Origin of the sequence: Aliiglaciecola sp. NS0011-25, assembly GCF_040370605.1 — a bacterium.
Lineage (GTDB): Bacteria > Pseudomonadota > Gammaproteobacteria > Enterobacterales > Alteromonadaceae > Aliiglaciecola > Aliiglaciecola lipolytica_A.
Map to the genome: position 1 here is coordinate 57,672 of NZ_BAABWR010000016.1, position 57,671 is coordinate 115,342.

Annotated in this window: 52 protein-coding genes, 3 tRNA genes and 1 other RNA gene (1 of these 56 only partly in view); 43 read left to right on the plus strand and 13 right to left on the minus strand. The window is 40.7% G+C overall.

Features of this window, described 5'->3' with window-relative positions:
- The 6 genes from ABWV72_RS14620 to ABWV72_RS14645 form a co-directional block, all read left to right on the plus strand.
- Window positions 1-457 carry the 3' portion of a protein-glutamate methylesterase/protein-glutamine glutaminase gene (locus ABWV72_RS14620; protein WP_303499480.1) on the plus strand. Its footprint begins 695 nt before the window's first position, so 457 of the gene's 1,152 nt are visible here — the last part of the coding sequence; its start codon lies beyond the left edge, outside the window; it ends in the stop codon at window positions 455-457.
- Window positions 458-491: 34 nt separating this feature from the next.
- Window positions 492-1,274, plus strand: coding sequence for a ParA family protein (locus tag ABWV72_RS14625; RefSeq protein WP_216050073.1), 783 nt, complete (start codon window positions 492-494; stop codon window positions 1,272-1,274).
- A complete protein-coding gene (locus tag ABWV72_RS14630) occupies window positions 1,271-1,987 on the plus strand; it encodes a chemotaxis protein CheW (protein WP_216050074.1) in 717 nt (238 codons plus the stop codon). Before ABWV72_RS14625 ends, ABWV72_RS14630 begins: the two co-directional genes overlap by 4 nt.
- Window positions 1,988-2,012: 25 nt before the next feature.
- Window positions 2,013-2,507, plus strand: a complete 495-nt coding sequence (locus tag ABWV72_RS14635) for a chemotaxis protein CheW (RefSeq protein ID WP_216050075.1) — start codon at window positions 2,013-2,015, stop codon at window positions 2,505-2,507.
- A 32-nt stretch (window positions 2,508-2,539) separates the two neighbouring features.
- A complete protein-coding gene (locus ABWV72_RS14640; RefSeq protein ID WP_216050076.1) occupies window positions 2,540-2,950 on the plus strand; it encodes a DUF2802 domain-containing protein in 411 nt (136 codons plus the stop codon).
- A gap of 202 nt (window positions 2,951-3,152) precedes the next feature.
- Window positions 3,153-4,181 (plus strand): proline iminopeptidase-family hydrolase, encoded by a 1,029-nt coding sequence (locus tag ABWV72_RS14645; RefSeq protein ID WP_353371410.1) that lies wholly within the window; start codon window positions 3,153-3,155, stop codon window positions 4,179-4,181.
- 222 nt (window positions 4,182-4,403) lie between these two features.
- Here ABWV72_RS14645 and ABWV72_RS14650 read toward each other — a convergent pair whose 3' ends face one another.
- Complete coding sequence (locus ABWV72_RS14650; RefSeq protein ID WP_353371412.1) at window positions 4,404-5,165, minus strand: haloacid dehalogenase type II; 762 nt, start codon at window positions 5,163-5,165, stop codon at window positions 4,404-4,406.
- A 200-nt stretch (window positions 5,166-5,365) separates the two neighbouring features.
- On the opposite strand from ABWV72_RS14650, the gene ABWV72_RS14655 reads away from it, so the two are divergent.
- The 3 genes from ABWV72_RS14655 (at window position 5,366) to map (ending at window position 7,083) form a co-directional block, all read left to right on the plus strand.
- Complete coding sequence (locus ABWV72_RS14655; protein ID WP_216050078.1) at window positions 5,366-5,965, plus strand: TetR/AcrR family transcriptional regulator; 600 nt, start codon at window positions 5,366-5,368, stop codon at window positions 5,963-5,965.
- A gap of 142 nt (window positions 5,966-6,107) precedes the next feature.
- On the plus strand, window positions 6,108-6,314 hold the full coding sequence (locus ABWV72_RS14660; RefSeq protein WP_216050079.1) for a ParD-like family protein: 207 nt from the start codon (window positions 6,108-6,110) through the stop codon (window positions 6,312-6,314).
- Window positions 6,307-7,083: a type I methionyl aminopeptidase gene (map, locus tag ABWV72_RS14665; protein ID WP_216050080.1), complete on the plus strand. Its 777-nt coding sequence runs from the start codon at window positions 6,307-6,309 to the stop codon at window positions 7,081-7,083. Before ABWV72_RS14660 ends, map begins: the two co-directional genes overlap by 8 nt.
- Window positions 7,084-7,180: 97 nt before the next feature.
- On the opposite strand, the gene ABWV72_RS14670 is transcribed toward map, so the two are convergent.
- Complete coding sequence (locus tag ABWV72_RS14670; RefSeq protein ID WP_353371415.1) at window positions 7,181-8,611, minus strand: ATP-binding protein; 1,431 nt, start codon at window positions 8,609-8,611, stop codon at window positions 7,181-7,183.
- Entirely contained in the window at window positions 8,608-9,285 is a 678-nt protein-coding gene (locus ABWV72_RS14675; RefSeq protein ID WP_216050082.1) for a response regulator transcription factor, read from the minus strand. Before ABWV72_RS14675 ends, ABWV72_RS14670 begins: the two co-directional genes overlap by 4 nt.
- A 181-nt stretch (window positions 9,286-9,466) precedes the next feature.
- On the opposite strand from ABWV72_RS14675, the gene ABWV72_RS14680 reads away from it, so the two are divergent.
- From ABWV72_RS14680 to ABWV72_RS14715, 8 genes are all read left to right on the plus strand, one after another.
- On the plus strand, window positions 9,467-10,195 hold the full coding sequence (locus ABWV72_RS14680; protein ID WP_216050083.1) for a glycosyltransferase family 2 protein: 729 nt from the start codon (window positions 9,467-9,469) through the stop codon (window positions 10,193-10,195).
- A 3-nt stretch (window positions 10,196-10,198) separates the two neighbouring features.
- Complete coding sequence (locus ABWV72_RS14685; protein WP_252729371.1) at window positions 10,199-10,915, plus strand: TVP38/TMEM64 family protein; 717 nt, start codon at window positions 10,199-10,201, stop codon at window positions 10,913-10,915.
- Between the two features lie 79 nt (window positions 10,916-10,994).
- Window positions 10,995-12,671, plus strand: a complete 1,677-nt coding sequence (locus ABWV72_RS14690; RefSeq protein WP_353371418.1) for an ArnT family glycosyltransferase — start codon at window positions 10,995-10,997, stop codon at window positions 12,669-12,671.
- Between the two features lie 187 nt (window positions 12,672-12,858).
- The gene (locus tag ABWV72_RS14695; protein ID WP_216050085.1) at window positions 12,859-14,496 is read left to right on the plus strand and encodes a phosphoethanolamine transferase; all 1,638 of its coding nucleotides are present in this window, start codon (window positions 12,859-12,861) and stop codon (window positions 14,494-14,496) included.
- Between the two features lie 197 nt (window positions 14,497-14,693).
- Window positions 14,694-15,620: a homoserine O-acetyltransferase MetA gene (gene metA / locus ABWV72_RS14700; protein ID WP_216050086.1), complete on the plus strand. Its 927-nt coding sequence runs from the start codon at window positions 14,694-14,696 to the stop codon at window positions 15,618-15,620.
- An 11-nt stretch (window positions 15,621-15,631) separates the two neighbouring features.
- Window positions 15,632-16,687 (plus strand): homocysteine S-methyltransferase family protein, encoded by a 1,056-nt coding sequence (locus tag ABWV72_RS14705; protein WP_216050087.1) that lies wholly within the window; start codon window positions 15,632-15,634, stop codon window positions 16,685-16,687.
- A gap of 12 nt (window positions 16,688-16,699) precedes the next feature.
- Window positions 16,700-19,336, plus strand: a complete 2,637-nt coding sequence (gene metH, locus ABWV72_RS14710; protein WP_303499470.1) for a methionine synthase — start codon at window positions 16,700-16,702, stop codon at window positions 19,334-19,336.
- A 22-nt stretch (window positions 19,337-19,358) separates the two neighbouring features.
- Complete coding sequence (locus ABWV72_RS14715) at window positions 19,359-19,946, plus strand: DUF938 domain-containing protein (RefSeq protein ID WP_303499468.1); 588 nt, start codon at window positions 19,359-19,361, stop codon at window positions 19,944-19,946.
- 8 nt (window positions 19,947-19,954) lie between these two features.
- Here the strand turns inward: ABWV72_RS14715 and ABWV72_RS14720 are convergent, their stop codons facing one another.
- Window positions 19,955-21,097, minus strand: coding sequence for a GNAT family N-acetyltransferase (locus tag ABWV72_RS14720; protein ID WP_216050090.1), 1,143 nt, complete (start codon window positions 21,095-21,097; stop codon window positions 19,955-19,957).
- 39 nt (window positions 21,098-21,136) lie between these two features.
- Between ABWV72_RS14720 and ABWV72_RS14725 the strand changes: the two genes are divergently transcribed.
- The 9 genes from ABWV72_RS14725 to ABWV72_RS14765 all read left to right on the plus strand — a co-directional run bounded on the left by ABWV72_RS14725 (window position 21,137) and on the right by ABWV72_RS14765 (window position 29,202).
- The gene (locus ABWV72_RS14725) at window positions 21,137-21,595 is read left to right on the plus strand and encodes a regulatory protein RecX (RefSeq protein ID WP_216050091.1); all 459 of its coding nucleotides are present in this window, start codon (window positions 21,137-21,139) and stop codon (window positions 21,593-21,595) included.
- A gap of 127 nt (window positions 21,596-21,722) precedes the next feature.
- Window positions 21,723-24,320, plus strand: coding sequence for an alanine--tRNA ligase (gene alaS, locus ABWV72_RS14730; protein ID WP_353371422.1), 2,598 nt, complete (start codon window positions 21,723-21,725; stop codon window positions 24,318-24,320).
- Between the two features lie 133 nt (window positions 24,321-24,453).
- Entirely contained in the window at window positions 24,454-24,669 is a 216-nt protein-coding gene (gene csrA / locus ABWV72_RS14735) for a carbon storage regulator CsrA (protein ID WP_216050093.1), read from the plus strand.
- Window positions 24,670-24,895: 226 nt separating this feature from the next.
- Window positions 24,896-24,988, plus strand: a tRNA-Ser gene (locus ABWV72_RS14740).
- A gap of 36 nt (window positions 24,989-25,024) precedes the next feature.
- A tRNA-Arg gene (locus ABWV72_RS14745) sits at window positions 25,025-25,101 on the plus strand.
- A 216-nt stretch (window positions 25,102-25,317) separates the two neighbouring features.
- Window positions 25,318-25,394, plus strand: a tRNA-Arg gene (locus tag ABWV72_RS14750).
- 600 nt (window positions 25,395-25,994) lie between these two features.
- Window positions 25,995-26,252 (plus strand): OadG family protein, encoded by a 258-nt coding sequence (locus ABWV72_RS14755; protein WP_303499460.1) that lies wholly within the window; start codon window positions 25,995-25,997, stop codon window positions 26,250-26,252.
- Between the two features lie 30 nt (window positions 26,253-26,282).
- Window positions 26,283-28,067: a sodium-extruding oxaloacetate decarboxylase subunit alpha gene (oadA, locus tag ABWV72_RS14760; protein ID WP_216050095.1), complete on the plus strand. Its 1,785-nt coding sequence runs from the start codon at window positions 26,283-26,285 to the stop codon at window positions 28,065-28,067.
- A gap of 4 nt (window positions 28,068-28,071) precedes the next feature.
- Window positions 28,072-29,202 carry a sodium ion-translocating decarboxylase subunit beta gene (locus tag ABWV72_RS14765; protein WP_216050096.1) on the plus strand — a complete coding sequence of 377 codons (1,131 nt, stop codon included), beginning with the start codon at window positions 28,072-28,074 and terminating at the stop codon, window positions 29,200-29,202.
- A gap of 79 nt (window positions 29,203-29,281) precedes the next feature.
- Here the strand turns inward: ABWV72_RS14765 and ABWV72_RS14770 are convergent, their stop codons facing one another.
- Genes ABWV72_RS14770 through pspF form a run of 6 tightly spaced genes read right to left on the minus strand, consistent with a single transcriptional unit; the run spans window position 29,282 to window position 35,703 of the window.
- Window positions 29,282-30,064, minus strand: a complete 783-nt coding sequence (locus ABWV72_RS14770) for an ATP-binding cassette domain-containing protein (RefSeq protein ID WP_216050097.1) — start codon at window positions 30,062-30,064, stop codon at window positions 29,282-29,284.
- Window positions 30,061-31,056 (minus strand): peptide ABC transporter ATP-binding protein, encoded by a 996-nt coding sequence (locus tag ABWV72_RS14775; RefSeq protein ID WP_216050098.1) that lies wholly within the window; start codon window positions 31,054-31,056, stop codon window positions 30,061-30,063. Before ABWV72_RS14775 ends, ABWV72_RS14770 begins: the two co-directional genes overlap by 4 nt.
- Complete coding sequence (locus ABWV72_RS14780) at window positions 31,056-31,949, minus strand: ABC transporter permease subunit (RefSeq protein WP_216050099.1); 894 nt, start codon at window positions 31,947-31,949, stop codon at window positions 31,056-31,058. The genes ABWV72_RS14775 and ABWV72_RS14780 overlap by 1 nt, the downstream gene beginning before the upstream one ends.
- Window positions 31,936-32,967, minus strand: a complete 1,032-nt coding sequence (locus ABWV72_RS14785) for an ABC transporter permease (protein WP_303499634.1) — start codon at window positions 32,965-32,967, stop codon at window positions 31,936-31,938. The genes ABWV72_RS14780 and ABWV72_RS14785 overlap by 14 nt, the downstream gene beginning before the upstream one ends.
- Window positions 32,967-34,595, minus strand: coding sequence for an ABC transporter substrate-binding protein SapA (sapA, locus tag ABWV72_RS14790; RefSeq protein WP_353371461.1), 1,629 nt, complete (start codon window positions 34,593-34,595; stop codon window positions 32,967-32,969). Before sapA ends, ABWV72_RS14785 begins: the two co-directional genes overlap by 1 nt.
- A gap of 4 nt (window positions 34,596-34,599) precedes the next feature.
- Window positions 34,600-35,703, minus strand: coding sequence for a phage shock protein operon transcriptional activator (gene pspF / locus ABWV72_RS14795; RefSeq protein ID WP_216050100.1), 1,104 nt, complete (start codon window positions 35,701-35,703; stop codon window positions 34,600-34,602).
- Window positions 35,704-36,019: 316 nt separating this feature from the next.
- On the opposite strand from pspF, the gene pspA reads away from it, so the two are divergent.
- From pspA to maiA, 11 genes are all read left to right on the plus strand, one after another.
- Window positions 36,020-36,697, plus strand: coding sequence for a phage shock protein PspA (gene pspA, locus ABWV72_RS14800; RefSeq protein WP_303499456.1), 678 nt, complete (start codon window positions 36,020-36,022; stop codon window positions 36,695-36,697).
- 27 nt (window positions 36,698-36,724) lie between these two features.
- A complete protein-coding gene (pspB, locus tag ABWV72_RS14805) occupies window positions 36,725-36,964 on the plus strand; it encodes an envelope stress response membrane protein PspB (RefSeq protein WP_216050102.1) in 240 nt (79 codons plus the stop codon).
- Window positions 36,961-37,413 carry an envelope stress response membrane protein PspC gene (pspC, locus tag ABWV72_RS14810; RefSeq protein WP_216050103.1) on the plus strand — a complete coding sequence of 151 codons (453 nt, stop codon included), beginning with the start codon at window positions 36,961-36,963 and terminating at the stop codon, window positions 37,411-37,413. The genes pspB and pspC overlap by 4 nt, the downstream gene beginning before the upstream one ends.
- 259 nt (window positions 37,414-37,672) lie before the next feature.
- Window positions 37,673-39,106, plus strand: coding sequence for a YcjX family GTP-binding protein (locus ABWV72_RS14815; RefSeq protein WP_353371428.1), 1,434 nt, complete (start codon window positions 37,673-37,675; stop codon window positions 39,104-39,106).
- Between the two features lie 4 nt (window positions 39,107-39,110).
- Window positions 39,111-40,163, plus strand: coding sequence for a YcjF family protein (locus tag ABWV72_RS14820; protein ID WP_353371430.1), 1,053 nt, complete (start codon window positions 39,111-39,113; stop codon window positions 40,161-40,163).
- 213 nt (window positions 40,164-40,376) lie between these two features.
- Complete coding sequence (phhA, locus tag ABWV72_RS14825; RefSeq protein ID WP_353371432.1) at window positions 40,377-41,177, plus strand: phenylalanine 4-monooxygenase; 801 nt, start codon at window positions 40,377-40,379, stop codon at window positions 41,175-41,177.
- A gap of 204 nt (window positions 41,178-41,381) precedes the next feature.
- Window positions 41,382-42,938, plus strand: coding sequence for a transcriptional regulator TyrR (gene tyrR / locus ABWV72_RS14830; RefSeq protein ID WP_216050107.1), 1,557 nt, complete (start codon window positions 41,382-41,384; stop codon window positions 42,936-42,938).
- Window positions 42,939-43,144: 206 nt separating this feature from the next.
- The gene (gene hppD, locus ABWV72_RS14835; protein WP_216050108.1) at window positions 43,145-44,242 is read left to right on the plus strand and encodes a 4-hydroxyphenylpyruvate dioxygenase; all 1,098 of its coding nucleotides are present in this window, start codon (window positions 43,145-43,147) and stop codon (window positions 44,240-44,242) included.
- Window positions 44,235-45,377, plus strand: a complete 1,143-nt coding sequence (locus tag ABWV72_RS14840) for a homogentisate 1,2-dioxygenase (RefSeq protein ID WP_303499451.1) — start codon at window positions 44,235-44,237, stop codon at window positions 45,375-45,377. The genes hppD and ABWV72_RS14840 overlap by 8 nt, the downstream gene beginning before the upstream one ends.
- A gap of 19 nt (window positions 45,378-45,396) precedes the next feature.
- Window positions 45,397-46,416 (plus strand): fumarylacetoacetate hydrolase family protein, encoded by a 1,020-nt coding sequence (locus tag ABWV72_RS14845; RefSeq protein WP_353371435.1) that lies wholly within the window; start codon window positions 45,397-45,399, stop codon window positions 46,414-46,416.
- A 49-nt stretch (window positions 46,417-46,465) separates the two neighbouring features.
- On the plus strand, window positions 46,466-47,119 hold the full coding sequence (gene maiA / locus ABWV72_RS14850) for a maleylacetoacetate isomerase (RefSeq protein ID WP_353371437.1): 654 nt from the start codon (window positions 46,466-46,468) through the stop codon (window positions 47,117-47,119).
- 7 nt (window positions 47,120-47,126) lie between these two features.
- Here maiA and ABWV72_RS14855 read toward each other — a convergent pair whose 3' ends face one another.
- Window positions 47,127-47,594 (minus strand): Lrp/AsnC family transcriptional regulator, encoded by a 468-nt coding sequence (locus tag ABWV72_RS14855; RefSeq protein WP_216050112.1) that lies wholly within the window; start codon window positions 47,592-47,594, stop codon window positions 47,127-47,129.
- Between the two features lie 222 nt (window positions 47,595-47,816).
- On the opposite strand from ABWV72_RS14855, the gene ABWV72_RS14860 reads away from it, so the two are divergent.
- Both ABWV72_RS14860 and ffs read left to right on the plus strand, forming a co-directional pair.
- On the plus strand, window positions 47,817-48,869 hold the full coding sequence (locus ABWV72_RS14860) for a Glu/Leu/Phe/Val dehydrogenase dimerization domain-containing protein (protein ID WP_353371439.1): 1,053 nt from the start codon (window positions 47,817-47,819) through the stop codon (window positions 48,867-48,869).
- Between the two features lie 176 nt (window positions 48,870-49,045).
- Window positions 49,046-49,142, plus strand: an RNA gene (gene ffs, locus ABWV72_RS14865) — signal recognition particle sRNA small type.
- A gap of 40 nt (window positions 49,143-49,182) precedes the next feature.
- Here the strand turns inward: ffs and ABWV72_RS14870 are convergent.
- A complete protein-coding gene (locus tag ABWV72_RS14870; RefSeq protein WP_216050114.1) occupies window positions 49,183-49,455 on the minus strand; it encodes a late competence development ComFB family protein in 273 nt (90 codons plus the stop codon).
- A 664-nt stretch (window positions 49,456-50,119) separates the two neighbouring features.
- Here ABWV72_RS14870 and ABWV72_RS14875 point away from each other — a divergent pair.
- The 4 genes from ABWV72_RS14875 to ABWV72_RS14890 all read left to right on the plus strand — a co-directional run bounded on the left by ABWV72_RS14875 (window position 50,120) and on the right by ABWV72_RS14890 (window position 55,993).
- Window positions 50,120-52,780 (plus strand): TonB-dependent receptor domain-containing protein, encoded by a 2,661-nt coding sequence (locus ABWV72_RS14875; RefSeq protein ID WP_353371441.1) that lies wholly within the window; start codon window positions 50,120-50,122, stop codon window positions 52,778-52,780.
- A gap of 96 nt (window positions 52,781-52,876) precedes the next feature.
- Window positions 52,877-53,782, plus strand: a complete 906-nt coding sequence (locus ABWV72_RS14880) for a class I SAM-dependent methyltransferase (protein ID WP_353371443.1) — start codon at window positions 52,877-52,879, stop codon at window positions 53,780-53,782.
- The gene (locus ABWV72_RS14885) at window positions 53,763-54,782 is read left to right on the plus strand and encodes a sulfotransferase (protein ID WP_353371445.1); all 1,020 of its coding nucleotides are present in this window, start codon (window positions 53,763-53,765) and stop codon (window positions 54,780-54,782) included. The genes ABWV72_RS14880 and ABWV72_RS14885 overlap by 20 nt, the downstream gene beginning before the upstream one ends.
- Window positions 54,783-54,829: 47 nt before the next feature.
- Entirely contained in the window at window positions 54,830-55,993 is a 1,164-nt protein-coding gene (locus ABWV72_RS14890; RefSeq protein WP_353371447.1) for an aspartyl/asparaginyl beta-hydroxylase domain-containing protein, read from the plus strand.
- 50 nt (window positions 55,994-56,043) lie between these two features.
- Here ABWV72_RS14890 and ABWV72_RS14895 read toward each other — a convergent pair whose 3' ends face one another.
- Window positions 56,044-57,663, minus strand: coding sequence for a tetratricopeptide repeat-containing sulfotransferase family protein (locus tag ABWV72_RS14895; protein ID WP_353371449.1), 1,620 nt, complete (start codon window positions 57,661-57,663; stop codon window positions 56,044-56,046).
- Window positions 57,664-57,671: the final 8 nt, after the last annotated feature.

Below are 57,671 nucleotides of genomic sequence, written 5' to 3' on the forward strand. Positions count from 1 at the left end.
CACTAAAGCCTTTGCTGATAGATTAAATCACAATTGTAAAATTACCGTCAAAGAAGCGACTCATGGAGAACGTTTAGTCAAAGGTTGTGCGTATTTAGCTCCCGGCGGGAAGCAAATGTTAATTGAAGGTTCAAGTCGCAATGCCACCGTTAATATCGTAGAAACTCACGACCAGGCTCATCATCTGTTTAAACCTAGCGTTGATTTAACGTTTCAGTCGATAAGTCAGGTTTACGCTGGCAATGTGTTGGGCATAATATTAACGGGAATGGGCTCTGATGGAAAAGAAGGCTGCGCAGCATTAAAACAAAAAGGCGCTAAAATTTGGGCGCAAGACGAGCAAACTTGCGTGGTTTATGGCATGCCACAAGCCGTGACGAAAGCCAATATCTCAGAACGAAATATACCAATATTTGATATTGCCAAGAGTATAGTGTTGGAAATGCAAATAAAATGAACACTATTGGATATCGAGTAGAAAGAGATCGCTTGTGATAGTTTGGGCTGTTGCTAACCAAAAAGGTGGAGTTGGAAAAACCACCACGACTGTCACTTTAGGTGGAATTTTGGCACAACAAGGGAAACGTGTTCTATTGGTTGACACGGATCCGCAAGCATCTTTGAGCTATTATTTTGGTGTGGATGCTGAGGAGTTGTCGCATAGTGTCCATGATGTTTTTATTGCTGGTGACGGGTTAGACAAAGATAAAGTGTTGGATAGTTTGTGTTCGACCAAACTCGATTCGCTATTTATTTTGCCATCTTCAATGGCGCTAGCAACGTTAGATCGAACCATGGGTACTAGGCCTGGCATGGGTCTGATATTAAAAAAAGCATTTGCAAAAATTGAAGATGAATTTGATTATGTTTTAATTGATTGTCCTCCTGTATTAGGTGTATTGATGGTGAATGCTGTAGCCGCATGTGACAAATTAATAGTGCCAGTGCAAACCGAGTTTCTTGCGCTTAAAGGGTTGCAGCGAATGATGCATACATTAAAAATTATGTCGAGGTCGCAAAAACGCGATTTTGATTATATTATTGTACCTACAATGTATGATAAGCGTGTTAACGCGGCGTCAGATGCATATAAAGATCTGTGCGATAATAACAAAGGCAGAGTTTGGTCTGGCATCATTCCTGTTGATACGCGCTTTCGAGACGCGAGTCAGGCACAATCTCCTCCGTCGTTATTTAGTCCTAAAACCCGAGGCGTTTTTGCGTATAAAAATTTATTGTCGCAACTTCAAACTAAAGTCGATTACATCACATGAGTAAAGGTACCTTTGCAAAAGAAGACGTTGTAGAAGATTATCTAACATCATTACTGACTGAAGAGGTAGAAGAGGATAGGGAGCAACTCGAAAGTGTTGCTAAGCTCTTGGCCACAGCAGATGTTGCGGCCGTTCAAGAATCCCTTGAAGAGCCGACTTTCTGCGAACCGAATCCGTTGCCGGAAATTAAAGAAACCAGTGTTTTGGTCGAAAATAAAGAGTCTTCGTCAGTCAAAGCAAAGGAAGTTGAAGCGTCTTTTATTCCGACTAAAGATTTTCAAGCACTATTTTTTGAAGTGGCAGGATTAACCTTAGCATTACCTTTAACTGAGTTAGGCGGCATACATAAAATCCAAAAAGTAGGCCCCTTGTTTGGTAAACCTAAATGGTTTAAAGGTGTTATGCTGCATAGAGATGAAAAATTAAGCGTTGTTGATACCGCATTGTGGGTAATGCCTGAAAAATATAATGATGAACTGGCAGAATCATTAAATTATCAATATCTTATTATGCTAGATTCAAGTGGCTGGGGATTGGCTTGCGAACGTTTGATTACCACATCGACGTTAGCACCCACTGATGTGAAGTGGCGAAAAGCGAATAATAAACGCCCTTGGCTGGCTGGCATGGTAAAAGATAAAATGTGTGCACTTGTTAATGTGAAGCAATTGATTAAATTGCTCGACAAGGGCCAAAATAGCAATGATAAGTAGACGCAGCTTGTAGGGAGCGAGTCATATGAGTGATGAAAGAAGTACTAAAAATGTAGCCGCCGATAGCAACGATGAAGTACTGCAATGGGTAACATATCGATTAGGTGACGAAACCTACGGAATTAATGTTATGCAAGTACAAGAAGTACTTAGGCATACAGAAATCGCTCCTGTTCCCGGTGCACCAGATTATGTGCTTGGTATTATCAATTTGCGGGGCAATGTTGTAACTGTGATTGATACTCGAACTCGTTTTGGTCTTCCACCCCATGACATCACTGACAGCACCCGTATAGTCATTATTGAGTCTGAAGAACAAGTGGTGGGCATTTTGGTTGATAGTGTCGCTGAAGTTGTTTACCTACGTTCTTCTGAAATTGATAGCGCACCCAATGTTGGCACCGAAGAAAGTGCTAAATTTATTCAAGGTGTCAGTAATCGTGACGGCGAATTGCTTATATTAGTAGATTTAAATAAATTGCTAAGTGATGAAGAGTGGGACGAAATTAGTGGATTATAATTCGTTTGATTTTGTGTAAAAGGCATACCTAAATGCTTACTTGGCAATATGCATCCATCGCAACGTTGGTGTTTTTGGTTATTCTGATTGGCATCGTTACTTACGTTTTTGCTAATCGAGATAAAAAAAACAAGCAGCGTGTCGATGAGTTAATGCTGCAAATTCACACTCTACAACAGCAAATTTCACACGCACAAGAAGAGTTGCATGAAGTGCGCTCCGGAGCCATGGGTGTTGCAGCGAAAGTAAAGGATTTAGTGCTTAAAATCGGATTGATGCAAGATAAGTTAGAAGAAATTGAGTATCTAGATCCAGAAACTAAATTGTATTCCCAAGCTGCTAAAATGGCCGACGCAGGCGCAAGCGTAGAAGAACTTATGCGAGAATGTGAGCTTCCACGGGCAGAAGCTGAATTGTTAATTGCGGTGAAAAAATCCCAGTAAAATTTCCCTAACCTCTGTTATCGGCATTTATTCCAATCTACTCTTAAAACCCTTTTTCCCTTGTTGTGGTTGTTGGTTTATGGGATAACTAATCAATGTGTTGTGTAATATCAGCAGATTACCTTTATCGTTGATAAGTTGATTTAACATGGTGTTATTCCGCTATGCCGTCACTAATATTCCTCTAATGAGATATGCATTTATGAAAACCACTGTTTTACACCTACTGGCTTTTTTAATGGCTGTTCAATTCACCCTGGTGCCATTGGTAGCAACAGGTACTGAGGCCCAAAGCAGCGCAGATATCACAGAGCCTTTTGGTCCACCTGAACAGGAATTAATGGTCGAAGTCGAAGGCGGTAAAGTGTATGTCCGGCTAAATGGCCTGTCTCACAGTGATGCTTATCCTGTTATTTTTGTTCATGGAGGGCCTGGTGGCGCACATAACGGCTTTGCTGAAATGCTGGGGCTGGCGAATGAGCGTATGGTTATAATGTATGATCAGCTCGACAGTGGTAAATCTGAACAGCCTAACAATCCCGAAAATTGGCGAGTTGAACGCTTTGTTGAATCATTGGATAAAATACGCCTAGCACTTAAAATTGAACGCTGGCATGTGGTTGGACATAGTTGGGGCTCTGCGCTGGCCCTCGAATATACGGCTAAATACCCGCAGCATACTGTCTCCACGGTTTTGGGGGGGACATTTATCTCTACGCCGCACTGGATCATGGATGCCAACTTGCTTGTAAAAGCAGCCCCGGAAACAATAAGAGAAACCCTTAAACAATGTGAATCTGACTCGCCTCCGAAAAAAGATATTTGTGATAATGCCTATACCGTTTTGTATTCACCTTATTACCAGCCTAAACCACCCACTGAAGCGGCTTTAGCGTACTACGAAAACGTTGGTGGAAAAGGGTTTAATCCGCTTATTTATAATCAAATGTGGGGACCAAGTGAGTTTTCTTCTACAGGTGTGCTTAAACACTACGATGCCACCCATTTATTGACTGAGATTGATGGCAGCCGCACTCTTTTTATGATTGGCCAATATGACTCGGCGCGCATTGATACCGTGCAAGACTATATCAAACTGACGTCGGGTGCTGAACTGGCTGTGGTGCCAGGAGGAGCACATGGCTTCTATTCTGATCGGCCGATAATTACCCAAGCCATATTAAAAGACTGGCTTACTCGAAAAGATACTGCTTTTGAAATAAATAGATAAAACGTCTTTTTAAACAAGTGCATTTTACAAAAAAGTTTTAACACTGGCATTATTAGGTTAGGTGAAACAAAGGTCGGTGTTGTTATTCGCTCATATCAGCTTAGTTGAAGGAAAAAGGTCTATTCATTCAAACTGTAATATCTGATATGAGCGAATGTTATCAGTGCCTATTAACACCCATTGTTGAATAATTCAGATTGCTCATTTGCATTATTGACGTTTTTATTTTGATTCCAAAATCGTTACCAGTTGCTGCAGATCTTCAACAATATAATCTGGCTTTTCCGCAAGTGGATAGAGTGCTTTGCCTTTACGGGCAATAAACGCGGTCTGCATGCCTGCGGCTTTAGCTCCCGCCACATCCCAGCCATGGGCGGCAACCATCAATGTTTCTTCAGGTTTTACCCCTAAGGTTTCTAATGCCCATGCATATGATCTTAAGTCAGGTTTGTAGATTTTAATATCTTCGATGCTTAGACGTTTATCAAAAAACTCGGTTAAACCGGCATTCTTGAACTGTGTCTCTACTCCCTTGTTGGACGAATTAGTTAAGCTGACGAGCATGTAGCCTTCGGCTTTTAATGCGGCTAAACCTGCTTTCACATCGGGATGAGGTGGCAACGATAACAACGGGGTTTTAATTGCTGTTAAGGCCTGCTCTTCGGTAATCTCGATATTGTTACTCTCTGCAACCATCATCAATGCTGCGACGCCAATTTTACCAAAATCATGATATTCGCCCGTCACAGTGGTGACCAGTGAATGATGCAGCATAGTTGAAAACCACAAGCTGATTAAATCGTCGTTTCCATCCAATGCTTTTGCAATGGATGTGCGCATGGATTCCAGATCAAGCAAGGTCTCATAAACATCAAAAACAATGATCTTAGGTTTGCTTGCGCCTTGGCTGTTAAAGCTCACACCAACTAAAACTAGGCTCAATAGTAAAAAACGGAAGTATTGGGATAACACTTTAAAATACATGGATACTCGCTACATTAATTTAGGTGGGAAATTAGTTGAACTTGGGTGATTAAATTTCACCGAAGACAACCATAATCGGTTCGAATTTAAATCTGTTGAATAATATCAAGTTAAAACGATTAACTTGATTAGCGCAATATATCTGGCTTTGAACAATCGTTCAAGTTAATATTGAACAGTTGTTCAAAAGGAGGTTGTAAGTGGCAAGTAATACAAAATTTAACCGAGATGAAGTGATTGATAAAGCCCTACAACTTTATTGGAATCGAGGCTTTCATGGCACTTCCATGCGCACATTACAGAATGAAATTGATATGCGTCCAGGCAGTATTTATGCAGCATTTGGTAGCAAAGAAGGTTTATTTAAACAAGCGCTTATTCGTTACACCCAGATAGGATCAGAGCATCTTAAACAATGTCGCAACAAAGCTACCTCTCCGCTGGCGGCACTCAAAATGTTTATGCTACACAGAGTCGCTGAAAATCAAATGTCTTCTCCTTGCAGTATTTGTTTATTGGCTAAAACGATAGCAGAGTTAACCGATGATAATTCGGAGTTATTAGAACAAGCCAGAATGTCATTAAAAGCCATGGAAAGCAGTTTTGAGTCACTGATTATTGAAGCGCAATCTTTAGGGGAGTTAGATAAAAATTATCACAGTAAAAACATTGCTCGCCATGTACAGATTAACTTTTCAGGACTTCGAACTTATATAAGAGTGTATGGTGGACAAGTGCCGACCGAGGAAATCATTGACGGTATATTTTCACCTTTTATTTCACACAAGTCATTACATTAGAGGCTTGTTTTCAAAAGCCTATATGAAAACCAAGAAATGGGAATTTTCCTGATCCGCTAATTTACAATTCATTTCACTTAACTTTTTCAATAAATATACGATATACTACGTTTTGTAGCATAATGTATATCCGGGGGGAGGTATGGGCATAGTAAAAATTTCGAATGAATTGCATGAAGAAGTTCGAAAAAATAGTGCTGTAATGGAAAGGTCAATCAATTCACAGGCTGAATTTTGGCTGAAAATCGGGCGTTTAGCGGAGCAAAATCCAACTTTAACTTACGAACAAATTCTGCAGCGTGAAATGCGTAGTCAAAATGTCACCACAGTGAAATTAGTCAATGAGTAATATCAACATCAAGTCGCACCAAGAAATAGCATTTATGCGTGAGTCAGGAAGGCTATTAGCAAGTGTTTTTGCAGTCTTAGATAGCTTTATAAAAGCAGGCGTGACCACCATGGAAATTAATGATTTGGTTGATGATTATATTGTAAATTCGTTGCATTCAAGGCCTGCCAGTAAAGGCCAATACGGTTATCAATATACGTTAAATTCATCTATCAATGAGGTTGTATGTCACGGCGTACCATCGATAGGGAAAAAGCTTAAGGAACGAGATATCGTTAACATTGATATTACCTTAGAGAAAAATGGCTATATTGCTGACAGTAGCAAAATGTATATGATTGGCAATGTATCGCCTATTGCTAAAAAACTAGTCGATGTTACTTACCAAGCAATGTGGCAAGGCATCAAATCGGTCAAGCCTGGTAATACCCTTGGCGATATTGGGCATGCAATTCAAACACATGCAGAAAAACATGGATTCAGTGTGGTGCGCGATTATTGCGGACATGGAATAGGTCGCGAGATGCACGAAGAACCGCAGGTTTTACATATAGGAAAACCTAACTCAGGTGTTGTATTGCAAGAAGGTATGACATTTACGATTGAACCTATGATCAATCAAGGCTCATTTAAAACCAAATTGAAAAAAGATGGCTGGACGGTTATCACCAAAGATAAAAAGTTGTCAGCCCAATGGGAACACACTGTGTTAGTGACTCCAACTGGATATGAAGTGCTAACCTTACGTGATGAAGAAAAGCAATCTTAAAACTGCTATTTAATGGGCGCCTCATATTAGTGACTTTACTTTTAACCCCAAGTTTTTTGAATAAAGTGCAGCCTAGTTACTAAGTTGCATAGGCATTCTAATCAGTGCTCTGCTGATTTAAGATTAATTGAAATGTAATATGTTGCATATCGCCTGTCACCGTAAGTTCTGCACCAATTCCATTAGCTAGCGTTTTGGCTATTGTCAGTCCTAACCCAAAGTTTTCGGTTGAAGTCCTGGCTGTGTCTTTTTGCCACAGTGGTTCGAACATCCCTGCAAGTTCTTCATTGTTTAAGTGGTTAATACAAATATTGCTTATATCAATCACTAGCGGGCCTTTGTTAGCGTGTTTAATAGCGACTGTCACAGTAGAGTTTTCAACGCTATGTTGCAATGCATTGGTCAGAAGGTTTGTTAATATTGACTCCAATGCAAATGCATTGGTTAGTATGCTGTGTGAATGATCCGCGCTAATTATCTGTATACGCTTTTGGTTAAGCTTAGTACTAAGTTGGTGAACTAACGATAACGGGTCAATCTCATCAGTACATTGTAAGGTTTGCACGCTATATTTATGGATCAGCATTAGATTTGAAATGATACTTTTCATTCGTTCGCTGATTTTAAGCACTTCCGGTTTAAATTCCGAGTTAAGGTTATATTCTTCAGGAAAACGAATGGCTATTTCTGCTAAGTTAATCAGCTCGGTAACTGGGGTTTTTAACTCGTGAGCAATATCGGATGTCAGCCTTTTTTCCCGAAGAAATAGAGAGTAATTTTCATTAATAAAATGATTTAAGCTTTCTACTATAGGCACTAGTTCTGAAGCTGTGTCTTTTATTCTTGAGCATTGGTTTTGTTCCGAAAATCGTATGGCTTTAATTTCTTTATTTAATTCATCGATTGGTTTTAGTGCCGAGGATACCACTCTTCTAACGGTTAACCTGATAAGTAGGGGGATAGTTATTACGGCAATGATAAAGGCTAAATCAATAAACCAGAGATAAAAGTTCAGGTTTTCAACGGAAGCTGCATAGGCGAGTAACACGGGTTTTTGAAAATCTTCGTCTGCTTGTTTGTTGTTGAGTAATTCACTTCTATATTCACTATCAATTTGTGGGATAAAACGTGAATAGATTACCCTGCCTGAACGACCATCGGGTAATTTAATATCTTCAGATAGGATTGAATCAACAGGGATTGATTTGTAGGCTAAACTTCTTACTGTGTGCATTGTCAGTGTGTCTGAGCGCTCGAAAATATCCTCTCCATGCCATATTTGGAAGTACTCTGATTCCGTTGTACCCTCAAACTCAGGTAAAAACTCACCGGCAAATTCGAATTCAAGACCGTCGTGATCCTCCCGTACAAATGTCATGAGCATCCCAGCCTTGTTGATCATGGAACGCTCAAATTCGTCAGAGATCCAAGTATCTACAGTAATATCTGCAGCTAAAAGTACAATTAAAACAATGAGTGAAATAAAAAACGATAACCGTCTTGTTAGTGTTTTGCGGATGGATTTCATTCACCTTCCAGCATTTGATAACCAAATCCACGTTTGTTCTTTATCGGGAGATCAGCACCGAGTTTTCTAGCCTTTTTTCTAGCAGATGACAGGTGTGCTTCAATCGCATTTTTAGAAATACTGTCGTATTGCCCTGATATATATTCGCTCAGTTTCTCTGCGGTGGTTATTCTGTTTCGGTTAACAAATAAACACTCTAAAACTTTGTATTCATTGGGGGTTAAATCAATATTTTGATTTGCAAAACTAATGCTTTTTAATTGCAAGTTAAGCTCAAACCCCTTGACTTTAATTTTGTCAAAATGATTCTGAGTTGAACCTCGTCGCATAAGGTTGATTAATCTTGCGTGCAATTCATCGAACGAAAACGGTTTAGATAAATAATCATCCGCGCCTGATAAAATCCCAGTGATCTTCGTTTCAGGTTCGGCTCTAGCTGATAAAATTAATACGCGAGTGTCATTTTTACTTTTTCGCAGTGTTTCGAGAATTGTCATGCCGTCAATACTAGGGAGCATTAGGTCAAGTATTATGCCGTCGTACTCACACATCAAGGCCATGCTTAAGCCCTCAGCGCCATCTCCTGAGGTGTCTACAGAGTATCCTAGTTTGACTAAACCTATTTTTAAACTGCGTCGCAAAGACTCCGAATCTTCAATTAGTAATAATCGCACAATTTATTGTTCGCCACTGAATGCTAGTAAGTGACAACTTTACGCTTCCAATCTTAAGGTTTACTTAAGATCGTAAACTTGTATGTGTTAAACAATATTAAATCTAATCTTCAGTTAATCTTAAGGTTGCTCGGATATATTGCTAAAAACTTAAAGTAATAAGTCTGGGAGAGTTGATATTGTGGATATTTCTGTAGTTATCCCCGCTAAAAATGAACAAGACAATATCATTCCGTTGATAGAAGAAATTGTTGCTGTTCTTAATCGTAATAATGAGTTTGAAATTGTCTATGTGGACGATGGTAGCGATGATAATACCTATAGTAACTTGTGTTTAGCCGCGTCAAGTGATTACCCTCAAGTAAAACCTATTCGACATAAGTATTCTGTTGGCCAAAGCAAAGCGATTCACACCGGTGTCAGTTTTGCCAAAGGAAAGCTGATAATAACCCTAGATGCAGATGGTCAGAATGATCCTGCTGACATTCCAGATTTGTTAAAAGAAGCTCAAAAATTTCCAGTTGGTGCTCATTTTTGTATCGCCGGTTATCGGAAAAATCGTAAAGATACGGCATGGAAACGCATGCAGTCTAAGATTGCTAACAATATACGCAGTCGAATTTTGCGGGACAATACCCCTGACACGGGATGTGGCTTAAAAATCTTTCCCAAAAGTACCTTTTTACAACTCCCATACTTCGATCATATGCACCGCTTTCTTCCTGCCTTAGTGCGTCGTCTTGGAGGAAAGATTGTGGTTGTTGAAGTCAGCCATAGAGATCGTCAATATGGCACTTCCAAGTATAATATGTTGGGAAGACTACGAGTGGGAATTGTCGATCTTCTTGGTGTGATGTGGCTACAACGACGAGGTAAAATTGCTTTGCTTGAAACAACTCATGAGCAATAAATTTTGAAGTTGTTTCTCAACGTTTTTGTACGTCTAATACCTTTATTATTGATTTGTTTAATTGGTAGTGAGCTACTAGCTCAGATCCCATCGATTAACACATTTAATCAATCGTGGATAGATGCTCACACTCGAGACAATGGATGGCAGGGGATTATTAACTTTATTTTAGTTAGCGGTTTACTGGCGTCTTTGGGCGCTCCTCGACAATTCATCGCTTTTCTAAGCGGCTATGCCTTTGGCTTTGCTGAAGGTGTAGTTTATTCGACGTTTGCGATTACGTTGAGTTGTTTACTCACCATGCTTCTTTCTCGTTTTTATGCCAAACCTGTGGTCACGCACTTTTTCCCAAACAAAGTGATCGGTCTCAATCGTTTTTTGACTAATCAAGTTTTTATAAAAACAATTATTGTTAGGTTGTTGCCAGTTGGCAATAACCTCATTACCAATATAACGGCGGGAGTAACCACTATTAAAATTTGGCCATTTGTGATGGGATCTATGTTTGGTTACATCCCTCAGATGGCTATTTTTGCGCTTATGGGAAAGGGGGTTGTGGTGCAATCTTATTGGAAGATCACTCTCAGTGTTGTATTTCTCGCCATATCCAGTTTGTTAAGTCTTTATGTCTATAAAAAGTTTAAGGCTGATAAGTACTTAATCACTAGCACCGGTGCACAAAATACTGCTCAATTTGCTGCCACGAGCGGTCATAAATAGTGACATGATTACGCATTTAATTCAGTTCCATTTATCTTCTCAAAAACATGCGCGCGAACTGCAGCTTTTGGGTGTACTTTTGTTCATTTCGATCATCTTAATTTTTGTGGGATTAGGATTTCGCGATCCATGGCCTGCAGATGAACCTCGTTTCGCACAAATTGCTAAAGAGATGGTAGAAACTGGTCAATGGTTTTTCCCGGCCAGAGCGGCAGAGTTTTATCCTGATAAACCACCTGTATTTATGTGGTCAATCGCGATTTTTTACGCATTGTTCGGCTCTTTAAATATAGCTTTCTTATTGCCTTCTGCGCTGTGTTCACTACTTACTATTTATTTAGTATTTGATATTGGACGTAAGCTATGGAACCCAGAAACTGGTTTTATAGCAGGTCTACTACTAGTGTTTAGCTTTCAATTTATGCTGCAAGCTAAAAGTGCGCAAATTGATGCAATGGTTTGTGCGTGGATCACCCTTGGTTGTTATGGTTTCTTGAGGTTTTTGCTATTTGACGCTAAATGGCGATGGTTCTATTTAGCCTGTTTTTTTATGGGAATCGGTGTTATCACCAAAGGCGTAGGCTTTTTACCTATATTGATATTGATTCCGTATATGTTTATGCGCTTTATTTGCAATTATCACTCAATACTTAAGCCGGATAATGAGTCTATTGTTAAGTGGTTGCTGGGACTATTGGTCATGCTTTTAGCAATAGGTTTGTGGTTTGTACCTATGTTGGTATTAGTTGAACTAAGCCACAATCCGTTATTAGAACAATATCGCGATAATATTTTGTTTAAACAAACAGTTACTCGTTATGCTGATTCTTGGCATCATATTAAACCATTTTGGTATTATTTCGTATCCGTAATCCCTGCCTTTTGGTTACCCCTAAGCATTTTCATTCCGTGGTTAATTCCTCATTGGATACGCGCAATCAAAAAGCAGGATGCCCGGGTAATTCTGCCGCTAACGTGGATTGTACTCGTGTTAGTGTTTTTCAGTATCAGCCCAGGCAAAAGAGGCGTATATATATTGCCAGCTTTGCCAATGTTAGCCTTAATCAGTGCACCTTATGTGCGACAAATTTTACAGCGACGGGCCGTCAATTGGATTTTATGGGCACTGGTGACTGGTATATCTTTAGGCTTATTAGCTTTCGCATTGGCTGGATTAAGCAATGCCAGTTTTACCCAAAAGCTAGTGACTGAATACGCTATTTCACCTTGGTACTTTTTTATATCAATTGGTTTGGCTGGACTCCTGGGCACACTTATCACAGTCAAACAACAGCAGTGGCGGAGCTGGCCGCTATTTATATCTGTGTTATGGATTTTGTACTCTACTTGGGGATACGGTTTATTAGAAGTGGTTAAAACGCCGAAAAAAATATTTCAACAAATGCAACATATTGTTCCGCAAAATGCTGAAGTTGGGCTAGTCGATTTTGCCGAGCAATTTATTCTATTTTCCCCTTATCCTATTACTCATTTTGGTTATCACACTGACAATGCAGAGCAAGTTAAAGCGGCTTACCAGTGGATAGGAACCAGTAAAAACCGATTTATATTGCTAAGTTTTGAGTTAGTCGAGGGGCTTTGTTTTGATAAAAATAAAGCCATACATCTTGGGTTTGCCCACCGCACTGATTGGGTATTATTAAATACCGCTAGTCGCGTAAATGGGTGTCCTAAACCACAGCTTCATAAACCACAGGGCAATATTATTGAATATCAGTATATTCCCAAACCCTAAGTGCCTATTTGAATCAAAAAAACATATCAATAACTGCAAAAAGTTCAACTCAGACAGTAGAGATTTTAAATTAAATTATAGAATTGTTTTTATTTAAAAAATTATTGCAAAACATCAGTTTATCTTCAGTTTCAGCTAAGGTTTGGCTTCTAAAATAGCTTGTGTAATCAACCATAAATGAAACAAGATGAATGTAATTTTAAAGCTAATGCGACATGAATATACTGGCGCACAAATTATCGCGATAAATTCGTTATTTATTGTATTTGTATTTAATTATTGTTTTTTAAATGGTGTATTTGCAGCCATTCAACCTAACAACTTGTCACAATGGAGTTTTTACGCTTCAGTTATTCTATTATTGTTTAGTCTAACCATTATAATCACTAGTATTTTGGGAGGAATAGTTTTTCCCAGAACTATATCTGCGGTCACAGTGCTAGTGTCATGCTTATTGTTTTATGCAACTTTTCAATACGGTGTCATTTTTGATAAAAGCATGATTCAAAACATTGCTGAAACCAATTCTGGTGAAGCCTCATCTTATTTGAATATTAGTTTTCTTATCTACTTTATTCTGCTGGGAGTTGTCCCTGCAATATTGATGTTTAAAATAAAGGTTAAAGGAGATTTAAAAAGCCGAATAAAAAGTGTGTTAACGATAAATCTGCTTGCACTAATCGTCACTGCTTCGACTGTTACTTTCCTGTATAAAGATTACGCAGCGGTAGGCAGAAATAATCATAATTTATTTAAGTATATTGTCCCTTTTGCATTTTATGATTCTGGATTTAGGTATTTACGAGATAATTATTTTTATCCCCCTTTGCCCTTTAAAGTTTTAGATAAATCGCCAACGATCAAGCCGTCAAAACAAGGACAACAAAACTTAACAATAGTTGTGGTCGGGGAAACTGCCCGTGCACAGAACTTTTCGTTGAATGGTTATACTCGCAATACCAATAAGTTTTTGGCGCAAACCCCAATACTCAGTTTTAAACAGGTAAGCTCTTGCGGTACTGCTACCGCAGTGTCTGTGCCATGTATGTTTTCTCGTTTACCACGAAGCAAATACGAAAGTCGAGTGGCGAGTAGTCAAGATAATGCTTTAGATATAATTCATCGAGCAGGCGTGGACGTCACTTGGATTGATAATAACAGTACTTGTAAAGGGGTATGTGAAAGAGTGAGTGAAATTCGTTTTGATCCAACTCAAGACTCACCGTTGTGTGATGGTGATTATTGTTTTGATGAAATTCTTATCGAAAAATTGCAACAACAAATTAGCCAGCATAAATCCGACAATAAACTTATCGTCTTACATATGATCGGTTCCCATGGTCCTACTTATTTCCGGCGCTATCCCGATACATTTAAACCTTTTATGCCAGATTGTCCGCAAAGTGATATTCAACATTGCAGCGAAAACCAGTTAAAAAATACATATGACAATACTATTGCTTATACCGACTTTGTATTAAGTAAAGTTATTGCGGTTCTGCAGCAAAGTAATGTAGCCAATAAGTCCTTGCTGTACATTTCAGACCATGGCGAGTCATTAGGTGAAAATGGACTTTATTTGCATGGCTTTCCCTACAGCATTGCCCCTGAAGAGCAAACTCATGTGCCTATGTTGTACTGGAGTACTGAATTAGCGGATGCTAATTTTAAAGACTGTATTTCCAGCAAATTGAATTCTGATTTCTCACAAGACAATATTTTTGACACCCTGTTAGGTTTAACCAATGTAAAAAGCAGCATTTATCAACCAGAAATGGATATATTTCAGCAGTGTAGAACAACAACAATAATGGCTAAAAGTTGATTATTTGCTCCAATTTCAGTTAACCAATTTTATGTGAGGAATAAGAATAATTAAGGTTATCTCGAATATGTGAAATAAAAATTCTCAGGTATAAAGTGTATAGGCCGGATAAACGTTTAGACGTCTAGACGTAAAGATGTTGACTTTTGAGTGTGAATAGGCGAAATTTGTTTTCTTACAACCACATTGGAGAACTTATGCCTATTCGAATACCTAGTGATCTTCCCGCCCAAGGGGTCTTGAACGCGGAAAATATATTCGTTATGGACAGCGAAGCCGCTGCTAAGCAAGACATTCGTCCTCTAGAAGTGGGCATTTTGAATTTAATGCCGAATAAGATTGAAACTGAAGTTCAGATTTTACGACTTCTTTCCAATACGCCATTACAGATTAATATTGATCTTATTCGCATCGATAATCAGGCACCTAAGAATACACCTAAAGCCCATATGGATGCCTTTTATTTGTCTTTTGATGACGTGGCTCATAAAAATTACGATGGGTTTATTATCACCGGTGCACCCATTGCTCACCTCGATTATGCTGACGTCAAATATTGGGACAAAATCACCACTATTATGGAGTGGACACAACGTCATGTGCAGTCTACTTTATATTCTTGTTGGGCGGCCCACGCTGCCATGTTTCATTTTTACGGGCACAATCGTCAACTTCGAAACGACAAGCTTTCCGGTGTTTACACCCATAATGTGAACGAACCACACGATGCGTTAATGCGCGGCTTTGATCCGCAGTTCAATGCACCCCATTCTCGTTTTGGGGAAATTCCCATCGACATATATAAAAGTGTTGAGGGGCTAAATGTATTAGCCAGTTCGGAAAAAACTGGGGCGTATTTAGTCGCCTCAAAAGATAAACGAATGGTATGCGTTACTGGGCACCCAGAATATGATCCTGAAACACTGGATCAGGAGTTTAAGCGTGATAGTAATAATGCATTAGCGCCGAAAATTCCAGAAAACTATTACGAAAATGATGATCCCAGTCAGCCCTATCATGTAACATGGCGCTCCCATGGTTCGCTTCTGTTTACAAACTGGTTAAACTATTATGTTTATCAGACGACACCGTTTGATCTTGCTGATCTTCCAAGTAAAAAATAAGAGGTAATTGCGTGGCGCAAAATAACACCGAACAACTCTACTCCATTGCACAGCAACGAATTCTTATTCTTGACGGTGCAATGGGAACTATGATTCAACGGCATAAACTGGAAGAAGATGATTACCGCGGTGATCGATTTGTCGATTGGCATTGTGATGTCAAAGGCAATAACGACTTGCTTGTATTGAGTCAACCCCAAATTATTTATGATATTCATTGCCAATATTTCGAAGCTGGCGCTGACATAATCGAAACCAATACCTTTAATGCTACCACTATCGCCATGGCTGATTATGATATGCAATCCCTGGCCAAAGAAATTAATATTGAAGCAACCAAGTTAGCCCGTAAAGCGGCCGATGAATACACCGCAAAAACGCCCGATAAACCTCGTTTTGTTGCGGGCGTCTTAGGACCCACAAACCGCACGGCTTCAATTTCTCCCGATGTAAATGATCCGGGCAAGCGTAATGTGAATTTTGATCAACTGGTAGCAGCCTACTCAGAAGCGACACACGGTTTGATTGAGGGCGGAGCTGACATAATTCTAATTGAAACTATTTTTGATACATTGAACGCTAAAGCGGCTGCCTTCGCAGTAGACACTGTGTTTGATGAGTTAGGTATTACTCTACCCGTTATGATTTCAGGTACTATCACTGATGCCTCTGGCCGTACTTTATCAGGGCAAACTGCTGAAGCTTTTTACTATTCACTGCGACATATCAACCCTGTGTCATTTGGGCTCAATTGTGCCCTTGGACCGGATCTATTACGTCAGTATGTAGAAGAGATTGCTAACCAAGCTGAGTGTCTGGTTTCTGCGCACCCTAATGCGGGCTTACCGAATGAGTTTGGGGAATACGACATGGAAGAAGACGAAATGGCAGAACATATCCAAGAATGGGCGAAATCAGGATTGGTGAATATTGTCGGTGGATGTTGCGGCAGTACGCCAGAACATATTGCTGCAATTGCAAAAGCCGTAGAAGGCATTGCGCCTCGGGTTCCAGTCAAAAAAGAAGTTAAAATGCGCTTGTCTGGTTTAGAACCCTTTGTGCATTAACAGGAGTTTTTCGTGTCACAAGAACAACAAAATACCAGTGCTACCTTTGTAAACGTAGGGGAACGTACCAACGTTACAGGTTCAGCAATGTTTAAACGTCTGATCCTCGAAGATAACTATGAAGCAGCGTTAGATGTGGCTCGTCAGCAAGTTGAAAATGGTGCGCAAGTCATCGATATCAACATGGATGAAGCCATGTTGGATTCCGAAGCTGCCATGGTACGATTTTTATGTCTAATTGCCTCTGAACCAGACATTTCTCGCGTGCCTATTATGATTGACTCTTCTAAATGGAGCGTCATCGAAGCTGGCTTAAAGTGTGTTCAGGGGAAAGCGATAGTCAATTCGATTAGCTTAAAAGAGGGTGAAGAACCCTTTTTAAAGCAAGCTAAATTATTGAAACGATATGGTGCAGCGACTGTTGTGATGGCGTTTGATGAAAAAGGTCAAGCCGACACACAAGCTAGAAAATACGAGATATGTGAGCGCAGTTATAAACTATTAACTGAAAAAATCGGCTTTCCACCTGAAGATATTATTTTTGATCCGAACATTTTTGCCGTAGCAACCGGAATTGAAGAGCACAACAACTATGCGGTTGATTTCATCGAAGCGACTCGTCAAATAAAACAAAATCTACCGCACTGTCATATCTCTGGTGGTTTATCGAATATTTCCTTTTCATTTCGCGGCAATAACCCAGTTCGCGAAGCAATGCATTCGGTGTTTTTGTATTATGCCATTAAAGCAGGCATGGACATGGCGATTGTTAATGCCGGCCAGTTAGAAGTTTACGACAATATCCCTAAGGAATTAAAAGACGCTGTTGAAGATGTGATTCTTAATCGCCACCCAGATGCCACTGATAATCTATTGGCGCTGGCACCCAAATATCAAGGTGACGGCAAAGCGGTTGTAAAAGAGAATCTAGAGTGGCGTGAATTCCCAGTTAGTAAGCGTCTAGAGCACGCTTTAGTTAAAGGTATTACCGACTTTATCGTTGAAGATACTGAGGCTGCACGTTTAGAAGCTGAGAAACCTTTGCATGTTATCGAAGGTCCATTAATGGACGGCATGAACGTGGTAGGTGATTTATTTGGCGAAGGTAAAATGTTTTTACCTCAAGTGGTAAAATCTGCCCGAGTGATGAAAAAGGCTGTGGCCTACCTTGAACCTTACATCGAACTTGAAAAAGACCAAAGCAGTAGCAACGGTAAAATATTGTTGGCAACAGTAAAAGGCGATGTGCACGACATAGGTAAAAATATTGTTGGTGTGGTTTTGCAATGTAATAACTATGAAATTATCGATCTAGGCGTAATGGTGCCGGCTGCTAAAATTATGCAAGTGGCCAAAGACGAAAACGTCGATATGATCGGACTGTCAGGGTTAATCACTCCTTCTTTGGATGAGATGGTACACGTCGCAAAAGAAATGCAACGCTTAGAATTAGATCTACCGTTATTAATCGGCGGTGCCACCACATCAAAAGCCCATACTGCGGTAAAAATTGAACAAAACTATCACGGACCTGTGGTTTATGTGCCTAATGCCAGCCGAGCCGTCGGGGTTTGTCAGAAGTTGATTTCGGATGAATTTAGACCTGAATACGTAGCGCAATTGCAAAAAGAATACGACGTCGTCCGAGAGCAGCATGCACGTAAAAAGCCCCGTTCTAAACCTGTAAGTTTAGCTGCCGCAAGAGAAAATCGTTTTGATTGTGATTGGCAGGTATATCATCCTCCAGTACCCAAAACTTTAGGTGTGCAAACGGTAAATGTTGAGTTATCGGAATTGGTTGATTACATTGATTGGACACCTTTCTTTTTAACTTGGTCACTTGCGGGTAAATACCCACGAATTTTAGATGATGAAGTGGTTGGCGAAGAAGCTAAAAAGCTGTTTCACGATGCCACTAATATGCTGAAAAAGCTGTGTGAAGAAGGTAGCTTGGCTGCCAAAGGCGTGGTTGGCATCTTCCCTGCGAACCGTGTAGGTGATGATGTTGAAATTTATGCCGATGATAGTCGCCAGAACACGATTCAGGTAGCTCATCATTTGCGTCAACAAACCCAAAAGCCAAAAGGGTTTAATTACTGTTTAAGCGATTACATTGCGCCCAAAACCAGTAAAAAAGCCGACTATATTGGCGCTTTTGCCGTTACTGCTGGCATAGGTGAAGATGAATTAGCTCAAGCTTACATTGATGATGGTGATGACTACAACGGTATTATGGTCAAAGCCATTGCTGATCGTTTAGCAGAAGCCTTTGCTGAGTATTTGCATGCAAAAGTCAGAAAAGAAATCTGGGGTTATGCTGCAGACGAACAGTTAACTAATGAAGATTTGATTCGCGAAAAGTATCAGGGTATTCGCCCTGCACCTGGCTACGCTGCCTGTCCTGAACATACTGAAAAACAAGTTATTTGGGATCTATTGGACGCTGAAAATGCGACCGGTATGCAGCTTACTGAGTCATACGCGATGTGGCCAGGCGCGGCTGTATCTGGGTGGTATTTCTCACACCCTGATGCACGCTATTTTGCAGTCGCTCAAATTCAACAAGATCAACTTGAGGATTACGCACAGCGTAAAGGATGGAGCTTGGAGTATGCTCAGAAGTGGCTTGCTCCGAATCTAAACGGCTAACCTTATAAATAGTAGGTGACGGATGTTCGATAACAAAAACTTTTCACAACCTTGTGAGAATAATAAGGCACCTATCTTAGAGCAACTGCTTGTGCATTTTGCCAATCAAACCAAGGTATTGGAAATTGGTTCTGGCACAGGGCAGCATGCTGCATTTTTTGCACCTGCATTGCCACATCTAACTTGGCAACCGACAGATATTGCTGACAACCACGCCAGTATTAATGCGTGGTTAGAGGAAGCAAAATGCACAAATGTGTTGCCTCCTGAAGAATTCTTCATTGGCAAAGATAGCTGGTCTTTTCAAGACGTAAACGGCGTTTTTAGTGCGAATACCACTCACATTATGCAGCCTCATGAAGCCCAATTGATGATGCAAACTGTCGCTTTAAATTTACCTGAAACTGGGGTTTTCTGTCAGTATGGCCCATTTAAATTTGACGGTAAATATACTAGTCAGAGTAATGCGCAGTTTGACCAAAGCCTACAACAAAGAGGTTTTGGCGGTATCCGTGACATTGCTGAGTTAAAAAACTGGGCCACGCCATTAACCTTAGACGATATGATTCAGATGCCGGCCAATAATCATCTGTTAGTCTGGCGTAAGTAGTAACTTCGTTAGTCTTGTGATTTTTTAAACGGTAAGACTTCAGCGGCACTAATTTTATAGGCTTCAATCCCAGGGGCTTCTTGCTTAACAAAACGTGATACTGCGTCTTGGAAGGAGGGATCATCTAACCAGTGATTTGAATAACAAAATATCGGCTCAAATCCCCTTAGAATTTTATGTTCTCCTTGAGTGCCCGGGTTAAAGCTGGCTAAGTTTTGCTGGATACAGAATTCAATGCCTTGGTAATAACAACATTCAAAGTGCAGACCATCAAAGTCTTCTATTGCGCCCCAATATCGACCACACAACTGTGTTTGATCATATAAATAAAGTGCCCCAGCCACGGGGGTGTCATTGTGCGAAGCAATCACCAATAAGATGTTCTGTCGCATATTTTCGAGAATATTTGTAAAGAAAGATTTGTTTAAGTAACCACTATGACCGCTACGCTTTAAATAGGTCTGGCAATAGCAAAGATAAAAGAAATCCATTTCTACTGAGGTTAAGGTTTCGCCATGAAAGCGTTTGACGGTTAATTCTTGCTGCGCAATTTTTTGTCTTTCTTTGCGCACACTTTTTCTGCGTCGGGCGGTAAAGGTGGCTATGAAATCATCAAAATGCTGGTAGCCACGGTTAAACCATTGAAACTGGACACTTCTTCGTTCCACTGCACCAAGGCCTTGCAACTGTTGACTGACTTTTTCAAAGGGGAACAGAAAGTGTACAGAAGATGCGTCCAGGGCAGGCAATTGTTGTTTTATATACAGGTACATTTTTTCCAATAACTTTACTGGGTCAGTTTTATTATTGGTTAACAAACGCGTACCGGTAACAGGTGTAAAGGGAATTGCATTGACTAATTTGGGGTAATACTGTTTGTGATAACGCTGATATGCTTCTGCCCAAGCAAAATCAAACACATATTCGCCATAACTATGGCTTTTTTTGTACATTGGTAGGATACCGATAACCGCCTCATCCTGATAAGCTACCAAATGATGAGGTATCCATCCTGTGTCACCGCCAACAGAACCGGATTGCTCTAAGGCCGCTAAAAATGGGTAACTACAAAACAGCGCTTGATTTTGATTTAAATCATCCCAGATCTGTTTAGGTACTTCGTCGATTGAATGAATAAATTGAAAAAACAATACAAAGGTTCCGATGAATCAAGTTGATAGGCTATTAATATGTCAGACAATGATGTGAAGATCATCAATCATTCTATTACTCGTCTGTTAGCTCGTCGAGAACATAGTCAACATGAGTTAGTCACAAAGCTCACATTAAAAGGCTTAGATAGCGGTTTAGTTAAACAGCAAATCGCCTTATTTGCAGAAAAAGATATTCAAAGTGATAAACGTTTTGTCGAAGCATTTATTCGAAATAGAGTGTTGAAAGGGCAGGGGCTTAAACGTATCCAAGTTGAGTTACAACAACATAATATTGACGAAATGATAGTATCAAACAGTTTTGCCGACTGTGAAACAGATTTTGCTGAGACAGCCATTCAAGCTTATCGTAAAAAATACGGTGATACGCCGATACGGGATTGGCAAGACAAACAAAAGCGCATGCGTTTTTTGCAATATCGTGGTTTTAATCACGAACAAATTCGAATTGCTTTAAAAGGCGAACCTAATGAATGAGAATGATCAATACAGCTTGACAAATTCACGGCTTAACAAGGTTCCCTCATTTGTGGTATCGTTCGCCGCCTATAGCCTAATTAGCAAGCATTGTGCTTGTCCGACAACTTTTAAATCAGGAAAATGAATGAGTAAAACTACCGCTGAAATTAGACGCGCCTTTTTGGATTATTTTGCCAATCATGGTCATCAAATTGTTCCCAGTTCTTCATTGGTCCCGGCGGATGACCCTACGCTTTTATTTACCAATGCAGGCATGAACCAATTTAAAGATGTTTTTCTTGGTACTGAAAAGCGACGCTACAACAAAGCAACGTCTTCTCAGCGTTGTGTCAGAGCGGGTGGAAAGCATAACGATTTGGAAAATGTTGGCTACACAGCGCGACATCATACATTTTTTGAAATGCTGGGGAATTTCAGCTTTGGGGATTATTTCAAACAACAAGCTATTCACCATGCTTGGACGTTCCTAACCGAAGTATTAGGCCTACCTAAAGAGAAACTATTAGTCACCATTTATCATGAAGACGATGAAGCTTTTGATATATGGAACAAAGAGATTGGTATTCCAGCAGATAAAATTATACGCATCGCAACCTCAGATAACTTTTGGTCAATGGGAGATACTGGCCCCTGCGGACCGTGCTCCGAAATATTTTACGATCACGGAGAACATATTTGGGGTGGACGTCCAGGTACGCCTGAAGAAGACGGTGACCGTTTTATTGAAATTTGGAACCTAGTTTTTATGCAGTTCAACCGAACTGCCGATGGCGTCATGCACCCGCTACCTAAACCTTCAATTGATACGGGTATGGGGCTTGAGCGTATTTCCGCGATTTTGCAGAACGTTCACAGCAATTATGAAATTGATATCTTTCAGAAGCTTATTGCCGCTGCAGCAAAAATTGTGGGCTCAACGGACTTAGAAGACAAATCCTTACGAGTGATTGCAGACCACATTCGTTCATGTGCATTTTTAATTTGTGACGGCGTTATGCCATCGAATGAAGGTCGCGGTTATGTATTGCGACGTATTATTCGTCGTGCCGTAAGACATGGATATAAGTTGGGCGCGAAAGATATTTTCTTTTACAAGTTGATTGACGAGTTAGGAGTTCAAATGGGTGAAGCTTACCCTGAACTCATTGATCAAAAACCGGTCCTTGAAAAAGTGCTCAGAGTTGAAGAAGAGCAATTCTCTCGTACCTTGGAACGAGGTATGACTATACTCAATGAAGCATTGTCAGAATTAGAGGGAGAAGTTGTTCCTGGAGAATTGGCATTTAAACTTTATGACACTTATGGGTTCCCTGCTGATTTAACCAATGATGTAGCCCGTGAAAAAGGTTTTACTATCGATCAAGATGGTTTTGATCAAGCGATGGCGCAACAACGGGAACGTGCTCAGCAAGCGAGCAACTTCGGTAAAGATTACAATGAAGCGATTCATGCTAAATCAAGCAGTGAATTTGTTGGTTACGAATTAGAAGCTGATCGCGCTGAGGTTGTCGAGTTATTCAATGACAAAGGCGCTGTCACTGAAATCAAAGCTGGTGATTCTGGTATTGTAGTGCTTTCAAAAACGCCATTCTACGCGGAATCTGGTGGTCAGGTCGGGGATACTGGATTACTCAAAGGTGACTCTGCAGAATTTAACGTGTTAGACACCGTTAAGCTAAATGATGCTGTTGCTCACAAAGGTATCGCGAATAAAGATATTAAAATTGGCGATGTTGTTGATGCTCAAGTTGAAGCTCAACGTCGCTCAGCAATTAAGTTAAACCACAGTGCTACTCACTTAATGCATGCGGCGTTAAAAACTATCTTAGGTGAGCATGTTAACCAGAAAGGTTCATTGGTGGACGCAGAGCGTTTACGTTTCGATTTTTCTCATTTTGAAGCGGTTACGCCTCAGCAAATTTTGGAAATCGAGTCACTCGTCAATCAGCACATTCGTTTGAATCATCGTCTAGATACTAAACTAATGGGCTTAGAAGAAGCTAAAAATGCCGGTGCTATGGCGTTGTTTGGTGAAAAATACGACGAAAACGTGCGCGTAGTATCGATGGGACCGTTTTCATTGGAACTTTGTGGTGGTACTCATGTCAACCAAACAGGCGACATTGGATTATTTAAAATAGTCAGCGAAAGTGGCATTGCATCTGGCGTACGACGAATAGAAGCGATTACTGGTCAAGCAGCATTACAATATGTGCAAGATCAATCGAAATTAATTAGCAGCATCTCTGGTCTATTAAAGTCAGAGGCTGCGAATTTAGAAAATAGAATCGTTGCTGTAGTTGATCACACCAAAGAGTTGGAGAAGGAATTATCTAAGCTTAAGCAGAAAATGGCTGCTCAAGCTGGAACTGATTTGGCGTCTAAGACTACTGATGTAAAGGGGGTGAAAGTACTTTCGACTAAAGTTGAAGGTGTAGAATCTAAAACTTTACGTACAATGGTCGATGACTTAAAGAACCAAATCGGCAGTGGTGTCATTGTTTTAGGTTTACCAGCAGATAACAAAGTGAGTGTTATTGTTGGTGTGACTAAAGATCTAGTTGGCAAAGTTAAAGCCGGTGAATTAGTTAATTATGTAGCCAGTCAAGTAGGCGGTAAAGGCGGCGGGAGACCCGATATGGCGCAAGCCGGAGGGAGTCAACCTGAAAACCTTGATGCCGCTATTAACTCTGTACATAGTTGGTTAGAAGAGCGCTTATAAGTGTTAATTAGTGAGTTTTTGTAAGTGACGACAAAAACATGGAATGCTAATTGTGTATTTTTCTGGAGTTAACTGGTAAATACGCTAATTTTAATTAGGGAATATTGTGGAATAACGCAAAAGGAGCAATAGAATGCTAATTTTAACCCGTCGTGTAGGTGAGACCTTGATGGTAGGTGATGAAGTCACCGTAACTGTATTGGGTGTTAAAGGGAATCAGGTAAGAATAGGGGTTAACGCCCCCAAAGAAGTATCTGTGCATCGAGAAGAAATTTATATGCGCATTCAAGCAGAAAAAAATGGAACTGCGAGTGAACGTTCCGGCAATTCGAGCGAAGATGTAGAATAAAGTAAAGTGAAAAACCTAAGAAGGCTGGTTAACCAGCCTTTTTTTTTATTTTATTTTTAATAATTGTTTTAACTATCTCGAAAATATAAGCATATCAATTCGTACAAAATACCATCATATTATTGCAGTTTTACGCTGATCGTCTAAAATCCCAGCATACAGGTAGTAAAGTGTAAAAAAAGGTTTGACTTCCTTTTGTGATTCAGTAAACTTCGCTCCCACATTTGGAGAGGTGGCCGAGTGGCTGAAGGCGCTCCCCTGCTAAGGGAGTATAGGGTTTGTAGCCCTATCGAGGGTTCGAATCCCTCCTTCTCCGCCATTCCTTTTTATCGGGAATGGAACAAATGTCTTTTACGCGTGTGTAGCTCAGCTGGATAGAGTACCTGGCTACGAACCAGGCGGTCGGAGGTTCGAATCCTTCCACACGCGCCATATTGAATCGAAGCTCCGCAGGAGGTTCGACAAAATCGTCAGGAACGATTTTGAACGTGCGAAGCGCGGCCCCGAAGGGGTGGAAGGCAGGATGCCTGAAATCATCCTTCCACACGCGCCATATTTGAATCGAAGCTCCGTAGGAAATTCGATAAAACTGTTAAAGACTAGATGTAGAATTTGACAGTTGTAAGTACAGAGTAAGTTAAATACCACGCGTGTGTAGCTCAGCTGGATAGAGTACCTGGCTACGAACCAGGCGGTCGGAGGTTCGAATCCTTCCACACGCGCCATACTTGAATCGAAGCTCCGCAGGAGGTTCGACAAAATCGTCAGGAACGATTTTGAACGTGCGCAGCACGGCCCCGAAGGGGTGTAAGGCAGGATGCCTGAAATCATCCTTCCACACGCGCCATATTTGAATCGAAGCTCCGCAGGAGGTTCGAAAATCAAAACTACGATTTTGTGCTTGAATAGCGTTTTGCTAAAGAACGTATCTCGAGAAGTTAGAAATATAAAATCGACGTAAATGATTTGAAGTATAAGCAATAAAAAAACCGCTTTTATAAGCGGTTTTTTTATGCCCGAAGTTAAATTAAATATTTATAAGTAATTACCAATAAGTAATATTAATCTAAACGTGACGATTGGTATGATAGCGCTGCTTTGCATTAAATTAACTTTATAGCTAACGCTAAAAGTATTCGAACAGATTTACAGTATAAAGTGGCTAAATGATTGGTGGAGACGCCTAATCAGCGACTTGAGTGGGTAAAAATTCAAAATAGTTGAATAAGTACCCTAAAAATACAGTTTGCTTTGTGGATTTTGGTTGAGTTTTCAATGCTTAAGTGATACTTATCGATACCTAAACTAATAACAGTGTGAATTATATGCAAACGTCCATTTCTGAATTACTAATTGAAGCTGCCAACCTAATGGTAGTGGGTATGGTTGTGGTGTTTGTTTTCCTTACACTACTAATCGGCGCAGTAAACTTAATTGCTGCAATTAACCGAAGATTTCCTGAAGAAGTTGTCCCTGCGCATCCTGCTAGGACACAAAGGAAAGTGTCTAATGACAAATCAAATTCTTCCGTGCCTATTGCGGCAATAACCGCCGCAGTTCACCAATATCGAAAAAATAGATAGTCTAAATAAATCGATTTTTTAGGAGTTTCCATGAGCAACCCCCTTAAAATAACTGAATTGGTACTGCGTGATGCGCACCAATCTTTATTAGCCACTAGAATGCGATTGGATGATATGTTACCCATCGCAGCGAAATTAGATAAAGTTGGCTTTTGGTCAATGGAATCTTGGGGAGGCGCTACATTCGACTCTTGCATTCGTTATCTTGGCGAAGATCCTTGGGATCGTATCCGTGAATTAAAAAAGGCCATGCCTAATACACCTCAGCAGATGTTGCTAAGAGGGCAGAATCTTTTGGGGTATCGTCACTACGCAGATGATGTAGTTGAAAAGTTTGTAGAAAGAGCGCATACCAATGGCGTTGATGTGTTTCGTATTTTCGATGCAATGAATGACACTCGAAATCTGGAAACAGCGATTAAATCTGTGGTTTCTGTAGGCGCACATGCCCAAGGCACGATTTCCTATACAGTAAGTCCAGTGCATACCCTAGAGCGTTGGCTAGACATGGCTAAGTCCTTAGAGGATATGGGCATACATTCTTTGTGTATCAAAGATATGGCAGGGTTGTTGAAACCTTACGAATGTGAAGAACTAATTACTCGCTTGAAAGAAATTATAAGTGTGCCTATTGCCATGCAATGTCATGCAACCACTGGACTAAGCACCGCAACTTATCAAAAAGCCATTGATGCGGGTATTGATATGGTTGATTGCGCGGTATCATCTATGAGTATGACGTACGGGCACAGTGCAACTGAAACCATTATGTCGATTGTGGAAGGTACTGACCGAGATACCGGCTTAGATTTGCATCTGATGGCTGAAATCGCGAGTTACTTCAGAGAAGTGCGTAAAAAATACGCTAAATTTGAAGGTAGCTTGAAGGGCGTTGATGCACGAATATTAATTGCTCAAGTGCCTGGTGGAATGTTGACGAATATGGAAAACCAACTTCGTGAACAAGGTGCAGAAGATAAAATGGATGAAGTACTCAAAGAAATTCCTAAAGTAAGGGAAGATCTTGGTTTTATTCCATTAGTGACTCCAACTTCGCAAATCGTTGGTTCTCAATCTGTATTAAATGTGCTGACCGGAGAACGATATAAGAGCATCACTAAGGAAACTGCAGGTGTTCTTAAAGGTGAGTATGGCGCAACCGCAGCGCCAGTGAATGCAGAATTACAAGCTAGAGTATTAGATGGCCAAGAACCTATTACTTGTCGACCAGCTGATCTGATTGAACCTGAATTAGCTGCCTTAACCACAGAATTGACTGAAATTGCGCAACAGCAAAATATTAAGTTGGCTGAGGAAAAAGTGGATGACGTATTAACCTATGCATTATTCCCGCAAATCGGCTTAAAGTTTTTGCAAAATAGAGGGAATCCTGACGCATTTGAACCTGCTCCTACAGGCGAGACTGAAGCAAAACCTGCAACTTCGTCAGCTGCATCTTCGCCAGCCCAAGGTAAAGCAGAAAGTTATTCTGTGCGTGTTGATGGCAAGTCTTATGAAGTGGAGGTTGCCCCAAGTGGTCAACTTTCTTCAGTTAAAAGCACTGAAGCGGCGACGCCAACTGCCACCCCATCTTCTGACGAAGGTGTTGAATTAAACGCGCCATTGGCGGGTAATATATTCAAAATCTTAGTTCGCGAAGGAGACGAAGTGAGCGAAGGTGATGTCGTCATCATCATGGAAGCGATGAAAATGGAAACAGAAATACGTGCTATCGAAAGCGGTATCGTGACTGATGTACTTGTATCAGAAGGCGATGCAGTTCAATCAGGTCAAGCTTTATTGAGTTTAGGATAATTTCATGGAGAAGTTAGAAATCCTATGGCAAAGCACCGCGCTGGCACACTTCCAGGCTGGTCAAGTGATCATGATGGTTGTTGGCCTGTTGCTACTATATTTGGCCATCGTTAAGAAATTTGAACCGCTATTATTGTTGCCCATTGGTTTTGGTGCGTTATTGACCAATATTCCATTGGCTGGTTTTAGCGAAATGGGTGGTTTACTGCATTACATTTATGCCGTTGGAATTGATACAGGGGTGTTCCCTCTGCTCATTTTCATGGGGGTAGGTGCAATGACTGATTTCAGCGCGCTTATTGCTAACCCACGGATGTTGTTGCTTGGCGCCGCTGCACAGTTCGGTATATTTGCCACCTTGTTAGGGGCGATTTTGCTGAACTTTGTTCCAGGTCTTGAATTTACCTTAAAAGATGCTGCAGCGATTGCCATAATCGGTGGCGCGGATGGCCCAACGGCAATTTTCTTAGCATCGAAATTAGCCCCTGAATTATTAGGCACTATCGCTGTTGCTGCTTATTCTTACATGGCATTGGTACCTATTATTCAGCCACCAATAATGAAAGCGTTAACGACCCCTGAAGAACGAAAAATTCAAATGGGTCAGTTGCGTATAGTGTCTAAACGAGAAAAAATCGTTTTTCCATTAGCTGTGTTGCTAATGACTATCCTGTTTTTGCCGACGGCAACGCCGCTAGTAGGTATGTTTTGTTTGGGTAACTTAATGAAAGAGTGTGGTGTGGTGGATCGTTTGAGCAATACTGCGCAAAACGAGCTTATTAATATCGTCACTATCTTCTTAGGTTTGGCTGTTGGTTCGAAGTTGTCTGCTGATAAATTTTTGAAAGCAGAAACATTGGGTATACTTGCATTGGGTGCTGTGGCATTTGCTATAGGAACAGCCACAGGCGTTCTAATGGCGAAACTGATGAATAAGTATAGCAAAGCAGATATCAATCCTTTAATCGGCGCAGCCGGCGTGTCAGCCGTTCCTATGGCCGCAAGGGTAGTAAACAAAGTTGGGTTGCAAGCCAACCCCCATAACTTCTTACTGATGCATGCAATGGGACCTAATGTGGCAGGAGTATTGGGCTCAGCAGTAGCGGCCGGTATCTTGTTAGCCTTAGTGGGTTAGATTATCGCTTCAGCGAGAAAGTAAAAAGTTAAAACAAACCCGTTGAGGTTCACTCTCTCCGGGTTTTTTTATGTTCAAATTAATTTGGGGTAATAAGTGATAGGTGGGATTTAACTAACTTTTCGGTGTACTCACTTTTTGGCCAATTGAATACCACGTCAGTTTTACCTGTCTCCACTAAGTTTCCGTTTTGCAGAATTAATACCCGATCACTGATGTGCCTGATAATCCCTAAATTATGAGAAATAAATATAAATCCTAAACCAAGGTCCTTTTGTAGTTTCATAATCAAGTTTATGGTCTGCGAGCGAACCGAGGGATCTAATGCAGCAAAAGGTTCATCAGCAACAATAACTTGTGGATCGAGAATAAGCGCTTTGGCTAAGGCTAAACGTTGTCGTTGACCATCAGATAACATGTGTCGATAAAAAAACATGTGATCGGGCAACAACCCTACTAATTTTAAGGTTTGCTCTATTTTCTTTAACCGTTCAGTTGAACTTAATTGGGTGTTAAGGATTAAAGGGCCTTCCAAAATTTTGGCGATATTAATACCAGGATTTAGCGACTCATTACTGTGTTGAAATATCATTCGAATATTAAGACAGCGTTGTCGTAAATTATGTGGCGATAACTTTTGACCATTTAAAAATATATTACCTCCAGTTGGTATCTCAGCGCCAACCAAAAGTTTTCCTAACAAGGATTTTCCGGAGCCATTTTCCCCCAAAATTGCTAAGGTTTCGCCACTGTTCAATTCGAAACTCACTTTACTTAGCGTGAATCCAGAGCGCTTCTTAAACAGACTCCTAGTCGGTTTTTGGGTGTATTCGAGGTTTTCAACCTTTAATAAAGCCGTCATTCTTTTTCTCGTATTAAGGGAAAGTGGCAACTATAGAAATGATCTTGTACATATCTAAGTTCAGGCACCTTAACACATTCCCTTTGTGCACGAGGGCAGCGAGGACCCAGTCGGCAGCCGATGGGTAAATGTTGCAGTGTGGGAATGGTGCCATCGAGGGTGGATAGCGGCGATTTAGGCGGCAAATCCTTCCTGAAACTTGGGGCACTGTCTAATAGCGCTTTGGTATAAGGGTGCAACGGGCGTTTACGTAGTTGCGCCATTTTTCCATCTTCTACCGTTTGACCACAATATAAAACGGTCATCTTGTTTGCCATACTCGATATTGCGATCAAATCGTGGCTAACAAATAAAATGCTCAAATTACGTGTCTTATTAAGTTGCGACAACAGTTTTAATATCTGTATTTTGGTCGTAATCTCCATGCCACGGGTTGGATCGTCGGCAATCAACAGTTGCGGTGAAGATACCAAAGCACATGCGATTAAAAATTTCTGACCAATATCATCGGCAATTTGATTGGGGTAGGCTTGTAAATACTTTTTATGATCTTTAATACCGACTTTGTGTAATAGTTTGATGGCAATCTGAAGTCGTTGTTTGCTCCTTTGCCAAAACCATTTCCCTTTCAAAATATGTCCAGGAATACTTTCCATTAACTGCTCACCAAGGGTGGATGAGGGGTCTAATGATGCAATCGGATTTTGAAAAATAACGGCAATTTCACTGCGCATTATTTTGCGTCGTTCGGCTTGGCTAATTTTTAATAAATCTCGACCTTTCCAAGTGAGCCTATCTGCGGTTAATCGCCAGTTTTCAGGAATCGCCCCAACAACGGCTCTGACGATTAAACTCTTACCTGAGCCGGACTCACCCACTAAAGCGCGTATCTCGCCTTCTTCAATGCGTAAGTTCACTTTATCCAAGGCTTTCATCCAGCCCGTTGAACCGTTGATTTCAAGGGTTAGATTTTTAATATCTAGCAATGCCATTAACGTTGCAGCCTATTTCGAAGTGCTGAGCGAAGACCGTCACCCACCACATTTACTGACAACACCATTAAAAATATTGCACTTCCCGGTAGTGCGATGCTCCATGGCGATTTGTAAGCAACTCGCAGCCCTTCAGAGAGCATAGTGCCTAGTTCAGGGGCAGGCGCTTGCGCCCCTAATCCTAAAAACCCTAGGGCGCTAATATCCAAAATTGCAATAGACAATGCCATTGTGCCTTGTACAACTAACATTTCGTACATATTCGGCAAAATACAATAGAAAAACAGGTAGGTATTTTTAGCACCGTCTAATTTAGAAGCCAATATATATTCTTTGGCCATTTCGGTTCTGACGACTTCTCGCGTGTTATGCACAAACTGGGGGATGAGTGCCAAACTTATTGCCCACATACTGTTGACCAAACCAACACCTAAAATACCAACAATGACGATGGCAATAAGCAAGGTTGGTATTGCTAAAATTGAGTCCAATAAATGATTTAATACGCTAGACCGTACGCCGTGAGTTATGCCCGCCAATGCCCCTAATGCTACGCCAACTAGCATAGCCAATAGAACCAATAATAAGCTTATCCCAAGGGTCATTCTACAACCATAGATTAACCGCGAGAGTAGATCCCGTCCTATGCTATCGGTTCCAAATAAATGTCGAATTGAACCGTTTACATCCCACGATGGTTTAACCAGAAAGGCATTGGGGTTTTGTAGCAAAGGATCAAATGGCGCGATGAGCGGGCCGAACACTACGAGGAATATAAAAAATCCCAATATCCATAAGCCCAAAACGGCAATATGGCTTTTGCGAAATTCCCACCAAGTATGTATCAATGGTGAAGGATGGAATTCTTCCTGATAAATATCAAATTTGGGCACGACGTTCTCCCGTTAGTGCTGGGTTAATCAGCTTGGCTAACAAGTCGGTGCAGACTGTTAAAATGATAACCATTGTAGATACGGCTAACATACCCGCACGAATCGCAGGGTAATCCCGTTGAAAAATTGCCTGAATTAGCCAGTTTCCAATCCCTGGCCAGGAAAAAATAACTTCGACTATCATGGCATTTGTCAGCAGCACAGCGAATTGCATACCAAACAGTGGGATAATCGGAAGTAGCGCATTTCTGACGCCGTGTCGGAATACCACCTGCCATCCACTTAGTCCTCTAGTGTAGGCGGTTAATATATATTGGCTCGCCATCACATCGATAACCGAACGGCGTGTAATTCGAAATATAATTGATGCGGTTACAATTGTCAGAGACAAGGTTGGTAAAATAAGATGTTGCAGAGCACTGTTAACGGCGGCATTTTTGAATTCAAAATCACTTAATAAAATATCGATAAACATAAAACCAGTTTGATGAGGGATATCGAAAAGTAAACTAATTCTGCCGGACAGTGGAAACCAGCCAAGTTGCAATGAAAACACCAAAATCATGATGAGTGACAGCCAAAAGACTGGGGTCGAATAGCCAATAACACTTGCGGCTAATAAGCTGTAATCCGATAGCTTGTAATGCTGAAAGCCTGCCAGAAAACCCAAAGGCACACCGATTAGTAAAGAGAGCAACAAAGCGTAAGCGCTTAGTTCCATACTCGCGGGTAAAGTTTGTGATATTTCCATCCAAAGTGGATTACCAGAGCTAAAACTTAGCCCCCATTGACCTTCTAATAGATTATTTAAATAAAGCCAATATTGATAGACATATGAACGGTCAAAACCATGAAGCTCTATGAGATATTGATGGTTTTCAGGAGAAGAATGTTTTAACCCTGTTAAGTTTACGATTGGGTCGCCAGGAAATAAATAAACTAACGCAAAGGATAATACGCTTAGCACAAACAAGGTGAGAATAAGCAAATTAAATTTTCGAATGATTTGCATCAACATCATTGTTTCTCTACGTCCCCAAATCGAATTGCACCAAACGGATTAATCACTAATCCGTTAAGCTCGCGGCGGTGCGCACGATAACGATACGCATGAGCTAAAGGAACTAAAGGTAATTGTTCAGCAATCAATTTATTGGCCAATTTATAATATTCGATACGTTGTGCTATTTCCGAGTATCGTAACGCTTGATTTATCAAGGAATCATATTCCTCAGAACACCACATCGCTCGGTTTGTACCAGATTCAATGGCCGAACAGGTTAGCAGAGGACGGTAAAAGTTATCTGGGTCGCCATTATCTGCTGACCAGCCGATAAGTACAGAGTCGTGCTGCCCTTCTTTTAGTTTTTCACGAAATGTTGTCCACTCATAACTAACAATATTCACTTGAATGCCTACTTGATTGAGGTAATTTTGCATCAATTCAGCCATTTTACGGGCATTTGGGTTGTACGCTCTTTCAACGGGCATTGCCCATATATTCATGGTAAACCCTTCGTCTATGCCGCTTTCTCGTAATAGCTTACGGGCCATTACAGGATTATAGTTGGTTTCACTCACATCAGACTGATACGCCCAAGATGATTCAGGTAACAGACTTTTTGCACTTACGGCGCTACCGTAATAAACCGCTTCAAGTAAGGTATTTTTATCAATCGCCATGGCTAAGGCACGTCTTACTTTTGGGTTATCAAAAGGATATTTCGACGTATTGAACGCCCAAAACCCCACATTGAGGCCAGGCCTGCCATCAAGGGTAAGGTCTGGTCTTTCACGAATGGTATCCAACTCGCTGTGCGCAGGAAATGCGATGGCATCACATTCACCTGTCATGAGTTTAGCTAACCTGAGCGAGCTCGTTGTTGTAATGTCAAAGATAAGTTTGTTCGGTGCGTTTTTATGCTGCCAATAGTCTTGGTGCTTGCTATAACGTATGTAATGGTCTTTTTTATACTCTTTAAATCTGAATGGCCCTGTGCCAATCGGATAATTATCAATCCGTTCTTGTTGGTTACTTAAGATTAATTTTTGTGCGTATTCAGCTGACAGAATAACCGCGAAATCAGTGGCTAAGTTGGCTAAAAAAGAACTGTCAGGGCGGGCTAAGGTAATTTCTACTCGGTAACCATTTATTCGTTTCACATTTGAAATTAAGTCGATGAGTCCAATACTCGTGAAATAAGGATAGTTGCCACCCGATACGTAATGATACGGATGGCTGTCTAGACGCCAGCGGTCAATACTGAAAATAACGTCATCGGCGTTAAAGGTTCGAGTAGGCGTAAAATAATCGGTGTTATGAAACTTTACGCCTCTGCGTAGTTGGAAAGTATATGTCAATCCATCTTGGCTAATTAGCCAACTACTGGCCAATGCGGGCACAATTTTTCCAGATTGTGGGTCAAAATTGAGTAAGCGGTCATATATTTGGTGAGAGGATGCATCAGATGTGGTGCCTGAGGTGTCAAGTTGTGGATTAAAGCTTGTTGGGTTGCCTTCCGAACAATAAATGACACCAGTCACAGAGGAAGTTGCTGTTGTGCCATCAAAACAACCACTAATACTCAGCGCAAGCAGCACTGCTAAGGTGAAGCGAAACAATCGATTGGGAGTTTTAGGATGCATCACCTTAATCTTCTATGTCTTCTGGGGAACTGTCCAATAAATTATATTTTTTTAGATAACCGCGTAATTGATGATAGGTCAAAGATAACTTCTCTGCGGTCTTTTTTTGATTAAATTGACTATCAGATAATGCCTGTTTAATTAAGTCGACCTCAAATTCTTGTGACAGTGTTTTCAAATCAACAGGAAACTGAAAGGCTTTCTGTTTTGCTTTAACAGGTTCGTCCGTATTTGTTGCGCTTTCTGTCGGAGCTGATGGCGTTACTGCTGCTGGTGGCACCACTGCGGTAATCCGGTCTTGGGTTTTAATTCTGCCTTTTGGTCGAAAAACAGACTCAAAGGGATCTAACACGATTTGATGAACTGGCACATGTGGGTTATTGCTTCGATAGACTGCTCGTTCCACAACGTTTTTCAGTTCACGAATGTTGCCCGGCCATTCATATTCGAGCAAAGTGCGTTTGGCTTTCTCAGTAAAGCCACTAAATAACTCCATTTCTAATTCTCGCGCCATATTAATCGCGAAATGTTCGGCCAGCATCATAATATCTTCTAGGCGTTCACGTAATGGAGGGAGGGTAATAACATCGAATGCGAGTCGGTCTAGTAAATCCGGTCTAAACTCACCTGAGGCGGCTAATGAGGGTAAATCTTCATTGGTTGCCGCTACAATTCGCACATCCACCTTTACGGATCGAGAACCGCCAACCCGTTCAAATTCACCATATTCGATAACTCTTAGCAGTTTCTCTTGAATCAGACCTGAAGTGTTGGCCAGCTCGTCTAAGAAAAGGGTGCCATTGTTAGCGACCTCAAAACGACCTTCTCGTCGTTTTTGAGCACCAGTGAACGCGCCAGCTTCGTATCCGAACAGTTCAGTTTCTAATAAGCTTTCACTTAGCGCTGCGCAATTGAGCTTTAAATAATTTTGTTCCCAACGCTTAGACAAATAATGCAGACGAGCTGCCACTAGTTCCTTACCAGTCCCTCTTTCACCAATGATTAGAACAGGTTTGTTCAAAGGCGCAATTTGAGATATTTGTTCAAGCACTTCAAGGAAGCTATTGGACTGTCCTAGCAGATTGTCTTGTTGACGAAATCGGCTCATTGACACATTTCCTCTATTTGAAAATTGTAGCTGTTAGACTACTATATTCGACGATGCAATTAACGTTTAAACCTTTACTAAATAGTTAGTTATAGCTCACGTATTTGTTCATCAAAGTAAAAAGTGGTCGAATTCGCTAATATGTGGTTGATAATCATAATACGCTAAAATCATAAAGTTAAGGAATAAAATTGTTTTTATTTAAAAATCATAAGGTTAAACTGATTTAATTAGTTGGCCCGTATATTGAATAATCAATTACAGCAAATGCCAAAAGCATTTATTTATTCGATAACTTGAAGTAGAGGAAAAGATTATGGGTATCTTCTCGCGTTTTACAGACATCGTGAACTCAAATATTAATTCATTACTTGATAAGGCTGAAGATCCAGAAAAAATGGTTCGCCTCATTATCCAAGAAATGGAAGATACATTAGTCGAGGTGCGTTCTGCCTCAGCTAAGACCCTAGCTAATAAAAAAGATATTAGCTCACAGATTACAAAATTAACCAATGAAGCTGAAGATTGGCAATCTAAAGCTGAACTGGCATTGAGTAAAGATCGTGAAGATCTTGCCAGAGCTGCATTACAAGAAAAGAAAAAGTGTGTTGAACACAGTGATTCTTTAGCTAAGGAATTAGCGCTTATTGATGAACAAATCAGCAAGCTACAGGGCGAAATTGGCCAATTGCAAGATAAGCTAGCCGATGCAAAAGCTCGTCAAAAAACGATTATCATGCGTCAGAAGACAGTGAGCTCTCGTCTTGAAGTGAAACGCACCTTAGATAGCAGCAAAGTTGATGCAGCGATGGGACGTTTCGAACAATACGAGCGTAAAATTGATGATTTGGAATCACAGGTTGATGCCTATGATTTAGGTAAGAAAACTTTAGCTGATGAATTTGCTGATTTAGCATCTGATGATGTGATTGACGATGAACTGGCAGCGCTTAAGAAAAAAGTACAGACTAAAAATAGTAAAGCTAAAAAATAAAAGTAGTGGCCAGGAAGGAGTAACACCGTGGAAGATATATTGATTGTGACGGTAGGCGTACCTACTATTATTTTCATGATAATTGTCGCACCTATTTGGTTGATTCTGCATTACCGAAGTAAAAAGCAGGTCAGCCAAGGGTTATCTGAAGATGAATATAAGTCATTACAGGAATTATCCAACAAGGCTGAAATGATGGCAGATCGTATCCAGACTTTAGAAGCCATTTTGGATGCGGAATCACCAGATTGGAGAAATAAATCATGACACCACGCAAGCAATTACAGCGCGATTCGGAAAATGGAAAAATTGCCGGTGTCTGTGCAGGGATTGCTGAGTACTTTGGAATAGAGACTTGGCTAGTTCGAATTGCTGCAGTCGCCGCCATGTTGTTACTCGCTGGGCCATTTATTCCAGTATTTTACATCGCTGCTTGGTTCATTTTAGATAAAAAAACACCTGAATCTAAACATAGTTCACAAGGCCAACATCACTTTCATGGCAAGTCTGGTGTAAAAGGTTGGCATAACGATATTGATGATGCAGATAAAAAAGTAGCGGTTAAGTCAAAGGTTTGGCAGGCTGGAGAGCCTCCAAAGCAAGCTTTTTATGATATCAAACAGCAATATTTACGAACGGAAGCGCGTTTGAGAAAGATTGAAACCTATGTTACTTCATCTGAATTTCAGTTGAATCGCGAAATTAACAAACTCTAGCGGTTTAATGAGCAATTAAGCTAGTCGTTTTTTCAAACTGCACCTTGTTTAAACCAATGCTTGGTGCAGTTTTATGTAGGTTGGTTTGCCTACTGTTTGGCAAATAATCAGAGTCTGGTAGTCAATCATCCCATTAAAAACCCTTGCATACATCGTGATTAACTTATCAGTCAGATTTTGCTTGTAAATTAAACACAGGTAATATCCTTTTATTGTACTTCGCTCGCTAACCTGTTTTGTCATCTCAGGAGTCATTTGATTGCTATCTAAAATAACCCAAAACTCTTCAGTGCAACGTTTTCAAGATCAAGCCAAAGTGTTGGGGAACCGGCTGATGGATCATCACGTGAGTCTAGCGGTGACGGGCCTGAGTAAAAGTGGTAAAACCGCGTTTATCACTTCTTTGGTAAATCAATTACTGAATGCGCGAGAGTCATCTGATTTGCCGTTTTTCTCGGTGGTATCTGAGAATCGACTAATTGGTGTTAAGCGCGACGTTCAGCCAGATGTAACCGTTGCCCGTTTCGCCTATGAACAGGGGCTAGAAAGCCTAAACAGTGAACCACCAAAGTGGCCAGAATCTACCAATGGAGTGTCTCAGGTGCGGCTGCTAATTAAATATCGCAATCAGTCACGACTGCGCAGATTAGTATCCGAATACAGTACCTTAACATTGGATATTACTGACTATCCCGGAGAATGGCTTCTCGATTTACCGTTATTAGAATTGGATTATGTGCAGTGGTGCCAGAATTTTTGGGACGACTTGCACGATCCAACTAAGAGTTCACTGGCTGAGGATTTTAAATCTGAATTGAATAACTTAGATTTGACTGGGACTGCAGATGAGATGCAAATTCAACATATTTCCAACCTGTTTACCCAGTTTCTTCATGAGTGTAAGGCTCAAGGTTATCAACTTATTCAACCTGGTCGTTTTGTGCTACCGGGCGAGTTAGTGGGGGCGCCTGTGTTGCAGTTCTTTCCGTTAAATCCAGCGCAACTGAAGTTAGCGTCTGACAATCAAGCTAACGGTGAAAACTCTGAATTATTGGATTTGCTGAGCAGCCGTTTTGAACAATATCAGAAAAAAGTCATTCGACCGTTTTACAAAAAGCATTTTAAACGTTTTGATCGACAAATTATTTTGGTCGATTGTTTATCTGCTTTGAATATGGGAGCCCATAGTTTTAATGATTTACGCAAAGCCATCAATTGGTTATTAGGCAGTTTTCACTATGGTACCAGTAATATTTTACAACGAATATTCTCACCTAACATCGACAAACTGATGTTTGCTGCGAGTAAATCAGACCATATAACCCCAGAGCAACAACCTAATTTGGTGATGCTTTTAGAATCAATGATCCATGAGGCTAGACAGCATATTCAATATGAAGGAGTCGCAACCGAATCCACTGCTTTTAGCGCCATACGTACCTCACAAGTAGGCAGTAGCATACTAAATGGAGAGGCTGTTCAAGTGCTTAAAGGCACCACTATTGAAGGTAAAGCAATTACTTTGTTTCCAGGAGAAGTGCCTAAAGAATGCCCTGCACAGTCATTTTGGCAGCATCAAGGTTTTGCTTTTCCGAATTTTCGTCCGATGCCAAAAGGCGACAACAAAAGTGCCTTTCCACATATACGGTTAGACCATGTATTGGAATTTGTGTTAGGTGACAAACTGGAGTGAAGTTATGAGTCAATCAGAACAACCTGCTAAGGACAGTATTCAATCTAGTTTAATACTGACAGAAGAGCAAAATGACGGGGCAGAGCAAGCAACAGTTGAGTCGTCCCATAAAATTAAGCCTGCCACGCTTTTGCAAGCTGATGTGGTTTGGGAGCAAAGCAGCCCCGAAACAGAGCAAACCGATGATTTTGATGATCCTCAAAACCTAAAAACAGCAAAGAGTTCTAAATTATTCTGGTTACTGCTGTTGGCCTTAGGGCTTGGCTGCGCCGAACTCGCTTTGTTCATTCGCGAAGTTTATTTAACTGAAGATTTTTTGTCGGCTATTTGGCTTATTTTGTTTTCGTTGATTGTAGTGATGGCAGCAAGAGAGTTATTTTCCCAATGGCGCGGACTGGCGCACCTCAAACGGCATGATGAATTTAAACAACAAGCACTGCAATTGCTCGCGGCACCAACCATAGGACAGTCAGAAGGATTTTGTGAAAAGCTGATCGCGAATTTGCCTGCAAATGAATATGAAGCGGAAATTGGTCAATGGAAAAGTACCGTACAGGCACATCATGTTGATAGTGAAGTTTTGCAGTTATTTGATCAAAAAGTGCTCCAAAAAGTAGACCAAAAAGCCTTAGCTTGTGTGACTAAACATGCTTCTGCTTCGGCCGCTATGATTGCCGTGAGTCCCTTTGCGTTATTAGACATGGCAGTAGTTTTGTGGCGCAATTTAGTCATGCTTAAACAAGTGAGCCAATGTTACGGGATTCAGTTAGGATACTGGGGACGAATTAGTTTGGTTAAACGAGTGTTTAAATCAATGCTAATCGCTGGCGCTGCGGAGATTATAAGTGACGCAGGAAATTATGCACTTGGCGCTGGGGTAACGGGGAAACTATCATCAAGAGTCGCTCAAGGTTTAGGCGCGGGCGTGTTAACCACACGAATTGGAATAAAGGCAATGCATGCATGTCGTCCCTTGCCTTGGATTGCAAGTAAACCTCCTGGGTTGTCAAAACTTACCCAACAATTACTTGCTGACTTGAAAAAGGTAACATCATAAGTTTTTGTATTTAATGGAAAACTCTGTTCTTATGTAAAATTAATGTTACATTTTTTGAAAAACTCTATATACCTCGATTTCTGTTCCTTTAATCTTAATTAAGTAGACTTAAAGACATTGAGATTTAGCAAATTGCACGTTTTTCTTTCATCTAGATTGAAAGAAAAACGAACAGAATAAGACTTTTGCAAGATGGGAAGTCGAGGAATACAAATGCCAAAAACAACTAAATATTCTTCTCGAAGTATGGATCAAAATGGCCTTGTTGACTGGTCACAAAGTGAGAATTTGGTTTGGAGAGACTTATACCAACGACAAATTGCGATTATTCAAAATAGGGCATGTGATGAGTTTATGCAAGGACTTAGATTACTCGACTTGCCTGCAGATAGAGTTCCGCAATTAGGCGAAGTGAATCAGGTTCTAGCAGCCACCACAGGTTGGCAGGTGGAACAGGTTCCGTCACTGATTAACTTTGATGCGTTTTTCACTTTATTAGCCAATAAAAAGTTTCCGGTCGCCACATTTATTCGCAATCGTGAGGATTTTGATTATCTTCAGGAACCGGATATTTTTCACGAAATATTTGGCCATTGCCCATTATTAACCAATCCATCTTTTGCACATTTCACCCATACTTATGGAAAGTTGGGGTTGGCAGCGAATAAACAGGATAGAGCATACTTAGCTAGATTATATTGGTTCACCGTTGAGTTTGGTTTGTTGCACACAGCAGACGGGACGCGAATTTATGGGGGAGGGATTTTATCTTCACCTGGTGAAACGATTTATGCCTTAGCAAGTGATAAACCAATAAGACAAGAGATGGTACCACTAGAGGCACTGCGCACTCCCTATCGCATTGACATCATGCAACCGGTTTATTTCACATTAAATCACTTTGATCAATTGTTTGAATTAACCCAGCTCGATATTATGGCACTGGTGAATACGGCGAAAAAATTAGGTTTAAAAGCGCCGCTTTTTGAAAGCAAAGATAAGTTAGTTAGTTAACTCTCGAATAGTGTCAGATATACACCTAAGAATTGTTCGATTGGTTGATAACGATACTTTCTATTAAAAATAACGCTTCATGTTAAAACTGGAACGTTTTTCACCTTTTGTCTTAAATTTAGGTTACCCACCTCACTGAATTTGAAGACAACCCCTATAATTTGTAATAATATCTTTACACCTTTTATTATGGATCGTGACCCCATGCGATTGGAAATTATTTGTCAGGACAGATTGGGCATAGCGCAAGATGTATTAGACATATTAGTTAATTACGAAATTGATTTACGTGGCATTGAAATTGATATTGCGGGAAAAATTTTCTTAAACTTCCCGAATATTAAGTTTGAGGATTTTCAGCAGTTTATGCCAGAAATCCGGCGTATTAAAGGCATTGAAGACGTTAAAACAACGCCTTTCATGCCAATAGAAAGGGAGCAAAATCAGCTTCGCGCATTGCTGCAAACTCTACCCGATCCCATATTTTCTTTAGATACTAGAGGGCGTATTTTGCTGGTTAACGAAGCCGTAACCGCAAGTGTCGAACAAAGCTCTGAAAGTTTGTTGGGTGAAGAGATTGGCGAATTTGTGCGTGGTTTTACTTTTCAAAAATGGTTTGAAGGGAATCCTGCTACCGCACAGACCCAGAAAGTTAGTTTTTTAGAACAAGATTTTTTAGCTGATATATTGCCTGTCATGATACCGGATGCTGGTGGCTCGTCTATTTTAGCCGGCGCTTTGCTAATGCTTAAATCTGAATTTAGATTGGAGCAACAACTTACCGTATTCCACCAAATCAGCAATGATAGTTTCGCCTCTGTGCAGGCCAGCAGCAATGTAATGAAAAAGGTCGTCAAAGAAGCCACTCGGATGGCCGAATTAGATGGGCCTATTTTAATTTTCGGCGAAACAGGAACGGGCAAAGAAATGCTAGCAAGAGCCTGCCATGAGGCAAGTCGTCGAGCCAGTGGGCAATTTCTGCCGCTCAATTGTGCATCATTACCGGATAATGTGGCTGAAACAGAGTTATTTGGCTATGCCCCAGGAGAATTTGGTCAAACCGAAGGTAAAGCGGGGATTTTGGAACAAGCCAAAGGTGGAACTCTTTTCTTAGATGAAGTGGGGGATATGTCAGATCACTTACAGTCTAAGTTACTGCGAGTACTGCAAAATGGAACATTTCGCAGGGTTGGAGATAGCAACGAGGTGACAGTTGACGTCAGAATCGTTTGTACAACTCAAAAAGATTTGGCTAAGTTAGTTGAAGAAGGGCAGTTTAGAGAAGACCTCTATTATCGTCTCAATGTGTTGAGTTTAACCGTGCCTTCGTTGCGTGAACGAAAATCCGATATCATTCCCTTAGCTGATCGCTTCATTAAGCAACATTGCATGAAATTGGGTCGTCGAGCGCCTAAATTAAGTAAGTCATGTGTCGATTATTTACAATCTTACTCTTGGCCAGGTAACGTTAGGCAACTTGAAAACGCCCTTTATCGCGCATTGTCTTTGCTGGAAGGTAATGAAATGTGCAAGGAGCATATTCAACTGCCGAGCAGTTCAACAAACCTAAACTTTATCCCTGAAGAGTTCGAAGGCTCGTTGGAAGAAGAAGTGAAGCGATACGAGAAAAGCTTGTTACGACGGCTCTATCCATTTTATCCCAGCACTCGTCAACTTGCTAAAAAGTTAGGTTTGAGCCATACCGCAATTGCAAACAAATTACGCGAATATGGCATCAATAAGAAGACTGTAAAAATTTAGGTACAGTTATTTTTGTACTGTTCATTTTTGTTGACATAAACAGCCGCTTTTTAGCGGCTTTTTAATGCCTGCAGGTAAATGTAAAAATTACGTTACAAATTTTGAGGTTTTCAGTAAAAAACTATTGTAAAGCAGATACTTCTGTTCTGCTAAATAATAGGCTTAAGTATAGACATCTACTTGTTTAACTTTTGCGAGAAATACCTATGACAACAGACATTCATTATAACCCTTTGCATTGTGACGGCTTCGAATTTGTGGAATACACCGCAGCTGATGATAAGGGCATTCAGGATCTTAAAGATTTATTCCTATCGCTGGGTTTTGCAGAAGTTGCACAGCATCGTTCCAAACGTGTTTGGTTGTTCAAACAAGGTGATATCAATTTTATTGTCAATGCAGAGCCCGCGTCGCAAGCAGAGGAATTTGCTCGGTTACGTGGTCCTAGTGTTTGTGGCATGGCATTTCGCGTCAAAGATGCAGGCAAAGCATTGCAGCATGCCGTGAAAAATGGTGCTAAGCAATTTGTTGGTAATTTGGGGGCAATGGAATTAAATATCCCTGCAGTTTATGGGATTGGCGAAAGTACTCTGTACTTTGTCGATCGCTACGGTGATGAGTCAATTTATAACATTGATTTCAAGTTCTATCCGGATTGGCAAGAGCGTATGCAAAGTGCCAATGCTGGTCTAGCTGTACTTGACCATCTTACCCACAACGTTAAACGCGGGAATATGGCGGTTTGGGCGAATTTTTATGAGCGTATAGGTAACTTTAGAGAAATTCGTTATTTTGATATTGAAGGCAAATTGACCGGATTAGTCAGCAAAGCCATGACGTCTCCTTGCGGCAAAATACGTATCCCTATTAACGAATCATCAGATGATAAATCTCAAATTGAAGAGTTCATCCGCGAATACAATGGTGAAGGGATCCAGCATATCGCTTTGTCTACCGAAGATATTTATGAAACCGTGCGAACCTTGAAAGCCCGCGGTCTTAAATTTATGGATACTCCTGATACCTATTATGAGAATGTAAATAACAGAGTAGAGGGGCACGGTGAAGATCTCGCGACCTTACAAGAGCTGAAAATACTGATCGATGGTGCGCCAATGAAAGATGGGATTTTGTTACAGATTTTTACTGACACTGTGATTGGTCCCGTATTTTTTGAAATCATTCAACGCAAAGGTAATGAAGGTTTCGGGGAAGGCAATTTCAAAGCTTTGTTTGAATCAATTGAACAAGATCAAATTAGACGAGGTGTGATCGAAAATAACGGCGAAAAATCTGATGCGTAAATGGATTCATTTTCCTCGGCAAGAGGGAACTTGCTCGCGCCAAGCCCATGCTGATTTTCCCGAACAAGCTATTTTTGAACGGGAAATTGGCCGCAACGGATTTTTTGGACCAGCCACACATTTGCATCACACCCATGCACCGACCGGTTGGATTGATTGGCAAGGTCCATTGCGGCCAAGGGCGTTTGATTTAAATTTGTTGCAACACAAAAATGTTGAGATGAACGGAAATTCTCCGTGGAGCGCTGCTGAAATATTATTCAATGCCCATTGTCGATATCGTATGTGGCATTGTCACACAGCAATGCAAAAATTAGCCAGAAATGCCGACGGTGATGAATTGTTATTTATTCATCAAGGAGCAGGGCAATTATATTGTGATTATGGACATTTGAGTATAACTCAGGGCGATTACGTGGTCATTCCTCGTGCAACTTTGTGGCGTATTGAACCTGATTCAGATATGCAGATTCTGATGATTGAAGCGACCAACGATAGCTATCAATTGCCTGAAAAAGGCTTGGTTGGTCCCCATGCTATTTTTGACGCTGGGATGTTAGATGTCCCTGCGATAAACCAAAAATTCAAAGCGCAATACAGCGAACAAAGATGGCAAGTGGAAATAAAGCGCCACAATCAAATATCCGAAGTGACTTACCCATTTAACCCCCTCGATGCGGTAGGCTGGCACGGTGATTTGAGCGTAGTGCGCATTAACTGGCGAGATATTCGACCATTAATGAGCCATCGATATCATTTACCGCCTTCGGCCCACACCACCTTTGTTGCAAGTAGGTTTGTTATTTGTACCTTCGTTCCAAGACCAATAGAAAGTGATCCAGGTGCATTGAAAGTGCCGTTCTACCATAACAATGACGACTACGATGAAGTCTTGTTTTATCACCAAGGTGACTTTTTCTCCCGTGACAATATCGAAAAAGGTATGGTGACTTTTCACCCCGCTGGTTTTACTCACGGACCGCATCCTAAAGCATTTGCTGCTGGCAAAGCGCATAAAAAAACCTTCACTGATGAAGTGGCTGTGATGTTGGATACGAGGGACGCTTTGGAAGTTTCTGAAATATCTTCATTGGTTGAAAACCCCGACTATGTAAATAGTTGGCAAGTGAAATAATTATTTAAAAAGGATTGCCATGAAATTAGCAAGTTATAAAAATGCCAGCCGCGACGGTCAACTAGTGGTGGTAAATAAAACGCTAACCCAATGTGTTTTAGTGACTGAAATTGCTAGCACTATGCAACAGGCTTTGGATGATTGGGCGCAGACAAGCCCTAAACTAGAATCAGTATATCAACAATTAAATGCCTCAAAGCTCACAGATACCTTGCCCTTTGACAGTAAAAAATGTGAGTCTCCTCTTCCTAGAGCTTACCAATGGGCAGATGGAAGCGCTTATGTTAATCATGTGGAGTTAGTTCGAAAAGCCAGAGGTGCTGAGATTCCAGAGAGTTTTTGGAATGATCCGCTAATGTATCAAGGTGGCTCTGACGACTTTATTGGCCCAACCGACGATGTTCCATTACCCAGTGATAAATGGGGAATAGACTTTGAAGCTGAGGTGGCAATAGTCACTGATGATGTGCCCATGGGAACACTTCCTGAAAACGCGAGGCAACATATTAAATTAATTATGTTAGTTAATGATGTTTCTTTGCGAGGGTTAATTCCTGGCGAGTTAGCCAAAGGTTTTGGCTTCTTTCAATCCAAACCTGCTTCTGCTTTTTCGCCTGTGGCCGTTACGCCTGATGAATTGGCTGATAAATGGGTTGATAATAAAGTACATTTGCCACTGATCTCTGAATATAACCACGAACTATTTGGCTGCCCTCAAGCCGGTATTGATATGACTTTTGACTTTTCCCAGTTAGTTGCCCATGCAGCCAAAAGTCGTAATTTGAGTGCTGGGACTATTATTGGTTCGGGCACAGTCTCTAACAAGCAAGGCACCGAATATGGGACTAGCATTGCTGAAGGTGGTGTAGGCTATTCTTGTATTGCAGAAGTGCGGATGATCGAAACCATTCGAGATGGCGAGCCTAGCACTGAATTTATGAAGTTTGGTGATCACATCAAAATTGAAATGAAAGACGAGCATGGAAACAATATATTCGGCAGCATCGAACAACAAATTGTTGAGGCTGAGTTATGTTAATACCTGAATCTATGACATTTGCATATATCGTTGCTTCGAGGAGAAACAAGTGAGTTTATATTTACATGGTTATTGGCGTTCATCTGCTTCATATAGAGCTCGAATTGCACTTAATATAAAACAACTAGAATATACTTATGTGCCGGTTAACTTAGCAAAAGATGGTGGTTCGCAATTTAGTGAGCAATACACAGCTCTCAATCCGGCCCAGTTGGTTCCAACTTTTGTAGACGACGATGAAGATATTTTTCTCAATCAATCGATGGCGATTATTGAATATATCGATGAACGTTATGAAGAGCCGGTAAAATTAGTACCTATTCATCGTTTAGACAGGGCGAGAGTGCGCGCATTTGCTCAGGATATTGCTTGTGATGTCCAACCGGTTACTAACCTGCGAATATTGGGCCACCTGAAAACAACTTTTCAAGCTAATGATAAAGACACGGCAAAATGGTGTAAACATTGGATTGAAACGGGTTTCAAAGGAATTGAAAAAAGACTGACGAATACCGTTGCTGATTATTGTTTTGGATTCGATCTCAGCATGGCTGATGTATTTTTAATTCCTCAGGTTTACAACGCTGAACGATATGGTGTAGACATGAATCAGTTCCCTTTGATTCAGCGTGTCGCTAACAATTGTAACCAACTACAGGCATTTATCGATGCCAAACCTGAAAACCAGGTTGATGCTATGTAAGTTGAACTTATATGTTTTTAATTGGTAGCTCTGTGGTGTTCTTAACCTGTTTGAGGGCAAACGTAGAGCTAAGATGATCAACTAAAGGCAAGTTAGTGAGCTTACTTTTGAGTAAATGTTCATATTCTTCAATACTCTCAACAATGACTTTTAATAAATAATCTTTGTCTCCACTGGTGGTGTGACATTCAACAATTTCATCGATGCTTTGCACTGAAGCTTCAAATTCGTTGAGGGACTCACCATCGTGATTTTTCAAGGTCACATAAATAAATACGGATACCCCAAGGTTGAGTTTTTTGTTATCTAAGATGGTAACTTTCTGCTTGATAATACCATCGGCTTCCATGCGTTTTACGCGACGCCAACAAGGCGTGTGAGACAGGCCTACTTTTTGGCTCAATTCGGCCATAGATACAGTGGCGTCTTTTTGTAAAACTCGTAGAATTTCACGGTCAAATTTATCAAACTTCATAAGGTGGTCTTGTCAAAAGTGGATTATTTTATTTAATAGTGGAGCATGCGCAAAATCTCTATCTTTTTCAAGAGAAGATACTAGGATAATTATCCTAAATGTTGGAATCCAATCGTTACAGGATTGCGTCTTTTCTGTCAGTGTAAAAATCTTAGCAAAACATATCCTCAGCACGTTGCGCTACTATACTGAAAAATAACAATCTATTTATAGGGTTTCACAATGTCAGTGTTCGATCACTTAGAATTTGATGGCCATGAACAAGTGGCGTTTTTTAAAGACAAAAAAACCGGTTTGCAGGCAATTATTGCGGTGCACAATACAAACCTTGGTCCGTCTCTAGGTGGTTGCAGAATGTGGCCTTATGCAAGCAGTGAAGAAGCACTCAATGATGTACTGAGATTATCAAAAGGGATGACCTATAAGGCAGCCATGGCGCAATTAAAGTTGGGCGGTGGCAAAGCGGTCATCATAGGTGATCCCCGAAAACAAAAAAGTCCCGAGCTGATGGCGGCTATGGGAACCTTTGTTGAGCAAATGGGCGGACGTTACATCACTGCTGAAGATTCTGGTATTGCGGTATCTGACATTAAGATCATGGCTGAAAATACGGCTCATGTGTCTGGAATTCAAGCAAAGTACCGTGTTGACGGTGGTGAAGCCGATGGTAACCCAGCGCCTTCTACAGCTTACGGTGTGTTTAAAGGTTTGGAAGCGTCAGTTAATTATGCGTTAGGTTCGGATTTAAAAGGGGTAAAAGTAGCAGTTCAGGGGATGGGACATGTGGGTTTTCGTTTAGCTGAGCATCTATATCAGCATGGCGCAGAACTCTATGTGACGGATATCTATCCTGATAATGTTAATTTGGCCGTTGAAAAGTTTGCAGCAACAGCGGTTAGTCCGGATGACATTTTTGATCTTGATGTGGATGTTTATGCGCCTTGTGCCATGGGAGCATCTGTCAATCAACAAACCTTGAACAGAATAAAAGCGAAAGTCATTGCTGGTGCGGCAAATAATCAATTGGCGCGGGAGTCGATGGGGGAGCTATTGCGTGAAAAAGGCGTGCTCTATGCCCCTGATTACGTTATTAATGCTGGTGGTGTTATCGACATTTACCACCAACGTATGCTCAGCACTGCAGAAGCGATGCGCAGCCACATTGAAGGTATAGCTGATACGTTAACGCAAATATATGAACGCGCGGAAGCAGAACAGCAACCAACCAATGTGATTTCTAATCGGATGGCTGAAGAACGCTTTCTATCAGAATAATCAATTGCACAGTGCGCAATGTGGCTTTTGCTAACTTGTAGGATGAAAATTCAGCAACTAGTTGTAAGTAGGTGAATTCAACCTTGCATATTAATACGGCTTTGGTCATAATGCGCGCCGATTCAATGACTCTTAATTCTTATTAAGGTTACTGAATTCGAGTTTCTATGGTGGCCTTTTGGTCCTTCCGCAATGATACTCTGTGAAATCGGTCAGGCCCGGAAGGGAGCAGCCGTAGCAGACGACTCATGTGCCGGAATGTGGCTGAGGGGCCGCCACCCAACTTTCCCCCTTCTTTTATTTAGTCCAAGCATTAAGACTTTTCTGGTTTAGGATTATCTAAGTAGCTCATTGCTTTAGATACCGCATTAACTACATTCATTTCCATTTGCTGACGTTCATTTTGTGGAAGATAAAAAGACATGTCTACGTCGAAACGTATGTATCTTGGTGGAAGTTGATTCAGCGCTAGGCAACATAAGTCAGCTATATAGTCTGAGGATTTGTTGGACGTTAGATCCATTGATTCGATTCTTTCTAAAATAAGATGTTCATAATAATTATGGATGTCATCATCTAGTTTCATTATTGCTTGTTCTCACCTAAATATCCTATGAAGCTCTAGCTTAGTTGAATCAATTAATATTACCAACCGCTTTTCTTCTAACACAGTGGTGTGAACAAATAATAATCAATATCAATAATCAGCTGAATTAGCCTGTCCAAATCAGTAAAAAATAAATTTTGATGAGCAAACCTGCTGTTAACACGCTTTTAACACCCGTTTAATCTTATATAAATAAGGGGCGATTAATAATATCTGAGTATTGAAATTGACCTATTTCAAATTAAAAAACACTTAAAAAAGCCCCGCTTGCAAAATCTGGAAATAAAATTATTTTATATAATATCAAGGGTTTACGTTGTTCAGTTGTCGGCTTTTACTATTGGGGTGGTGGCTTGGTTATATAGGTAGGTACTTAATAAATTGAATAGAATTCTATTTGAAATACTTGGTTGTTATTAAATCAAGTAAATATTTTCAAATTAACCACTATTGAAAGCGTAAACTTTTAGTTACTTATTCCCTTATGAAATATATTGAACTTTTATGTAATAGGCTAATACAACGAGTTGACCACAGCACTACGATGTGTTTATTATTCAGTGCGAGGTTCACTACCTTACTAATAAAAAGTCGCATAAGCGACAAAACTAACACTATTTAATAGTGGTCCAGGGAGACATACATGTATACAAATTCAAAGTTAGCGAAGTCAATTCGCATGGCTCTAGCTGTCGGTGCTGCTTCAACAGCAGTATTGGCTCCTGCAACAGCTGTTGCTCAAGATTCAGCTGGCGTAGAGAAAATCTCTGTAACCGGTTCTCGTATCCAACGTACCGACCTTGAAGGTGCATCACCTGTTATTTCTATCAGCGCTGCTGATATTAAAATGGAAGGTGACTTCTCAGTTGCTGACGCACTTCGTAGCAGTTCTTTGAACTCGTTCGGTTCTTTCTCAGAGCGTTCTGGTAGCTCTGCGCAATCACAAGCAACAATTAACCTTCGTGGTGCTGGTTCTCGACGTACTCTAGTTCTATTAAACGGCCGTCGTTTCCCAGGTTCACCTACGCTAGGTGGTGCTTCTGCTAACCTTAACGCAATTCCTTTTGCTGCTGTTGAGCGTATCGATATCATGACTGAAGGTGCTTCAGCGGTATACGGTTCTGACGCAATGGCTGGTGTTGTAAACGTTATCTTGAAAGATGACTATGAAGGTTTGACTTTCTCTGGTGGTTTAGGTCACCGTGATAACGACGAAGGCACAACTTCTAAAGAATTCTCAATCGTAGGCGGTGTGTCTAACGATAAAGGTAACATCACATTTGCTTTCGATCACCAAGAGCGTAAAGGTATCTCTGACGGTGCTCGTGATTATACTAAAGCAAAAGCATCTGACCTAAACGGCGACGGTGTAATTCAGTATGAAGAGACAAGCGGTTATTCTTTCTACGGTGCTAACTTAGTTTCACCAGATGGCAGCCAAATGCAAGCGTCTCTTATCTGTGATGACCTAATCTCCGAATATGGCGATGCGTTTATCAAAGCAAACGCTGACCAAGCATATAGCCCAGGTTCAACTGGTTGTTTCTATGGTTATGCTAACGTTTCTTTCAACACAGCATCTGTTGACCGTAATACAGTATACGTAAACGCTAACTATGAAGTTGCTGAAGACATTGAATGGTTCGGTCAAGCAATGTTTGTACAAAACAGTTCTTTCGGACGTTATGCTCCTCCAGCTGCTCCTTGGAATGGCGTACCTGCTGATAGCCCTCATAACCCTTACGGCGAAGAAGTATTCGGTTATTTCCGTTGGGTTGATATCGGTACTCGTGACGGTAACGTTGATGACTACAACCAAGATTATACTACTGGTCTTCGTGGTAACCTTGATTGGAATGACGCATCTTGGGAAGTTTACTTCCACAATAACGTTGCTGACAACAAATCTGTTGGTGAGTACTACTTAAGCTACGGCGGTCTAGCTTACAATGAAGCTAACGATATCGACCTAGGTTCTGAAGAAGGTGTTGCAAACATGAAAGCAACTACTTTGCAAAACTCTAAGTCAACGTTTAACCAATGGTATGCTGGTATCGGCTTTGATATGTTCGAACTAAATGGTGGCGCTGTAGCTCACTATTTTGGTGCTGAATATATGGAACAAACTTATGCAGATATTTACGACGGTCAGTCTGAAGCTGGTCTAATCGGTGGTTCTGCTGGTAACAGTGCTCAAGGTGAGCGTGATATCACTTCTTTGTTCTATGAGTCAATTTTACCAGTAACTGACGAAGTGGAAGTTAACTTCGCTGTTCGTTACGATGATTACTCAGATTTTGGTGATAACGTTTCTCCTTCTGTTAAAGCTCGTTGGGAAGTAGCAGATGGCGTTGTACTTCGTGCATCTTATTCTGAATCTTTCCGTGCTCCTGGCTTGGATGAATTGAATGCTGCTACAACATTTAGTGCTGAAGCTGCAACCGATTACCGTCAATGTGAAGCTAACGGCATAGAAGCTGTTAACTGTAACGAAGGTCAATTCGATACTTACTACAAATCAAACTCTTCGCTAGGTGCTGAAGAATCTGATTATGTGAACCTTGGTGTAGTTTGGGATGTAACTGATGAATTTGCTGTTAAAGTAGATTACTTCAAGCTATCTATCGATAACGTTATCCAAACTAAAACTGTTGATAGTCTTTTACTTGATGAAGCGGCTGGTTTGATTACAGCTAAATCACCTGGCGACGATGTTGATAGCGACACATTCTACTTAGTTCGTGTTGACGGCGCAGATGGCGGTCGTTTGCTAGAAGCTGGTACTGGTTATTTCAACGGAACTGGTTTTGAAATTGAAGGTGTTGATTTAACTTTCACTGGTATGTTTGAAACTGAATTCGGTGATTTCCGCTTCAACAACGTTAACAGCTTTATCTTGACCTATGAAGAAGAGTTGGGTGGCGTTACTGTTGATACTGCGGGTTGGTCTGGACAACCAGAGTTCAAATCTGTAGCTACAGTTTCTTGGTCTATTGGCGATCATTCTCTAGCTTGGAATGCTACTTACACTGACAGTACTACTGAAGCAGAAGTTTTATCTGACCCAGATGACGATGTTACTACTGACAACAGTGTATGGTTAACTTCAGGTAAGCTTGATAGCTGGTTAATCCATAACCTTACTTACACGTATAACGCTGGTGAGTATGGTGCGATTACCCTAACTGTTAACAACTTGACTGACGAAGATCCAGTGTTGTCTTCTGCAGGTACTTGGGATGACCAAGACTTGTATAACAACTTTGGTCGTGACTACCGTATAAACTATACAATTAGCTTCTAATTCGATAGTTTCTAATACGCTAGAAACCAAGTGTTAAAATTGAAAAGGCCGATTTTTATCGGCCTTTTTTATTGAAAATTTATAGTGAGGTAACCTTTGAGTAGTTATTGGAGCCAATATTGGCAACAAGGCCATATGACGTCTTTTGGCAATGATTTTTCTGACAATTATACCGGTGCACTAAAATCCCTTTGGGAAGAGGTGTTCAAAGCAGTAGCACACAACAACAAGGTTTTGGATATAGGTACGGGTAATGGTTCTATTATTGCTCTAGGTATCCAAATTAATCCTAATTTATATTTTACTGGTTTGGACAGCGCTAAATTATCTCTACCTGAGATTTTTCAGAACTTAGACAAGGTAGACTTCATTGAAGAAGCTTCAGCTGAAGATATGCCCTTGCAAGACCAGAGTTACGATTGTGTGGTATCTCAATTCGGGATTGAATATTCTAGTTTACCGAAAAGTTTGTCTGAGGTATCAAGGGTAATCAAACCCGCAGGGCAATTTCACTTTGTTGTACATGAATGTGATTCGACTATCGTTAAGCCAAATATACACATTCTTAATGCCGGCAAAGCGCTTTTAAATAGTGAGGTTATTGATAGTCTTAGAAAACTCTTTAATGGACTTGCGAAGTATGGACAACAATCTGCAATTACCGATCAGCTAAGACAAAAATTAAATTCTGATATTGCGAGTATTGCAGCAAAACATGCTTCTGGCTTGCAGGGTACAAACTTTCCCGTTTTCCTAAAGCATGTGATGAATCCCAATTTTGAGTTGAAACAACGTAAAAGTGATTTGAAGATATTTTTAAATGAATTAGACGGTCAAATTGTCAGGCTTTCCGATCTTGTTGAAGCTGCAATGAACGAAACAAAACATCTTCAATTAACTACACTGCTAAAAGAATATGGTCTGGATTTACTGAATGACGAACACATTTTTGAGAATGGTAAAATGATAGGGCGATATATAAGTGGCACTAAAGCAAACTAATAAACTTATTGAACCCATTATTATTTTGTCGGCGCCTCGAGCTGGCAGCACTTTATTATTTGAAACTTTGGCTAAGCATCCCGATCTTTGGACTGTTGGAGGAGAGAGTCATCAAATTATCGAACATATACCAGCGCTGAGTACGGTTGCTAGAGGATATGTATCGAATAGACTAGATAGTGATGATGCGGATGATGATACGATTCAAACCCTACAAACAAGGTTTTACCAAGCAGCAAGAAAAGCAAATGGACAGACTAACGCAGGTTCTGAGCAGCAAATTCGCTTACTTGAAAAAACCCCAAAAAATGCGCTGCGTATTCCGTTTTTACTTTCGGTATTCCCTGATGCTAAATTCATTTATCTAGTAAGAGATCCGCGTGAAAATATTAGTAGCATCATGGATGGCTGGCGCTCCGGTCGATTTGTGACCTATCCCGAGATTACAGCTACGGATTCTAGATGGTCATTTTTGTTGCCCGATGGTTGGCAAGATTATAAAGCAGCCAGTAAAGCCGAAGTAGCGCGGTTTCAGTGGCAAGCCGCTAATGATGCCATCCTCAACAATTTATTGCAGCTACCAACAAATCAGTTTGAAGTCGTGTCCTATCAAGATTTAGTTACACAGCCAATGGAAGTAATTGCTAGATTGACCGAATTTTCTCATTTATCACCGTTTTCCCAAAGTTTGCAACGCTTACCTTTATCTCGTTACACATTATCGCCGCCTAACAAAAATAAGTGGAAGCGCAATCAAATTGAAGTCCAACAGCAATTACCACATCTACAGAATACATTGACTAAAATTAACAGCTTGCTGAAATGTAGGGGATTAAGTCAACTTGATCTAATTGATACGAATTTTGATGCTGTTGTAGGCCAAAGACCGAGCGCAGCAATACAAAACAGTCCAGAATTCCCCAAAGTATCTCGCAATGCTCTGTGCCCTTGTGGTTCAGGGAAAAGGTATAAGCAATGTCACGGTATTATTGTAAAATAAACCTTCAGCTAGCTTAGCAGTAAGATAACACTAATGGAAAGACAGCTTTGAAACTTAAACACGAATTCATTCAGCTTCCTTTGCACTTTGACGAAAAGCGTTTACAAACGGAAATCAATCAGCTTGATCGCAGTTTGTGGGCGCCTCATCACGAAGGGTTTAAAGGTAACCTCTCTATCCCTCTAGTGTCGTTGAACGGTCAGTTTAATAATCTGTTTAAGGGACCTATGGCCGCTACGTCTGTATTGGCTGAGACTCCTTATTTAAAGCAGGTTATCGCCAGTTTTGGAGAAGTGATAGGTCGCTCGCGTCTGATGGGGTTGGAAAGTGGTTGCGAAGTGCCTTTGCATTCAGATATTAACTACCATTGGTATAAACGCGTCCGTATTCACATTCCCATTGTGACTAATCCTAATGTGGTCTTTTATTGCGGTGATAAACAAGTGCATATGAAAGCCGGCGAAGCGTGGATTTTTGATTCGTGGAAGTACCACAGAGTTGATAATCAAAGTGACTTATTTAGGGTACATCTTGTTATTGATATCTGTGGTTCGAGTAATTTTTGGAATATGGTTGAAAATGGTCATGTACCCTGGCTGAATGATGCTTTTACCCAAGAGCAGATTAAGCATGTGGCATTTAATCCGCACAGTGACGGGAATTTTAGAAGCGAACGTTTTAACACGCCATTAGTCCTTTCTCCCGGTGAAATGGAAGGCTTGGCTAATGATCTTATTTCAGATTTGCGCTGTGTGAAAACTAATCCCCGTCAGCAACGAGATGAGATGATTCATAAAGTCCAAGCATTTTGCTATCAATGGCGAGAACTGTGGGGCCTGTATGGTTTGACAGAACAAGGCTGGCCTTCATATCACAAATTACGTCAGCAGGCCTATGAAGGTGTTATGCATCTTGAAAGCAGCTTAGAGCTTAGTAACGGCACTCAGGCGACGCGCATGTTTTTGCATTGTATGATTGATCCGGCGTTAAATGTGGAAGTAAAAGACAGTTATCTAGACAGCCCAGCCGATGACAATCCCAACATAAATGTTGGCCAAAATACGTCACAACAGGGCAGACCTGCAGAGGCTTCTGCTCACAATGAAAATAAAAAAAATGACCTTCCTGAAAAATCAAAGTTAGGTAGGAATGATATCTGTCATTGCGGCTCTGGGCGCAAATTCAAACACTGCCACGGTAAACTTACTTAGACTTTAATGTGATTATCTGTGCTCAAGTGCTTGATTACTTTGGCAGTATTCTAGCTCAACGTTGATTGAATGAGTGCTTTCAACGAGTCCATTTGTTGTTTAAATTGCGGTAAATATTGAGCATAAGCATCAGCACTTCCAAGGGCGTTTTTATGAATTGGTTGGCGAACTTGGCTAGCGCTTGGCGTTAACACTGGCTTATCCGATTTGAAAAATTCAAAACATGCATTCTCTACTGGCAAACCACAGAATTCGAGCAGTTCAGTAATATTCTTTTGCGGCTCGGATACCAACTTAGCGTAATCTAAATGATATATTTTTTCGGGGAATTGCTTAGACCAATGTCCTATTATCTTGACGTACCCAGATACATAACTTTCAATTGCTGCTAAATTGAAACTGAAGTCATTTCCATGGCTAAAATGCTGACGGTAGACGCTCATCGCATTATCGAAAGGATCTCGAATTAAATTGATGATTTTTGCATTTGGAAACAAAGCTAAAATTAAGGCAATGTGTAAATAGTTAGTGGGGTTTTTATCAATAATGTACGGATGTTCTTCAGTTAAATAAGCTTTAGCTTGCTTTAGGTAAAATCCAGAATAGCGTAAACGTTGCTCATCCGTCATGTTCAACAGGCTTTGTGAATAGCCTTGTTTGCGACTCAGTTGCATGGCGATTCTTTCAATGTAGGGGAGTTCATCGGTTGCCGCTACTTGAGAATGGCTAGCCAAAATTTGTTCCGTTAAAGTCGTACCAGAGCGAGGCATACCGACTATAAAAATGGGAGTCACAGACTCTCTAGTTAACGGCTCTATATTTTGTGATACCGGAGTATAGTGACTCAATTCGTTTATTAACTGGAGGTAGCCATGTTGTTTAAAAGGACGTAGTTGCGACAGTTTAGCGTTGGCGGCTGTCATAAACTGTAAAGCTTGTGAGTACGACTTCTGTTGGGCCATAGCATGACTTAACGCAAACTCGATTAATTCTGGCTTATTTTCTGGCTGTCCTTGTGCGATTTTTGCCAGCTTGTCCTGCATATCCTCAATTTCTTGTGACCTGAAAACATAATTTTTAAGGTCCGCTAAACCCCAATAACCATAGCCACTGTTAGCTGGATCTTGGTTAATATACTTTCGATAATATTCAGCTGCTTTTGGGGTGTCGCCAAAGGCTTTGTAATTATGCCCAAGATTTAGCAGTAATAGGGGATCTGCAAAATTGTTTTGCTCGCAAACTAAAGCAAGCTCAATAGCAGCTTGTATCTGTCCTATTTTACTTAAGCATAAACTCTGATTGTATTTGATTTTCATATCTAGTGGATGCAACGCAATGAGTTTATCCAGGACTTTATTCAGTAAAAAATACAACTCCAACTTATTTAAGTGCCCAGCCAAAGTCATTAATTGGCGTTCACTTAAATCATGTTCATCCACTAACCCTATTAGCAGATCCAAAGCAGTGTCAAATTGGCCTTCTGCAGCCTCAATTTGATATCTGATTATCAATGCATCTGTTTGTTTTGGCTCTTTACGCAAAATCTTATTCACTGCTAACCGGCTCGAAGTAAGTTTGCCGTTGGCTAATAATTGCTGTGCGTCATGTAATAGTTGTAGGGTTCTTTGCGACAAAATAGACTCTGGATTTAATCTTGGGTTGGATTTCATTAAATGGT

Excerpts from the sequence above, each read along its gene's own strand:
- pspA (WP_303499456.1), top strand. The coding sequence starts at position 36,020 with ATGGGTATCTTCTCGCGTTTTACAGACATCGTGAACTCAAATATTAAT.
- pspC (WP_216050103.1), top strand. The coding sequence starts at position 36,961 with ATGACACCACGCAAGCAATTACAGCGCGATTCGGAAAATGGAAAAATT.
- ABWV72_RS14715 (WP_303499468.1), top strand. The coding sequence starts at position 19,359 with ATGTTCGATAACAAAAACTTTTCACAACCTTGTGAGAATAATAAGGCA.
- ABWV72_RS14725 (WP_216050091.1), top strand. The coding sequence starts at position 21,137 with ATGTCAGACAATGATGTGAAGATCATCAATCATTCTATTACTCGTCTG.
- ABWV72_RS14875 (WP_353371441.1), top strand. The coding sequence starts at position 50,120 with ATGTATACAAATTCAAAGTTAGCGAAGTCAATTCGCATGGCTCTAGCT.
- phhA (WP_353371432.1), top strand. The coding sequence starts at position 40,377 with ATGCCAAAAACAACTAAATATTCTTCTCGAAGTATGGATCAAAATGGC.
- ABWV72_RS14765 (WP_216050096.1), top strand. The coding sequence starts at position 28,072 with ATGGAGAAGTTAGAAATCCTATGGCAAAGCACCGCGCTGGCACACTTC.
- ABWV72_RS14845 (WP_353371435.1), top strand. The coding sequence starts at position 45,397 with ATGAAATTAGCAAGTTATAAAAATGCCAGCCGCGACGGTCAACTAGTG.
- ABWV72_RS14895 (WP_353371449.1), bottom strand. The coding sequence starts at position 57,663 with ATGAAATCCAACCCAAGATTAAATCCAGAGTCTATTTTGTCGCAAAGA.
- ABWV72_RS14775 (WP_216050098.1), bottom strand. The coding sequence starts at position 31,056 with ATGGCATTGCTAGATATTAAAAATCTAACCCTTGAAATCAACGGTTCA.
- oadA (WP_216050095.1), top strand. The coding sequence starts at position 26,283 with ATGAGCAACCCCCTTAAAATAACTGAATTGGTACTGCGTGATGCGCAC.
- hppD (WP_216050108.1), top strand. The coding sequence starts at position 43,145 with ATGACAACAGACATTCATTATAACCCTTTGCATTGTGACGGCTTCGAA.
- pspF (WP_216050100.1), bottom strand. The coding sequence starts at position 35,703 with ATGAGCCGATTTCGTCAACAAGACAATCTGCTAGGACAGTCCAATAGC.
- ABWV72_RS14695 (WP_216050085.1), top strand. The coding sequence starts at position 12,859 with ATGAATGTAATTTTAAAGCTAATGCGACATGAATATACTGGCGCACAA.
- ABWV72_RS14860 (WP_353371439.1), top strand. The coding sequence starts at position 47,817 with ATGTCAGTGTTCGATCACTTAGAATTTGATGGCCATGAACAAGTGGCG.
- ABWV72_RS14820 (WP_353371430.1), top strand. The coding sequence starts at position 39,111 with ATGAGTCAATCAGAACAACCTGCTAAGGACAGTATTCAATCTAGTTTA.
- ABWV72_RS14770 (WP_216050097.1), bottom strand. The coding sequence starts at position 30,064 with ATGACGGCTTTATTAAAGGTTGAAAACCTCGAATACACCCAAAAACCG.
- alaS (WP_353371422.1), top strand. The coding sequence starts at position 21,723 with ATGAGTAAAACTACCGCTGAAATTAGACGCGCCTTTTTGGATTATTTT.
- ABWV72_RS14870 (WP_216050114.1), bottom strand. The coding sequence starts at position 49,455 with ATGAAACTAGATGATGACATCCATAATTATTATGAACATCTTATTTTA.
- ABWV72_RS14840 (WP_303499451.1), top strand. The coding sequence starts at position 44,235 with ATGCGTAAATGGATTCATTTTCCTCGGCAAGAGGGAACTTGCTCGCGC.
- sapA (WP_353371461.1), bottom strand. The coding sequence starts at position 34,595 with ATGCATCCTAAAACTCCCAATCGATTGTTTCGCTTCACCTTAGCAGTG.
- ABWV72_RS14640 (WP_216050076.1), top strand. The coding sequence starts at position 2,540 with ATGCTTACTTGGCAATATGCATCCATCGCAACGTTGGTGTTTTTGGTT.
- map (WP_216050080.1), top strand. The coding sequence starts at position 6,307 with ATGAGTAATATCAACATCAAGTCGCACCAAGAAATAGCATTTATGCGT.
- csrA (WP_216050093.1), top strand. The coding sequence starts at position 24,454 with ATGCTAATTTTAACCCGTCGTGTAGGTGAGACCTTGATGGTAGGTGAT.
- ABWV72_RS14645 (WP_353371410.1), top strand. The coding sequence starts at position 3,153 with ATGAAAACCACTGTTTTACACCTACTGGCTTTTTTAATGGCTGTTCAA.
- ABWV72_RS14635 (WP_216050075.1), top strand. The coding sequence starts at position 2,013 with ATGAGTGATGAAAGAAGTACTAAAAATGTAGCCGCCGATAGCAACGAT.
- ABWV72_RS14650 (WP_353371412.1), bottom strand. The coding sequence starts at position 5,165 with ATGTATTTTAAAGTGTTATCCCAATACTTCCGTTTTTTACTATTGAGC.
- metA (WP_216050086.1), top strand. The coding sequence starts at position 14,694 with ATGCCTATTCGAATACCTAGTGATCTTCCCGCCCAAGGGGTCTTGAAC.
- ABWV72_RS14670 (WP_353371415.1), bottom strand. The coding sequence starts at position 8,611 with ATGAAATCCATCCGCAAAACACTAACAAGACGGTTATCGTTTTTTATT.
- ABWV72_RS14755 (WP_303499460.1), top strand. The coding sequence starts at position 25,995 with ATGCAAACGTCCATTTCTGAATTACTAATTGAAGCTGCCAACCTAATG.
- ABWV72_RS14855 (WP_216050112.1), bottom strand. The coding sequence starts at position 47,594 with ATGAAGTTTGATAAATTTGACCGTGAAATTCTACGAGTTTTACAAAAA.
- tyrR (WP_216050107.1), top strand. The coding sequence starts at position 41,382 with ATGCGATTGGAAATTATTTGTCAGGACAGATTGGGCATAGCGCAAGAT.
- ABWV72_RS14660 (WP_216050079.1), top strand. The coding sequence starts at position 6,108 with ATGGGCATAGTAAAAATTTCGAATGAATTGCATGAAGAAGTTCGAAAA.
- ABWV72_RS14630 (WP_216050074.1), top strand. The coding sequence starts at position 1,271 with ATGAGTAAAGGTACCTTTGCAAAAGAAGACGTTGTAGAAGATTATCTA.
- ABWV72_RS14785 (WP_303499634.1), bottom strand. The coding sequence starts at position 32,967 with ATGTTGATGCAAATCATTCGAAAATTTAATTTGCTTATTCTCACCTTG.